This window comes from Glycomyces tenuis DSM 44171 (genome assembly GCF_000427885.1).
Taxonomy (GTDB): Bacteria; Actinomycetota; Actinomycetes; order Mycobacteriales; family Micromonosporaceae; genus Glycomyces; species Glycomyces tenuis.
Map to the genome: position 1 here is coordinate 17,786 of NZ_KE386600.1, position 56,774 is coordinate 74,559.

Annotated in this window: 48 protein-coding genes and 2 pseudogenes (1 of these 50 cut by a window edge); 28 read left to right on the top strand and 22 right to left on the bottom strand. The window is 71.6% G+C overall.

The annotated features are described in order from the left end of the window. Together YWW_RS36570 and YWW_RS0124285 are read left to right on the top strand one after the other, a co-directional pair. Positions 1 to 825, top strand: coding sequence for a DUF11 domain-containing protein (locus YWW_RS36570; RefSeq protein WP_081687739.1), 825 nt, complete (start codon positions 1 to 3; stop codon positions 823 to 825). A gap of 233 nt (positions 826 to 1,058) precedes the next feature. After that, positions 1,059 to 1,703 carry a hypothetical protein gene (locus YWW_RS0124285; RefSeq protein ID WP_026932121.1) on the top strand — a complete coding sequence of 215 codons (645 nt, stop codon included), beginning with the start codon at positions 1,059 to 1,061 and terminating at the stop codon, positions 1,701 to 1,703. Between the two features lie 71 nt (positions 1,704 to 1,774). On the opposite strand, the gene YWW_RS0124290 is transcribed toward YWW_RS0124285, so the two are convergent. Next, a complete protein-coding gene (locus tag YWW_RS0124290) occupies positions 1,775 to 4,465 on the bottom strand; it encodes a carbohydrate-binding protein (protein ID WP_211228681.1) in 2,691 nt (896 codons plus the stop codon). Positions 4,466 to 4,666: 201 nt separating this feature from the next. Here YWW_RS0124290 and YWW_RS0124295 point away from each other — a divergent pair, with 201 nt between their 5' ends. The 5 genes from YWW_RS0124295 to YWW_RS0124315 all read left to right on the top strand — a co-directional run bounded on the left by YWW_RS0124295 (position 4,667) and on the right by YWW_RS0124315 (position 11,039). After that, on the top strand, positions 4,667 to 6,778 hold the full coding sequence (locus tag YWW_RS0124295) for a glycoside hydrolase family 36 protein (protein ID WP_026932123.1): 2,112 nt from the start codon (positions 4,667 to 4,669) through the stop codon (positions 6,776 to 6,778). Positions 6,779 to 6,788: 10 nt separating this feature from the next. After that, positions 6,789 to 8,102 (top strand): ABC transporter substrate-binding protein, encoded by a 1,314-nt coding sequence (locus YWW_RS0124300; protein ID WP_026932124.1) that lies wholly within the window; start codon positions 6,789 to 6,791, stop codon positions 8,100 to 8,102. Positions 8,103 to 8,233: 131 nt separating this feature from the next. Next, positions 8,234 to 9,121, top strand: coding sequence for a carbohydrate ABC transporter permease (locus tag YWW_RS0124305; RefSeq protein ID WP_342673593.1), 888 nt, complete (start codon positions 8,234 to 8,236; stop codon positions 9,119 to 9,121). A gap of 68 nt (positions 9,122 to 9,189) precedes the next feature. After that, complete coding sequence (locus YWW_RS0124310) at positions 9,190 to 10,002, top strand: ABC transporter permease subunit (RefSeq protein ID WP_026932126.1); 813 nt, start codon at positions 9,190 to 9,192, stop codon at positions 10,000 to 10,002. Further along, positions 9,999 to 11,039, top strand: coding sequence for a LacI family DNA-binding transcriptional regulator (locus YWW_RS0124315; RefSeq protein ID WP_211228682.1), 1,041 nt, complete (start codon positions 9,999 to 10,001; stop codon positions 11,037 to 11,039). The genes YWW_RS0124310 and YWW_RS0124315 overlap by 4 nt, the downstream gene beginning before the upstream one ends. Positions 11,040 to 11,043: 4 nt before the next feature. Here YWW_RS0124315 and YWW_RS0124320 read toward each other — a convergent pair whose 3' ends face one another. The 4 genes from YWW_RS0124320 to YWW_RS32790 all read right to left on the bottom strand — a co-directional run bounded on the left by YWW_RS0124320 (position 11,044) and on the right by YWW_RS32790 (position 16,626). Continuing rightward, positions 11,044 to 11,910: an alpha/beta fold hydrolase gene (locus YWW_RS0124320; RefSeq protein ID WP_026932128.1), complete on the bottom strand. Its 867-nt coding sequence runs from the start codon at positions 11,908 to 11,910 to the stop codon at positions 11,044 to 11,046. Between the two features lie 87 nt (positions 11,911 to 11,997). Beyond that, positions 11,998 to 13,068, bottom strand: coding sequence for a LacI family DNA-binding transcriptional regulator (locus YWW_RS32785; protein ID WP_051326262.1), 1,071 nt, complete (start codon positions 13,066 to 13,068; stop codon positions 11,998 to 12,000). Positions 13,069 to 13,211: 143 nt separating this feature from the next. After that, on the bottom strand, positions 13,212 to 14,507 hold the full coding sequence (locus YWW_RS0124330) for an ABC transporter substrate-binding protein (protein ID WP_026932129.1): 1,296 nt from the start codon (positions 14,505 to 14,507) through the stop codon (positions 13,212 to 13,214). Positions 14,508 to 14,781: 274 nt separating this feature from the next. Beyond that, the gene (locus tag YWW_RS32790; RefSeq protein WP_051326263.1) at positions 14,782 to 16,626 is read right to left on the bottom strand and encodes a rhamnogalacturonan lyase family protein; all 1,845 of its coding nucleotides are present in this window, start codon (positions 16,624 to 16,626) and stop codon (positions 14,782 to 14,784) included. Between the two features lie 390 nt (positions 16,627 to 17,016). On the opposite strand from YWW_RS32790, the gene YWW_RS32795 reads away from it, so the two are divergent. Next, on the top strand, positions 17,017 to 19,800 hold the full coding sequence (locus YWW_RS32795; protein ID WP_051326264.1) for an exo-rhamnogalacturonan lyase family protein: 2,784 nt from the start codon (positions 17,017 to 17,019) through the stop codon (positions 19,798 to 19,800). Positions 19,801 to 19,858: 58 nt separating this feature from the next. On the opposite strand, the gene YWW_RS0124345 is transcribed toward YWW_RS32795, so the two are convergent. Continuing rightward, on the bottom strand, positions 19,859 to 20,746 hold the full coding sequence (locus YWW_RS0124345; protein ID WP_026932130.1) for a phosphotransferase: 888 nt from the start codon (positions 20,744 to 20,746) through the stop codon (positions 19,859 to 19,861). A 95-nt stretch (positions 20,747 to 20,841) separates the two neighbouring features. Here YWW_RS0124345 and YWW_RS32800 point away from each other — a divergent pair, with 95 nt between their 5' ends. The 4 genes and pseudogenes from YWW_RS32800 to YWW_RS38150 all read left to right on the top strand — a co-directional run. Continuing rightward, positions 20,842 to 21,720 carry a phosphotransferase family protein gene (locus tag YWW_RS32800; RefSeq protein WP_035705053.1) on the top strand — a complete coding sequence of 293 codons (879 nt, stop codon included), beginning with the start codon at positions 20,842 to 20,844 and terminating at the stop codon, positions 21,718 to 21,720. 134 nt (positions 21,721 to 21,854) lie between these two features. Further along, positions 21,855 to 22,613, top strand: coding sequence for a metallophosphoesterase family protein (locus tag YWW_RS0124355; protein WP_035702427.1), 759 nt, complete (start codon positions 21,855 to 21,857; stop codon positions 22,611 to 22,613). Between the two features lie 179 nt (positions 22,614 to 22,792). After that, complete coding sequence (locus YWW_RS0124360) at positions 22,793 to 23,998, top strand: nucleotide disphospho-sugar-binding domain-containing protein (RefSeq protein ID WP_026932132.1); 1,206 nt, start codon at positions 22,793 to 22,795, stop codon at positions 23,996 to 23,998. A 1-nt stretch (position 23,999) separates the two neighbouring features. Continuing rightward, positions 24,000 to 24,285, top strand: a pseudogene (locus tag YWW_RS38150) (AAA family ATPase); the annotation flags it as partial. 146 nt (positions 24,286 to 24,431) lie between these two features. On the opposite strand, the gene YWW_RS32805 reads toward YWW_RS38150, so the two are convergent. From YWW_RS32805 to YWW_RS0124385, 3 genes are read right to left on the bottom strand one after another with little or no spacing between them, the layout of a single operon-like run. Beyond that, on the bottom strand, positions 24,432 to 25,847 hold the full coding sequence (locus YWW_RS32805) for a pyridoxal phosphate-dependent decarboxylase family protein (protein ID WP_051326265.1): 1,416 nt from the start codon (positions 25,845 to 25,847) through the stop codon (positions 24,432 to 24,434). 34 nt (positions 25,848 to 25,881) lie between these two features. After that, positions 25,882 to 26,538, bottom strand: coding sequence for a response regulator (locus YWW_RS0124380; protein WP_026932135.1), 657 nt, complete (start codon positions 26,536 to 26,538; stop codon positions 25,882 to 25,884). Further along, positions 26,535 to 27,707, bottom strand: coding sequence for a sensor histidine kinase (locus YWW_RS0124385; protein ID WP_211228684.1), 1,173 nt, complete (start codon positions 27,705 to 27,707; stop codon positions 26,535 to 26,537). Before YWW_RS0124385 ends, YWW_RS0124380 begins: the two co-directional genes overlap by 4 nt. Positions 27,708 to 27,793: 86 nt before the next feature. Between YWW_RS0124385 and YWW_RS0124390 the strand changes: the two genes are divergently transcribed. Next, positions 27,794 to 28,708, top strand: a complete 915-nt coding sequence (locus YWW_RS0124390) for an ABC transporter ATP-binding protein (RefSeq protein WP_026932137.1) — start codon at positions 27,794 to 27,796, stop codon at positions 28,706 to 28,708. A gap of 1 nt (position 28,709) precedes the next feature. Further along, positions 28,710 to 29,483: an ABC transporter permease gene (locus YWW_RS0124395; protein WP_026932138.1), complete on the top strand. Its 774-nt coding sequence runs from the start codon at positions 28,710 to 28,712 to the stop codon at positions 29,481 to 29,483. A 50-nt stretch (positions 29,484 to 29,533) separates the two neighbouring features. On the opposite strand, the gene YWW_RS0124400 is transcribed toward YWW_RS0124395, so the two are convergent. The 3 genes from YWW_RS0124400 to YWW_RS0124410 all read right to left on the bottom strand — a co-directional run bounded on the left by YWW_RS0124400 (position 29,534) and on the right by YWW_RS0124410 (position 32,081). Beyond that, positions 29,534 to 30,136: a dihydrofolate reductase family protein gene (locus YWW_RS0124400; protein WP_026932139.1), complete on the bottom strand. Its 603-nt coding sequence runs from the start codon at positions 30,134 to 30,136 to the stop codon at positions 29,534 to 29,536. Positions 30,137 to 30,139: 3 nt separating this feature from the next. Further along, entirely contained in the window at positions 30,140 to 31,000 is an 861-nt protein-coding gene (locus tag YWW_RS0124405; RefSeq protein ID WP_026932140.1) for a metalloregulator ArsR/SmtB family transcription factor, read from the bottom strand. Between the two features lie 118 nt (positions 31,001 to 31,118). After that, entirely contained in the window at positions 31,119 to 32,081 is a 963-nt protein-coding gene (locus tag YWW_RS0124410; RefSeq protein ID WP_026932141.1) for a helix-turn-helix transcriptional regulator, read from the bottom strand. A gap of 115 nt (positions 32,082 to 32,196) precedes the next feature. Between YWW_RS0124410 and YWW_RS0124415 the strand changes: the two genes are divergently transcribed. The 6 genes from YWW_RS0124415 to YWW_RS0124440 all read left to right on the top strand — a co-directional run bounded on the left by YWW_RS0124415 (position 32,197) and on the right by YWW_RS0124440 (position 37,728). After that, entirely contained in the window at positions 32,197 to 33,015 is an 819-nt protein-coding gene (locus tag YWW_RS0124415) for an NmrA family NAD(P)-binding protein (protein WP_026932142.1), read from the top strand. Positions 33,016 to 33,061: 46 nt separating this feature from the next. Next, on the top strand, positions 33,062 to 33,472 hold the full coding sequence (locus YWW_RS0124420) for a YchJ family protein (protein ID WP_051326266.1): 411 nt from the start codon (positions 33,062 to 33,064) through the stop codon (positions 33,470 to 33,472). Between the two features lie 149 nt (positions 33,473 to 33,621). Continuing rightward, a complete protein-coding gene (locus tag YWW_RS0124425; protein ID WP_026932144.1) occupies positions 33,622 to 34,578 on the top strand; it encodes an NAD(P)-dependent alcohol dehydrogenase in 957 nt (318 codons plus the stop codon). A 43-nt stretch (positions 34,579 to 34,621) separates the two neighbouring features. Beyond that, positions 34,622 to 35,140, top strand: coding sequence for a YceI family protein (locus YWW_RS0124430; RefSeq protein ID WP_026932145.1), 519 nt, complete (start codon positions 34,622 to 34,624; stop codon positions 35,138 to 35,140). Between the two features lie 10 nt (positions 35,141 to 35,150). After that, positions 35,151 to 35,630 carry a hypothetical protein gene (locus YWW_RS35485; RefSeq protein ID WP_211228685.1) on the top strand — a complete coding sequence of 160 codons (480 nt, stop codon included), beginning with the start codon at positions 35,151 to 35,153 and terminating at the stop codon, positions 35,628 to 35,630. Between the two features lie 79 nt (positions 35,631 to 35,709). Then, positions 35,710 to 37,728 carry a HEAT repeat domain-containing protein gene (locus YWW_RS0124440; protein WP_051326267.1) on the top strand — a complete coding sequence of 673 codons (2,019 nt, stop codon included), beginning with the start codon at positions 35,710 to 35,712 and terminating at the stop codon, positions 37,726 to 37,728. Positions 37,729 to 37,750: 22 nt separating this feature from the next. Here the strand turns inward: YWW_RS0124440 and YWW_RS0124445 are convergent, their stop codons facing one another. Further along, positions 37,751 to 38,722: a helix-turn-helix transcriptional regulator gene (locus tag YWW_RS0124445; RefSeq protein ID WP_211228686.1), complete on the bottom strand. Its 972-nt coding sequence runs from the start codon at positions 38,720 to 38,722 to the stop codon at positions 37,751 to 37,753. Between the two features lie 214 nt (positions 38,723 to 38,936). Between YWW_RS0124445 and YWW_RS35490 the strand changes: the two genes are divergently transcribed. Next, positions 38,937 to 39,560 (top strand): excalibur calcium-binding domain-containing protein, encoded by a 624-nt coding sequence (locus YWW_RS35490; RefSeq protein WP_281171024.1) that lies wholly within the window; start codon positions 38,937 to 38,939, stop codon positions 39,558 to 39,560. 68 nt (positions 39,561 to 39,628) lie between these two features. On the opposite strand, the gene YWW_RS0124455 is transcribed toward YWW_RS35490, so the two are convergent. Further along, positions 39,629 to 40,213 (bottom strand): DUF1707 SHOCT-like domain-containing protein, encoded by a 585-nt coding sequence (locus tag YWW_RS0124455; protein WP_026932148.1) that lies wholly within the window; start codon positions 40,211 to 40,213, stop codon positions 39,629 to 39,631. Between the two features lie 99 nt (positions 40,214 to 40,312). After that, positions 40,313 to 40,669, bottom strand: a complete 357-nt coding sequence (locus tag YWW_RS0124460; RefSeq protein ID WP_026932149.1) for an ArsR/SmtB family transcription factor — start codon at positions 40,667 to 40,669, stop codon at positions 40,313 to 40,315. Positions 40,670 to 40,780: 111 nt separating this feature from the next. Between YWW_RS0124460 and YWW_RS0124465 the strand changes: the two genes are divergently transcribed. After that, a complete protein-coding gene (locus tag YWW_RS0124465; RefSeq protein WP_026932150.1) occupies positions 40,781 to 42,223 on the top strand; it encodes an FAD-dependent oxidoreductase in 1,443 nt (480 codons plus the stop codon). A gap of 38 nt (positions 42,224 to 42,261) precedes the next feature. On the opposite strand, the gene YWW_RS0124470 is transcribed toward YWW_RS0124465, so the two are convergent. After that, positions 42,262 to 43,398, bottom strand: coding sequence for an FAD-dependent monooxygenase (locus YWW_RS0124470; protein WP_026932151.1), 1,137 nt, complete (start codon positions 43,396 to 43,398; stop codon positions 42,262 to 42,264). Positions 43,399 to 43,454: 56 nt separating this feature from the next. Here YWW_RS0124470 and YWW_RS0124475 point away from each other — a divergent pair, with 56 nt between their 5' ends. Together YWW_RS0124475 and YWW_RS0124485 are read left to right on the top strand one after the other, a co-directional pair. Next, the gene (locus YWW_RS0124475) at positions 43,455 to 44,015 is read left to right on the top strand and encodes a TetR/AcrR family transcriptional regulator (RefSeq protein WP_035702460.1); all 561 of its coding nucleotides are present in this window, start codon (positions 43,455 to 43,457) and stop codon (positions 44,013 to 44,015) included. Positions 44,016 to 44,193: 178 nt separating this feature from the next. After that, complete coding sequence (locus YWW_RS0124485; protein ID WP_081687741.1) at positions 44,194 to 44,667, top strand: hypothetical protein; 474 nt, start codon at positions 44,194 to 44,196, stop codon at positions 44,665 to 44,667. Between the two features lie 141 nt (positions 44,668 to 44,808). On the opposite strand, the gene YWW_RS36340 is transcribed toward YWW_RS0124485, so the two are convergent. Together YWW_RS36340 and YWW_RS0124495 are read right to left on the bottom strand one after the other, a co-directional pair. After that, entirely contained in the window at positions 44,809 to 45,477 is a 669-nt protein-coding gene (locus YWW_RS36340; protein ID WP_026932153.1) for a GAP family protein, read from the bottom strand. A 129-nt stretch (positions 45,478 to 45,606) separates the two neighbouring features. Continuing rightward, complete coding sequence (locus YWW_RS0124495; RefSeq protein ID WP_026932154.1) at positions 45,607 to 45,990, bottom strand: hypothetical protein; 384 nt, start codon at positions 45,988 to 45,990, stop codon at positions 45,607 to 45,609. Positions 45,991 to 46,427: 437 nt separating this feature from the next. Between YWW_RS0124495 and YWW_RS0124500 the strand changes: the two genes are divergently transcribed. Next, entirely contained in the window at positions 46,428 to 47,270 is an 843-nt protein-coding gene (locus YWW_RS0124500) for an SAM-dependent methyltransferase (RefSeq protein ID WP_026932155.1), read from the top strand. A gap of 218 nt (positions 47,271 to 47,488) precedes the next feature. Further along, positions 47,489 to 47,950: a phosphatase domain-containing protein gene (locus tag YWW_RS32815; RefSeq protein ID WP_051326268.1), complete on the top strand. Its 462-nt coding sequence runs from the start codon at positions 47,489 to 47,491 to the stop codon at positions 47,948 to 47,950. Positions 47,951 to 49,716: 1,766 nt separating this feature from the next. On the opposite strand, the gene rpmA is transcribed toward YWW_RS32815, so the two are convergent. From rpmA to YWW_RS32820, 3 genes and pseudogenes are all read right to left on the bottom strand, one after another. Continuing rightward, positions 49,717 to 49,974 carry a 50S ribosomal protein L27 gene (gene rpmA, locus YWW_RS0124515; protein ID WP_026932157.1) on the bottom strand — a complete coding sequence of 86 codons (258 nt, stop codon included), beginning with the start codon at positions 49,972 to 49,974 and terminating at the stop codon, positions 49,717 to 49,719. Positions 49,975 to 49,985: 11 nt separating this feature from the next. Beyond that, on the bottom strand, positions 49,986 to 50,285 hold the full coding sequence (gene rplU / locus YWW_RS0124520; protein ID WP_026924852.1) for a 50S ribosomal protein L21: 300 nt from the start codon (positions 50,283 to 50,285) through the stop codon (positions 49,986 to 49,988). Positions 50,286 to 50,656: 371 nt separating this feature from the next. Next, positions 50,657 to 52,882: pseudogene (locus tag YWW_RS32820) on the bottom strand (Rne/Rng family ribonuclease); the annotation flags it as partial. A 546-nt stretch (positions 52,883 to 53,428) separates the two neighbouring features. Between YWW_RS32820 and YWW_RS0124530 the strand changes: the two are divergent. Together YWW_RS0124530 and YWW_RS0124535 are read left to right on the top strand one after the other, a co-directional pair. Then, complete coding sequence (locus YWW_RS0124530) at positions 53,429 to 54,118, top strand: hypothetical protein (RefSeq protein ID WP_026932158.1); 690 nt, start codon at positions 53,429 to 53,431, stop codon at positions 54,116 to 54,118. A gap of 326 nt (positions 54,119 to 54,444) precedes the next feature. Further along, the gene (locus YWW_RS0124535) at positions 54,445 to 55,410 is read left to right on the top strand and encodes a hypothetical protein (protein ID WP_026932159.1); all 966 of its coding nucleotides are present in this window, start codon (positions 54,445 to 54,447) and stop codon (positions 55,408 to 55,410) included. Positions 55,411 to 55,467: 57 nt separating this feature from the next. Here YWW_RS0124535 and YWW_RS34530 read toward each other — a convergent pair whose 3' ends face one another. Further along, positions 55,468 to 56,774, bottom strand: partial view of a hypothetical protein gene (locus YWW_RS34530; RefSeq protein ID WP_051326270.1) — the 3' portion only. It continues 301 nt past the right edge of the window; the window shows 1,307 of its 1,608 coding nt (coding positions 302–1,608); the start codon falls outside the window, past its right edge — the gene reads right to left on this strand; its stop codon occupies positions 55,468 to 55,470.

Here is a 56,774-nt window from a genome sequence, read left to right on the forward strand (position 1 = left end):
GTGGACGACTTGTCGGGCGTCCTGGACGACGCCGAGTTCGTCGACGGCTCGCTGGTCGTCGACCCCGAAGGGGCACTGGACGCGACCTTGGACGGNGAGTCGATCGCGATCACCGGTTCGATCGAGCCGGGGCAGACGATCACGATCTCGTTCCAGGTGACGGTCTTGCCGGACGGTGAGCGCGGAGACGATCTGCTGGCGAACTTCCTGCTCGATCCGGGCGAGGACCCGCCGTCCGAGTGCACCGACGACAACGAGGACTGCACGGTCAACCCGATCTCCGACGTGGTCGCGACGAAGGACTCCGATCCGGTCGACGGCTCCGAGGTCGAACCGGGGCAGACGATCACCTACACGCTGACGTTCACCAACCGCGGCACCGGCACCGGCGAGGTCTCCTATGTCGACGATCTCGGCGACGTCCTGGACGACGCCGAATTCGTCGAGGTGACCTCCGTGGGCGACGGCCTGGAGGTCGAGGACCCGACGGACTCGGCGCTGACCGTGACCGGGACCCTCGAAGCCGGTGCGACCAGCACGGTCTCCTACACCGTGCGGGTGCTGCCCTACGAGGAGCAGGGCGACCATGTCCTGACCAACCACGTCACCTTGACCGGGATCGAGCCTCCGAGCGAATGCGACGAGGACGACCCGACGTGCACCTCGCACCCGTCCACGATCCCGCCGGAGCCCGCTCCGGAGCGGCCGGACCTGCCCCGCACGGGCCTGGACCTGGCGGTGCCGGTGCTCGGGGCCCTGCTCCTGATCGGCGCGGGCACGGTGCTCTACCTGTCAAGCAGAAGGCGGCGCCTCGGGAACCGCTGAACCGAGTGGGGCCGTTCCCGGCGCGCACGCGCCGGGAACGGCCCCGTCCGTATGCGCCGCCGATCCGATCGATCCGGTCGGCGTCGTAGGCCCGCGACACGGCCGTTTTGGAGGTTTCGGAGAAAAACTTCCCCCTAAAGCCGACATACGGCCGTTCGAGGTCGTGGGGGGCCTACAACGATGGCACGAAGCGGGTAGTCCGGCGGTGGCGGCGGTGCCACAGGCTTGCCCGCATGAACACTTCCGACGCATTCTCCGCCGGCGACCTCCTCCAGCCGGTCTTCCTCCTCGCCGTCCTCGGCGTCGCATCCTTCGCCCTCACCGCCAAGAACGTCACGCACCGCGCCCTGGCCTGGGGCGTCATGTACGCCTGCTGGCTCACCGCGATGTGCTCCGGGAGCGGGTCCGCCTTCGGGGCGGTCATCTTCGTGGTGCTGCTCGCCGTCCCGCCCCTTGCGCTCGTCCTGGTGTCCTGGCGGCTGCCCCGCGGGCGGCGCGACACCGTCACCGCCGAGATCGGACTGCTGATCCTCATCGCGATCGAGCAGTGGATGGTGGGCTTCATCAGCAGTTTCGACAATTCCCCCGAAGCGCCGATCGAGACGCTGTTCTGGTTCCTCTTCCTCGCCGCGGCGTTCATCGCGGCCGCGATCCCGGTCCCGACCCGGCGCATCGCCTACGGCGCGGCGGCCCTCGCCTGCGTGCTCCTGGCCGTCTTCCGGGACGTGCTCCTGTGGTCGGAGACCGGGCAGCACCCGGACGTGCCCTTCAACGACGACCTGCTCGTCGCGGGCGTCTTCGTCGTCATCCCCGCGATCGGCACCCTGGCGCAGATCGCCTGGTGGGCATGGCGGCGCGCCTCCTCACGCAAGGCGTAGAGCACCCGTGCCCCTCCCGCACGCGGCCGAGGCCGCGTGCGGGAGGGGCTTTCGCATCCGGTCCGCCCGCTCTATGGCGCGGCCGGCGCCGTCGTCGGCTCGCCGAGCAGCCTCGGCGCTATGACGACGCGGTCGACGTTCGGGGCCCACGACTCGGCGCTGCCGAGCCGCAGCGGCTCGTCCGCAGTGGACAAGGTCACCGGGATCGTCCGCTCCCAGAAGCTGTCCCACGAGTAGGTGTACCGGAAGTGGGCGTCGCCGACCGGCTCGGTCCCCTCCCGCACCTCCAGCAGGCGATCGACCACCTGCGGGTTGTAGTCGTGGTCGCCCGACAGCTCCGCGTTCGCGTAGTGCACGGTCACGTCGTAGTCGCCCGGCGTGGCGAAACCCTCGCGGGCGATCTCGACCGCGTTCGCCTCCCCGTTCCCGATCCAGCCCACATAGGCCATCCCCGAGGCGTTGGAGCCGGTCTCCTCGGCGAGGGCCGTCACCGACGCCGCGCCGTGGAGGACGGCGTCCTCGGCCTCGATCGAGACGGCCGCCTCGTCGGCCTCGCGGGCGCGCACCGTCGTGAGCGACTCGACCACGGCCCCTTCGGGAGAGCTGAGCTCGATCTCGTTGACGCCCTCCACGAGGTGGACCCGCGCGGTCGACTGCCACCGCCCGGCCTCATCGGCGCTCACAGTGGCGGTCGGCGCGCCGCCGACGGCGAGGTCGACAGAGGAGGACCCTTCGGACGCCCAGTTCACGACGAGGTCGTAGTAGCCGGTCTCCATCGCCGTGGCGTACAGGTCCGCCCGGCCCTCGCCTTCGAGCGCGGCCCCGCCGCGGACCGGCGAGCGCTCGCCCCAGTCGAGTACCGCCCCGTTCTCGAGGCGGAAGCCCGAGGCCGGGTACGCCGTCGGCTCGCCCTCGCCGACCGAGGTCAGCGAGACCTTGTCCAAGGTGATGTCCGAGTTCGGCAGGACGGAGGTACCGTCCTCACTGGATCGGATCGACAGCGTGTGCTCACCCGCGGTCAGCTCGACGAGGACCTCGGCGCTGCCGCGGTACTGCCACCGGCTCCGCTCGTTGAGCGCGAGGTCGGCGGTGTACTGGATCGTCCCCGCCGACTCGTCGTCGACGAAGAGCGCGTGCCGTCCGGGGACGCCCGGCGCGCCGCCGATGACCTGGAGCCGGTAGGCGCCGTCGTGCGGGACCTCCACGGTCCACTCGGCGCGGGAGCCGACCTGGTTGAACGAGCCGACGTCCTGGCCGCCGGAGGCGAGGAACTGCCAGCCGTCGCCGCCCTGCGGGTCGTGCGCGTACACCTGCGCGTCGGTCAGCGCCATGTCCTCGGCCTCGATCGATGCCGTCCACGGCTGCGCGGCCGCCGCGGCCTCGACGTCGCGCGACTGGTCCGGCGTGATCACGAGCTGGTAGGCCGCGTACCGGTCGTAGGTCGGCACGTCGAGCTCCAAGGCGCCCTCCTTGAGTTCCGCGCCGTCGTAGGAGGCGACGACGCGCGGCGTGTCGGCCAGGCCCTCGGCGCCGGTCAGGGCGATCTCACGGATCTCGACGTCGACGCGGTCGCCGAAGACCGACTCGTCCAGACCGCTCAGATCGAGCGTGACATCGTTGTTCGTGCCTCCCCACAGGACGGTGGCGCGGCGGTTCTCCTCGTCGATCGCGCCGATGCCCTGGAGGGTGTCGACCGCGTTCGGCTCCGGCGGGGTCACCCGCACCGTCTCCGAGCCGGCGAGGTCGCCGTACCACTTGAACATCCACCAGCCGGCGTTCGCGCCGTTCGGCCGGGCGCTGTTGTCGGAGAAGTTGCCCGCGTAGTTCCAGTAGGCGGTCTGGGCGTCGACCTTGGTGTCCTCGAACATCGAGAACCACTGGACGAGCTGCCCCGGAACGCCCATGTCGCGCAGCATGCCGTACTCGGTGATGTTCACCGGGATCGGCTCGAGGCCGAGCGACGCTTCGAGCGCCCGGTAGTCGGCGAAGTTCTGCCGGTAGTTCGCGAGGTTGTCGATGCCGAGCTCGTGCCAGATGAAGACGTCCGGCAGCGAGCCGTGCTCCTGAGCGAAGGCCAGGTAGTCGGCGCTGCGCTCGGTCTGCCAGCGGCTGTCGCCCGGCCCGCCGATCCGCGCGTGCCCGAGGCCGTGGCGGTCCCAGACCTCCTGGATCTTCTCGTGCACGGCCTGCCAGTCGGCGAGGAACTGCTCCTTGTGCTGGGCCCAGTCCGGGTACCAGATCCAGTCGGGTTCGTTGTAGGGGATGAAGACGTAGTCCTCGGGGCGGTCGGAGCCGGTCGCGACGGCCTCGGCGACGAACTCGACGACTTCGAGGTAGTCCCACACGCCGTTGGCGCCCTCGGTGTAGGTGCCGTTCGACAGGTCGTAGGCGCGGGCGTCGCCGGGGCGCACGCCGCCGTGGTAGGGCCAGTCCGGGTAGTAGTCCTGGACGTAGATGTACATGTCCTCGCCGTGCTTGTCGAAGAAGCCGTCTTCGACTGCGATCGCGTCGCCGGACGGGTGCTGGGTACCGTAGGGCGCCTTCTGGGACACGTTGGTGATGTGGGCGCCGTTGATCAGGTTCTGCGTCGGCGCGCCCTCGTCGCCGAGGCCGTAGAGCGTGCCGGTCGCGCCGCCGCGGAAGTGGCCGGTGCGGTCGGCGAAGTCCACCTGGAGCACCTCGGGCTCCGCAGCGGAGGCAGGTGGGCCCGTCGAGGCGGTCACGGCGGTCGCCGCGACCGCCGCCGCGCTGAGTGCGGTCATCAGTCTCCTCATCGATCAGTCCTCTCGTCATTGAGACACGGAAGGTCGACTCTTGATCGTCGATTGACCGTATCGAGTTTTGATATCGATTTCAAGACTAAACTTGAAATCGATTTCAGATCGGGCTATGGTTTCGCCTGAAATCGCTGCCGCGCGAACCGACGCCGGCAGCAGCGGAGACAGGCGCAGACAAGGGGTGTCGTGACCGAACAGTTGTCTTGGGGCAGTTCCCGACTCGGTTTCCGATTCGAGTGGGGCGCCGACGCGCCCGTCGCCGTCGCCGCCGTGGCGCTCGGCGGCGAGACCTTCGACGTCCACGCGGTGCCGCTCGTGGAGGTCCTGACCGCCGACCGGGGCCGCCTGCCGGCCTCCGACCGCTTGGCCCACACCGAGCTCGGAACGCGGCTGCGGTACGTCGGGCACACGGGGGAGGACCACGACGGCGGGCGCAGACTCGTCGTCCGGCAGGCCGCCGACGGCGTGGAAGCGGACATCACCCTGGAGATCCTCGACCGCGCCGACGCGGCGGTCCGCTCCCGGGTCGAGGTCCGCGCCACCGGCGACCGGCCGCTCGTGCTCCGCTCGGTCGCGTCCTGGTCGATGGGCTTCACCGGGCGGGACGCCCCCGGCGACGCCTTCGCCGGCTGGGAGCGGATCGTCGGCACCGGCGACTGGCTCGGCGAAGGGCGCTGGACGCGCCTGCCGCTCCGCGGACCCGACTTCCCCGAGCTCGCAGAGGACCTCACCGGGCAGAACCCGCGCGGCGCCTGGGCCGTCACCTCCGACGGCACCTGGTCGACGGGACGGCACCTGCCGGTCGGCGGCGTCGAATCCGCGAAGACCGGACTCGCCCTCCTCTGGCAGATCGAGCACAACGGCGCCTGGCGCTGGGAGATCGGCGAGGACACCGGCGGCGGATACGTCGGCCTCTCCGGCCCCACCGACGCCGACTCGGCGTGGACGCGCCTGCTCCGTCCGGGCGAGTCCTTCACGACGGTCCCCGCGACCGTGGCCGCCGGGCCGGACTTCGAAGGCGCCCTCGCCGCCCTCACCGACTTCCGCCGCGCGGCGCGGCGCGCCCACCCCGACAACGCCGCCATGCCCGTGGTCTTCAACGACTACATGAACACCCTCGACGGCGACCCGACCACCGAGAAGCTGCTCCCGCTCATCGCCGCCGCCGCCGCAGCGGGCGCCGAGATCTTCTGCATCGACGCCGGCTGGTACGACGACAGCGGCAACTGGTGGGACACCGTCGGCGAGTGGACCCCGTCCACGACCCGCTTCCCCGGCGGCCTCGGCGAAGTCGTCGACGCCATCCGAGGCGCGGGCATGGTTCCCGGCCTCTGGCTCGAACCCGAGGTCGTCGGCGTCCGCAGCCCCGTCGCCGACGCCCTTCCGCGCGAGGCGTTCCTGCTGCGGCACGGCCAGCGGATCGTCGAGCACCACCGCTACCACCTCGACCTGCGCCACTCCGCAGCCGCGGCGCACCTCGACGGCGTCGTCGACCGGCTCGTCGCCGACTTCGGCATCGGCTTCTTCAAGTTCGACTACAACGTCAACCCCGGCCCGGGCACCGACCACGACGCCGACAGCGTCGGCGACGGCCTCCTAGGGCACAACCGGGCGCACCTGGCCTGGCTCGACCGGCTCCTCGACCGCCACCCCGGCCTGGTCGTCGAGAACTGCTCCTCGGGCGCGATGCGCATGGACTTCGCGATGCTCTCGCGCCTGGCCATGCAGTCCACCTCGGACCAGCAGGACTACACCAAGTTCCCGCCGATCGCCGCCGCCGCGCCGATCGCGCTCCTGCCCGAGCAGGCCGCCAGCTGGGCCTACCCGCAGCCCGGCATGTCCGACGAGGAGGTCGCCTTCTGCCTCGTCACCGGACTGCTCGGCCGCTTCTACGTCTCCGGCCACCTCAACCGGATGAACGAGCGGCAGCGCCGCACCGTCGCCGCCGCCGTCGCCGCCGCGAAGACGCTGCGCGCCTCCATCGCGAGCGGCCACCCGCACTGGCCCGCCGGGCTCCCCGGCTGGACCGAGCCGTGGATCGCCCTCGGCCTGAGCGGACCGGACGACGAACTCGTCTCGGTCTGGCGCCGCGGCGGGCCGTCCGCGACCGAACTGCGCTTCCCGCACCTCACCGGCAGGGACGTCACCGTCACCACGGTCTTCCCCGCCGAGCTCCCCGAATGGAAGACCGCATGGGACTCCTCCACCGGGACCCTCGCCGTGCAGGCCGGCGACGCCGAGACCGCCGCCCGCACCCTGCGACTCACCACCGATTCCCCAGCCCTTCGACAGAAGTAGGAGCAATGCAATGAAGAACAGGTTCCGCACCGCGCTGGCGCTCGCCGCCGCGGGCGCGCTGGCCCTCACCGGGTGCTCCGACCCCGGCACCGGCACCGAATCGAACGGGCCGGTCGACTGGCCCGCCCAGGACGCCGACCTGGCCGGCACCACCCTCACCATCTGGGCCGCCCAGAACTCCAACACCGTGCCCGAGAGCGTCATCGCGGGCTTCGAGGAGCTCACCGGCGCCGAGGTCGAGGTCGTCACCATTCCCGACCCGTACGAGCAGGGCGTCCAGACCAAGGTCGCCACCGGCGACAAGCCCGACCTCGCGTTCTGGCAGCCGACGGCCTCGCAGCTGACCGCGCTCAACGCCTCCCAGAACCTCCAGCCGCTCGACGACGCGCCCTGGCTCGACGCCTACAGGCCCGAGCTGCGCGACATCACCGGCACCCTCGACGGCACCCGCTACGCCGCGCTCATCACGACCCCGGCCGTGCAGGGCGTCTACTACAACAAGGAGGTGTTCGCCGAGCACGGGATCACCGAGACCCCCACCGACTGGGACTCCTTCATCCAGCTCGCCCGCGACCTCAAGGCCGAGGGCGTCACCCCCTTCCACGAGATGGCCGCCGACCGCTGGGGCACCCAGTGGTGGGTCCAGGTGCAGCTCGCCGACGCCGCCGCCGACGGGCTCTGGGACCGGGTGAACGCGAACGAGGAGCAGTTCACCGACGAGACCGTCCAGGGCGCCATCGAGACCTACCAGGGCCTCATCGAGGAGGGCCTGTTCAACGAGGACATCAAGACGGCCACCTTCGAGGACCAGGGCGCAGCCCTGCTCGCCGGGGACGCCGCGATGGTCATGCAGGTGAACTCCTTCTTCGGGCAGCTCCAGTCGCTGGCCGACACCGCCGAGCTCGACCAGAAGATCGGCTTCTTCCCGATCTCCCCGTCGGGCAACGTCGGCACCTTCATCCCCGACCAGTCCAACGCGCTGGTCGCCTTCAAGACAGGCGACGCCGACCGCGAGGCCGCCGCCCGCCAGCTCCTCTCGTACTGGCTCGGCGACGGCTACGAGGACTTCGTCGCCGCGCAGTCGACCGTGTCGCTCCAGACCGGCGTCGAGACCCCGGCGGACGTGCCCCAGGCGCTGCTCGCCGTCAGCGACTCGCTCGCGGACTCGGTCGGCTCCATGCAGGCCCTGGCGATCGCCAACCCGGACCTGTACATCTACCTGGCCGACATGATCCAGGGCACGAAGACGCCCGCCGAGGTCGCCGAGGCGACCCAGGCCCAGTTCGAGGAACTGGCGAAGGCCCAGGGCGCCGAAGGCTTCTAGCGAAGGTCGCGGGGGCGCCGCCGCCGCGCCGGCGGCCCCACGGCGACGCTTGCGAGCCGTCCATCGGCACGGCCGACGCCCCCGCGACGCACCTCCAGGAAAGGCATCACCGCATCGTGTCAACGAACGTCATGCTCCCCAAGGGGACGGCGCGCCGACGCAGCGACCATCCGCTGTGGTTCCTGATCCCCGCGCTCGTGATCCTCGTCGTGTTCTTCTTCGTCCCGACGGTGTTCAACTTCGTCTACGCGTTCACCGACTGGTCGAGCTTCAAGAGCGCCATCAACTTCGCCGGAGTCGACAACTTCACCTCGCTGTTCTCCAACGGCACCTTGCTCAACTCGCTCAAAGTGACCCTCGTGTACGCCGTGCTCGTCGCGTTCTTCCAGAACGCCTTCGGCCTCGGCCTCGCGCTCCTGCTCGAACGCGACACCATGGTCAACCGCGCCGTCAGGGTCGCCTTCTTCATCCCGGTCATCATGTCCGCGCTCGCCGTCGGCTACATCTTCCAGGCGCTCCTCAAACCCGACGGCGCCCTCAACGGCATCCTCGGCGCGGTCTTCGGCACCTCCGTGTCGATCCCCTGGCTCGGCAGCACCACCTGGACGATCGTCGTCGTCGCCGTCGTCCACGCCTGGAAGTGGATGGGCCTGTCCATGCTCATCTACCTCGCCGGGCTCAAGACGATCAACGAGGACGTCCTCGAAGCGGCGCGCCTCGACGGCGCGAATCGCTGGACCATGTTCCGCGCCATCAGGTTCCCGCTGCTCGCACCCGCCGTGACGTTCAACGTCGCGACCGCCCTCCTCGGCTCGATGAACGGCTTCGACATCGTCCAGGCCACCACCGAGGGCGGCCCCGGCGGCACGACCGAGCTGCTGAACATCTTCATCTTCCGGACCTTCGGGCAGGGCCTGTTCGCCCAGGCCACCACCATGAGCCTCGTGCTCTTCCTGACGGTGACCATCCTCGCCTTCCCCGTGATCCGGTTCCTGCGCAAGAGGGAGGACGTGCTGTGACCGCCACCGCCACCACCGCGCCGACCCGAACGGCCGCCGCACCGCGGCGGGGGAAGCGCGCGCCGCGCCTGCGCGGAGCCGTCCAGCCGGTCGCCGCGATCCTCGTCGCGCTCCTCGTGCTCGGCGTCCCGTTCTGGCTCGTCGTCGCCACCGCCGCCAAGACCCAGGCCGAGGCCCTCGACCCGAACCTCGAGGCGCCCGGCGAATGGCGGCTGTTCGAGAACTTCGCGGCCGTGTTCGCCGACGGGCGCATGATGTCGGCGTTCTTCGGGAGCCTGCTCGTCATGGTCCCGGCCGTCGTCGGCGTCCTCGTCCTCGGCTCCATGGCCGCCTGGATCCTCGGCCGCCGCGGCGGCCGGCTCAGCGCCGCGATCTACGCCCTCGCCATCAGCGGCATCGTCCTGCCCCCGGCCGTGGTCACCATCGTGCTGCTGCTGCGCCAACTCGGCCTCGCCGGGACCGCGCTCGGCATGATCGGCGTCTACATGGGCATGTACCTCTCCACGGTGATCTTCTTCGTCACCGGCTTCGTGCGCACCATCCCGCCCGAACTCGAAGAGGCCGCCCGCGTCGACGGGGCCGGGCCCGTCAGAGTCTTCGGGCTCATCATCCTGCCGCTGCTGCGGCCGGTGCTCGCCACCGCGACCATCCTGATCTGCCTGTACATCTGGAACGACGTGTTCTACGCGCTGTTCGTCATCGGCGGGCGCATCGACACCCTCCCGCTCAACCTGTACCAGGTCGCCAGCGCCGGCCTCTATCTTCAGAACTGGCACCTGATCTTCGCCTATATCATCCTCATGAGCCTGCCGCTGCTGATCACCTTCGTGGTCGCGCAGCGCAGGATCATCTCCGGCATCACCAGCGGAGCGGTCAAGTGAGCACCAGGGAAGCAGCGGGCAGGGCGGGCATGAACTCCAGGAACCCGACGATCTCCGACGTCGCCGAGCGCGCCGGCGTGTCGGTCCCGACCGTGTCCCGCGTCCTGACCGGGGCCGCCCGGGTGAGCCCGGCGAAGCGGGAGCAGGTCGAGGCGGCCATCGCGGAGCTGAACTACCGGCCCAGCGCGGCGGCCCGCGTGCTCGTCTCCCGCAAGTCCCAGACGATCGCCGTCATCGCGGGCAACACCTCGCGGTACGGCTACGCCGAGACCATCCGCGGCATCGAGATAGCGGCCCGCGCCGAGGGCTACACGGTCATGATCACCGTCGTCGAGAGCGCCGACGAGGACGAAGTGGACCGAGCGGTCTCGGCGACGCTGACGCAGGCGCTCGCCGGGGTCATAGTGCTCAAATTCGACCCGCCCGGCGTGGCGGCCCTGGGGAGGCTCTCGACCGACCTCCCCGTCGTCGCCCTCTCCGGCACGCGCGAGACCGGCCTGCGGCAGGCCGTGCTCGACGAGGCCAGCGCCGCCGAGGAGCTGACCGACCACCTGCTCGGACTCGGCCACGAGACGGTGCACCACGTCCGCATCCCGCCCTCGCGCCGAGTCGACGGGCGCACGACCGGATGGCGCCGCGCCCTCCGCAGGGCGAAGGCGCCGATCCCGCCGCTCCTCGACGCGACGTGGCTGCCGCGCAGCGGCGTCGGGATCGGACACGCCCTCGCCGAGGACCCTAGCGCCACCGCCGTCTTCTGCGGCAACGACGAGATCGCCATGGGCGTCATGCGGGGCCTCGCCGAGAAGGGGCTCCGCGTACCCGAGGACGTCTCGGTGGCCGGATTCGACGACCATCCACTCGCGGAGCTGTGGTCGCCGCCGCTGACGACGGTGGAGCAGGACTTCGCGGGCCTGGGCCGCCGGGGCTTCCAGCTGCTGCTGGAGGCCCTCGACGGCACCGGCGTCCGCCTCTACTCCTCGGAGCGGCCGCGGCTGGTGTTCAGGGAGAGCACCGCCGCCCCGAAGGCCCGCTCCTGAGCGGTCACTCGCCGAGGACCTTGCGCAGGGTCGCGGCGAAGGCCTCGGGGTCGCTGGTCTGGCCGTACTCGCCGCCGAGGAAACCGCCGTGGTCGCCGGGGAAGACGACCGCTTCGTCACCGAGCCGCTCGGCCGTGAACCGCGCGGCGCGGGCGGCCAGAGTCTGACCCGATTCGGCCCCGACGGCGATCACGACGCGGGTCGAGGCGGCCCGCAGCGCGTCGAAGTCGTATCGGTAGGCGTTGCACGTGACGATGTTCTGACCGGTGAGGGGGTCGTCGCGGGAGCCGTCGTCCTCACTCGGCAGCCCGAAGGCGGCGGGGTCGGGCGCGGGCTGCTTCGCGAACTCCTCGGTGATCGGGCCGTCGTGGGAGACCAGCACGATGAACTTCGCCATCGCCGGACCGAAGCCCGAATCGAGGTAGGTCCGTCGGAGGTCCTCGCAGGCGGCCAGCACGGCCTCGCGGTCGGGCAGGTCCTGGGGCGCGGGCGGCTCGTGGGCGACCACGGTGCGCACCTGCTCGGGGTGGCGGGCCACCAGGGCGAGGGCGTTCACCGCGCCGCCGCTGGAGCCGAAGAGGTCCACCGGGCCGGTGCCGATCGCCGCGATCAGCCGGTGCAGGTCGTCGGCGTGCTCTTCGACCTCGGTCTGCTCGGCGTCGTCGGTGCGCTTGCTGCGTTCCGAGCCGCGGGGGTCGTAGGTGACGACCGTGCGGTCGGTGAAGTGCCCCGCGAGCGTCGCGAAGCCGGGCGCGGCCATCGGCGATCCGACCAGCAGCAGGGTCGGCTCGGTACCGGTGCCGCCTTCGCGGACGTCGTAGTGGAGGACGGCGCCGGGCGCCTCGACGGTGCGGCTCTGCGGTTCGGCCATGACTGCTCCTTCAGCGGTATTTGAGGTTCCAGTCATACAGACGAGGTGCGACGAACGGATTCATCGGCGCTCGCCGACTTCGCTCGACTACTGGGACACGATGGGCTCGACGGAGCTGCGGACCACCAGGTGGGTGCCGAGGACGGTGTGCGGCGGGGGACCGCCGTGCTTGGCGTGCTGGAGGGCGAGCCGCACGGCGGTGCGCCCGAGCTCCTCGTGCGGCTGGTAGACGGTGGTCAGGCCGATGTCCATCGCCGGGGGCAGGTCGTCGAAGCCGACCATCGAGATGTCCTCGGGCACGTTCAGGCCGCGCTCGATGATCGCCTGCCGGGCCCCGGCGGCGATCTGGTCGTTGCAGGCGAACACGGCGGTGAAGTCCCGCTCGCCGGAGGCGAGCCGCTCGGTCATCATCCGGTAGCCCTCGTGCCGCTCCAGCGTGCCCTCGACCTCCAGGTCCGGGTCGTGCGGCACGCCGTGCGCGGCCAGCGCCTTGCGGTAGCCCTCGATGCGGGCCTCGGCGGTGGTGTAGCCGACGCGGTGGCCGAGGAACAGGATCCGCTTGTGCCCGTTGGACAGCAGGTGGCTGGTGGCCGCGAAGGCGCCGCCGGTGTTGTCGTACTCCACGACCACGGCGGGCACGTCGGGGCCCAGCGGCGGGCGGCCGCACAGCACCAGCCGCGAGCCGATGGACGCCAGCGCGTGCGCGTACCGGCTCATCCGGGCCCGGTAGGCCTCGTCGGCCGCCACGTTGCCGACCAGGATCACCGCTTCGGGGTGCTGCTCGCGCATGAACTGCACCATGGCCAGCTCGCGCTCGGCGTCCCCGCCGGTGGTGCCGATCTGGCACAGCCGGTTGTCCTCGGCGGCCTGCGTCTCGACTCCCTGGGCGACGTGGGCGTAGTGCGGTGATATGACCGAGTTGACGATGATGGCGATGCTCTTGCGCGCATTGCCGACCAGGGCTCTGGCATGGCTGTTGGCGACGTAGTCCAGCTCTTCGACGGCCCGCATGACCTTGCTGCGGGTGGCCGGGGCGGCGGGGTAGCTGCCGGACAGGATCCGGGAGACGGTGGCGACCGAGACTCCAGCCCGCTCGGCCACCTCGCGGATGGTCGTGTGGCGCGTGCCCTTGCCCGAGTCGTTCGGCTTCCGCGCCACCGCACCCACCTTTTGTTAAAACGTCGCAATAACGGTTACAGAAACAATGATTCCCGCTCGCCCCGGGAGTGTCAAGCGGGGGCCGACGCCACAGGCGGCACGTCACCGCCGTGGCGCCGGCCGCTCCGCCGCTCGGCGCGGGCTCACTGCTCGGCGGCGAACAGGGTCTCGGCTTCGGTGAAGAAGAGATCGGCCGCCTCGGCGTAGTCCATCTCGCCGTACTGGACCTGCTCGTAGATCTCCATGAACTTGGCCTCGACCCCGCCGGCGGCCGCCGGCGGGACCGGCGGCGCCGGCTTGATGTAGTCCTTGACGCTCTCCTCGTAGTCGAGGATCGCCTGGGAGTACTCGTCGATCTCGACGTTCTCCAGCCCGGCGGTGGTGGACGGGATGCCGCGGTTGGTGCCGAGGATCGCGATGGCCTCAGGATCGGTCAGGAAGAACTCGATGAACTTGGCGCTCTCCTCGGGGTACTCGGTGTTGGCCCCGATCACCAGCTGCATCGACGGCTTCAAGTAGATCCCGAGGTTGTCGGGGTCGCTCGTGGGCGGGGGCGCCAGCTTGAGCTCCCCGCCGAGGTCGGCCACGGTCGGGGCGATGCCGCTCAGGGCGCTGTCCCAGCGGAACTGGGAGGCGATCGCGTCGGCGGCCATGCCGTCGCCGCCGGTCCATTCGGCCATCTCCTCGGCCGAGGGGACGTGGTCCTGCGCGATGAGGTCGGCGGGCATGCTCCAGTACTCGATGAGCTGGTCCTTGGTGAAGCCCAGCGACTTGAGGTCCTCGGAGTAGAAGGCGCCGCCCTGCTGGTGCAGCCACATCTCCATGTAGAGGTAGGAGCGGGCCCAGTCCTCGGCTCCCCACTTGCCCTCGCCGAGGGCGGTGCTCAAGGTGGCGACGGCGTCCATGTAGTCGTCCCAGCTGTGGCCGACCTCGGGCGCGGGGATGCCGTGCTCGGCGAACCAGTCGGCGCGGTAGATCATGCCGGTGGTGTTGGCGGCGACCGGGACCGCGACGAGCTCGTCGTTCAGCCGCCCCGGGTCCAGCAGGGTCGGGTCCCGGAAGGCGGCGGTGTCGATCAGGTCGTCGAGGGGCAGCAGCATGCCGTTCTCGGCGAACTGGCGCAGGCGCGGGTAGTCCATCTGGAACACGTCGGGCAGATCGCGGGAGGCCATGCGGCCGGTCAGGCTCTCCCACAGCTCCGCGTAGCCGTAGAAGTTCGTCTGGACCTTGATGCCCTCGTTCTTCTGCTGGAACAGCTCGGCGGCCTGCTGGGTGAGGTCGGCGCGGACGTCGTCGCCCCACCATTCGAAGCTGATGGTGATCGGGTCGTCGGCGGTCCCGGCGGGGCCGTCGTCCCCGCAGGCGGCCGTGGCGCCCACCGCGGCGGCGGCCGCGGCGCCCGCCAGGACGCTTCGGCGGCGGATCGGATAGCGGTTCATCGTTGGTGCTCTCCTTCTTGCAGAGGGGTCCCGCTTGCGCGGGCCGTCACGTCGAGCGGTCGGGGCCCGCCGTTTAAATCGTTTTAACTTTTGGTTTCGCCACCATAGAACGCGCTTTCCGAAGCTGTCAAGGCCCGCTCCGTAACGTTTCAGTGGCGGGCTTCGAGGTGTCCGCGCGTGCTCGGGCGCCCGTCCGCCGAGTTCGCCTCGGCGGACGGGCGCCGCGCCACCGGACCGATGCGGCCCGCCGCGGTGCTCCGCGGCGCTCGCCCGGTCAGTAGGTGATGTTCGGCGTCTCCGGCTCGTCCATGCCCTCGCCGAGGAAGTAGTCGACGTGGTGGGACTGCATGTAGCCCTTGACGGTCATGTCGTTGCGGTAGGCAGGGTTGTGCGCCAGGGTGTACAGCCCGATGTCGCTCGGCCGGTCGGTGGTGAACACGATCAGCTCGTCGTACTCCCCGTTCGGCAGGACGACCTCCTCGCGCCAGTCGCCGAAGACGTCGGCGATGAGCGCGGGCTGGCCACGCGGCCCGACGACGCCGCCGTAACCCCAGGTGGACTCCAGCCTCGGCAGGCTGCCGGAAGGGGCGGGGTTCTCCCAGTCCCATTCCTCGATCTTGCCGTCGTTGAACAGCTCCAGGGTGACGTCGCCGTCCCACCACAGGCCCATCTGCGGCCACGGCGCGTTGCCGGAGTCGGTGGTGAGCTGGTCGGTGGGGCCGTTGTAGAGCCCGGAGAAGGACCAGGTCTCCATGCCCGGGAAGCGGGGATCGATGTCGCCGGCCATGCCGCGGCCGACATCGGCCGGGCCTCCGTAGTGCTCCCATATCAGCTCGCCGGTGGCGGCGTCGTAGTAATACTCCAGCAGACCGCTGGGGTTGTTCTGCTGCACGCCGTAGCCTTCCAGGCCCGGGCGGCTCGGGTCGATGTCGGCGATGTGGAAGCGGTCGCCGTGGACGACGCCCTGGTCGGTCATCGAGTACCGCAGGGTGCCGTCGCCGTTGAGCACGAATCCGATGTCGGCGTACTCGTCGGTGCCGTCGCCGTCGACGTCGATGCAGCGGCTGTTGTGCCCGTCGGGGATATTCTGGTTGCCGCGCAGCCATTTCCACTGCATGGAGACTTCGCCGCCGTCGAAGTCCCAGGCGGTCATCATGAGGTTGAAGCCGCCGTCGCCGATCCGGTTCTTCAGGAAGGCCACGAGGCTCGGCGTCTGGCCGTCGAGGTAGCAGGTGGCGAACCGCGCGTACATCGGACCGTCGGCGACGTAGTCGGTCGGGATCGGTGCCGCGTCCCGCAGCGCCCCGGTCTGGCCGTCGATCATGGCGATGAACTGCTCGGTGTCGTCGTCGTGGGAGAAGGTCTCGCCGTCGCCGAAGGTGACGCCGTTGGCGATGCGCACCGCGACCTCGGAGCGGCCGTCGCCGTCGAAGTCGTAGACGGTGACGCCGTCGTTGTGGCCCACGTCGATCGTGGCCGAGCCGCCCTCGATGTTGTCGCGGTCGACGCTGTTGGGGCCCATGTCGACCGACCAGAGGAACTCGCCGTCGCCGGTGTAGGCCTCGATCTGCTGGTGGGGAGTGCCGTGCCGGTCGACCACGTAGTCGTACTCGCCGTCGCCGTCGAGGTCGCCGACCCACGCGAACTGGATCGTGCCGCCGTCGCGCAGGGGGATCCGGACCGCGGGCTCGTCGGCGTGGTTCGCGCTCAGCGCGAACTCGCCGCTCGGATCCTGCTCCTGCCCGTCGACCACCGGGGCCACCCGGTAGGCGTTGGACCGCGAGGGGTCGACGGCGGTGTCGAGGTAGTTGGTGCCGCCGGTCAGGACCTCGCCGTTGATCCGCTCCCATGAGCCGCCGTCGGTCGAGCGGTAGACGTTGAAGCCGATGCCGTCGGGGTCCAGGCCCAGCAGGCGCCAGGAGACCAGGACGTCGTCGCCGTTGCGCACGGCCACGACCCCGCGGCCGAGATCTTCCATCTGCCTTCCGGTCTGCGCGGGCGCGGCGTCGGATTCGGCGTCGTCCGCTCCGGCGGTGGTGGTGCCGACCGCGAAGGCCGCCGAGGCGGCCAGGAGGCCGACGGCGGCCGTCGCGGTCCAGCGTTTCGTAAACGTTTTCACTATAACTCCAAAGATGCCGGTTGAAGTTTGGGTTGAATCGTTCTAACCTCGTTTCGATCAGCCGCACTCGCGCGCGGCGGACGCCCGGGTCATCGGCGCTCTCGCGTTCGAACACGACGAGGCGCATTGTTCCACACATCTAAACATAGACGTTTATAGATTACAAGAGGGCATTGAACTGCAATTACTGAGCACGAGCTGCTGTTCTTGTGATGTTTGAGGCTCTTGTGAATCGGCTGGGTGGCGGCTGGGGACTCCATTCGCGCCCGTGCGTCGGCGTCTCGGATCACGATCCTCGGTTGACTGGCGATCGACGCATGGCTATATTGAAGCCTCGAGAAGTTAAAACGATTTAACCGGCGTTGAGCCGGAACCCCTTTGGGAGGAACCATGTCCGACCCTTCACCGGACCTCGAAACCACCCCCTCCGCCGACGAGACGCTCGGCGGGCTCAGCCGCCGCAGCGTCCTCGCCACCGGCACCGGCGTCGCCGCGGCCGCGGTGCTGCTCGACTCCGCCGCCGCCCACGCCCAAGGCGACGCCGGCGGCGAGTCCGTCCCCGAGTCGGTCGAGCTCACGTGGCTCGAAGGCGCCCCTGCCGAGTCGCCGGGATCGACCTGGGGCGTGCCCTGGGCGAAGGGCACCTTCGGCGAAGACCAGCGGTTCCAGATGGTCGACGAGTCCGGCGCGGCGATCCCGGTGCAGACCTGGCCGCTGGCGTACTGGCCCGACGGCTCCCTGAAATGGACCGGCCACGCCATCGGCCCCGCCGCCAAGGCCGAGACCTTCACCCTCTCGGCCGGCGAGCCCGCCGCCCCGGCCTTCGCGGTCTCGGTCTCCGAGTCCCGCAAGCACATCGACGTCAACACCGGGGTCGTCACCGCCCGCATCGGCAAGGACGGCACCGACCTCATCAAGCACATCAAGCGCGGGAACCGCACCATCGTCAAGAGCGGACACCTGGTCAACATCACCCAGGACGAGGCCCCCGACCCCGAGACCGGATCGGTCAGCCGCGACCGCTACGAGAGCCGGGTCGAAGAGGTGACCGTCGAGCAGGACGGGCCCGTCCGGGCCGTGATCCGCGTCGAAGGGCACCACCGCAAGACCACCGGCCGCGACAAGTCGTGGCTGCCGTTCACCGTCCGCCTGTACTTCTACGGCGGCGGCGAGTCCTTCCGCATGGTCCACAGCTTCGTCTACGACTCCGAGGGCGAGGACGCGTTCATCGCCGGGCTCGGCGTGCGCTTCAAGGTCGCGCTCACCGACGAGCTCTACGACCGGCACGTCCGCTTCGTCGGCGAAGGCCACGGCCAGCTCACCGAAGCCGTCAAGGGCATCACCGGCCTGCGCCGCGACCCCGGCGCGGCCGTGCGCGCCGCCCAGATCGCGGGCCAGGCCCTGCCCGACCCGGCCACATGGGACCAGCGGGTGACCACGCGCCTGCACTGGATCCCCAACTGGGGCGACTACTCGCTCACGCACCTGACCAGCGAGGGCTTCGCGATCAAGAAGCGCACCAAGGAAGGCCACGCGTGGATCCCGGTCGACCAGGGCCGCCGGGCGTCGGGCTTCGGCTACGTCGGCGGGGTCTCGGGCGGCTTCGGCTTCGGCATGAAGGACTTCTGGCAGCGGCACCCCACCGGGCTCGACATCCGAGACGCCCACACCGACGAGGCCACCGTCACCGTCTGGATGTGGTCACCCGAGGCGCAGCCGATGGACACCCGCTTCTACCACGACGGCATGGGCCAGGACACCTACGAGAAGCAGCTCGACGCCCTCGAGATCACCTACGAGGACTACGAGCCGGGCTTCGGCACCCCCTACGGGGCGGCCCGCACCTCAGAGCTCCTGTTCTGGGTCACCGACGCCACCCCGAGCGCGGAGCGCCTGGGCGCCATGGCCGACGCCGTCCGCGCCAACCCGCAGGTCGTCGCCCCGGCCGAGCACATGAGCGCCGTCGGCGCCTTCGGCGGGCTCTTCGGGCCGGTCGACCGCTCGACCCCGGTCAAGTCCGACGTCGAGGACATGATCGACTTCCTGTTCGAGCACTACCGGACCGAGCAGGACCAGCGGCACTGGTACGGCTTCTGGGACTTCGGCGACATCATGCACTCCAAGGACGGCGACCGCAGGATCTGGCGCTACGACGTCGGCGGCTACGCCTGGGACAACTCCGAGATCTCGCCCGACCAGATGTTCTGGATGGCCTACCTCCACACCGGCCGCGCCGACATGTTCCGCTTCGCCGAGGCCATGACCCGCAAGACCAGCGACGTCAACTGCTACCACCTCGGCGAGTGGACCGGCCTGGGCACGCGCCACGGCGTCCAGCACTGGGGCGACTCGTCCAAGCAGGTCCGCGTCTCCAACGCGAACTACCGCCGGTACTTCTACTACCTGACCGCCGACGAGCGCACCGGGGACATCCTGCACGTGCTCTCCAGCAGCGAGGAGACCGCGCTGGTCCTCGACACGGGCCGCAAGATCCGCGGCCCCGAGGACCCGTGGGTGCCCGACCGCAACGCGATCGACATCGGCTTCGGGACCAGCTGGGCCGCGCTGGTGGCCGCCTGGCTGACCGAGTGGGAGCGGCGCGGACCGGACTGGGAGTTCTGCCGCGACAAGGTCCTGGGCACCATGGAGACCATCGCCGCCCAGCCCAACGGCTTCGCCCAGGGCTCGGCGCTGTACGACATGGACACCGGCAGGTACCACATCGCCGAGGAGCCCGTGGTCGAGCGCTCGAACCTCTCCAACTCCTTCGGCCGCATCGAGATCTGCGCCGAGCTCATCCAGCAGGTCGACATGCCCGCGTTCGAGGAGGACTGGCTCCGCTACTCCCGCTTCTACACCGCGGGCCGGGAGGCCCAGGAGGAGGAGTACGGCGGCCGCTTCGGCGACCTCTTCCTCGCCTCCTACGCCCGCGCCAACGCCTTCGTCTACGCCCGCAGCGGCGACCAGTCCCAGGCCGAGCATGCCTGGCACGTCTTCCGCAACTCCGAGGAGTCCCCGTCCTACGCGCACGGGCCCCGGGAGACCGAGACCGTGGACGAGACGCTGAACCCCGTCCAGTGGTGGCCGGACGGCGGCACGAACGACATCTCCCAGTACGGGCTGGCCGCGATCCAGATCCTCCACCTCGCCCGCGACTTCGCCCCCGAGGAGTAGACCACCGATCCGGCGGGGCGGCAGAGAGGGGCCGCCCCGCCATTCCCTCGAAGTCCGTTCAGGCGGCGAAGAGCCGTTCGAGCGCCGCCTCACCGGCGGGCTTCCAGGTCGGTTTGCCGCCGTCCCAGCCCATCTCACCGGCGTGGCCGACCTCGAGGAGCAGCAGGCATCCGATCAGCGCCCATCCGCGCGAACGGCGGACCGTGTGCTCATCGGCCCCGGCGTACGCCGCGAAGCACCGCTCGGCCGCACCGTCGGGCAGCAGCAGCCACGCGGCCGCGAGGTCGGCGGCCGGGTCGCCGGCGCACAGCTCGCCGAAGTCGATCACGCCCGCCAGGGTGCCGTCGGCGACCACGGCGTTCGCCGGGTGCAGGTCGCCGTGCAGCCACACCGGCGGCCGGTCCCACGCGTCGGCGGCGACCGCGTCGTCCCAGACCTCCCGCATCCGGGCGAGAGTCGCACCGGAGGCCGCGTTCTGAACGCGCCGCTCCACCTCGGCGGTGAGCCGTTCGAGCGGCACCCCCCGGATCGGGCTGCTCGGAGCGTCGCCGGGCGCCTCCCGGTGCAGGGCCGCGAGGAATCCCGCCAGCGCCTCGGCCGCGTCCGGGCCGCGGTCGATCGGGGCCCTGTCGGCCGGTTCGCCCGCCACCCAGGTGGTCACGATCCAGGTCTCGGGGAACCGCTCCGAGGGCTCGCCGCGCCGGACGGGGACCGGCACCGGCAGGGGGAGGCGGGGGGCCAAGGCCGGCAGCCACCGGTGCTCCTTCTCGAGCAGAGCCGACGCCCGCTCGGTGCGCGGCAGTCGGACCGCCAGGTCCTCGCCCAGGCGCCACATCTGGTTGTCCCAGCCGCCGTCCACGAGGCGGAGCTCCAGATCGGCCAGGTCCGGGTGCTGCTCCTTCAGCAGCGAGCGGACGAACTCCTCATCGAACACCAAGTCACTCAAACGAAAGCCTCCTCGTCTCGGCGTCAGAGCCTACCCGACCGGCCCGCCCGCGAAATGCCCTTGCGGGCCGCGACGGGCGGCCATACGGTTGCCGGGTGCCGTCTCCCGCAACGCTCGCCGACATCGCCAGGCGCCACCGGGTCGATCCGAGCGCGGTCGTCGCCGCCCCGTTCCAAGGCGTGGCCAACCGGGTCTACTTCCTCGGCGACCGCCTCGTGCTGCGGATCGCGCGGCCCGAGTCCGCCGACGACCTGCGCAAGGAGGCGCTCGTGATCCCGGCGGCGGTGCGCGCCGGGGTGCGCACCCCCGAAATGGTCGCCTTCGACGACGGCGGCGAGCTGCCGCACATGGTGGTCAGACGGGTCGACGGCGTCGCGCCCGGTCTTCCCGCCGCACCGGACGACCAGCGGTGGCGAGCGGTGTACCGGCAGCTCGGAGCCGAACTGGCCGTCCTGCACGGCGGCGTCGACGCGCTTCCCGGCGTCCCGGTCGACACCGCCTCCGACCCCCGCCCGGACATCGCCGCGCTGGCCGAGTCCGGGTACCTCGGCGGCGACGTCGCCGACTGGCTCATCGGCTGGTTCGACCGGCTGGAGCCGCGGCTGCCCGCCGCGCCGCGCACCCGGCTGATCCACGGCGACGCCAGCCCCACCAACCTGCTCGCCGACCCGGACACCCGGCGGCTGGCCGCGATCCTGGACTGGGGCGACGCCGCCCTGGCCGATCCCGCGATCGAGTTCGCCAAGCTCCCGCTGCGCGCCGTGCCGCCGGTCCTCGAGGGCTATCTCGGCGAGGTCGACGAGAGCTGGGCCGCCCGTGTCCTGTGGCACCACCTGCACTGGGCGGTCGGCCGCCTCCCCACCCCGGCCGACCGGCACGCCGCGCATTGGAGCGCCCAACCGGGCAACCGGTTCCTGGAGACCGTGCGGTTCCTCCTCTCCGACCCGCCGCACCCCTGGCCCGAGCTGCGCTGAAGCGCACGCGGAAAGGACCACCGCATGTCCGCGCCGACCGCCACGGGCCCTCCGGCCGCAGGCGAGCGCTCGAAGCGGCGCCGCGCGCCGCAAGCCGTTCGCCGCCCGGATCCGGCCCTGGCAGACTGGGCGCCATGCCGAACGCTCTCACTCGCATCGCCCTCATCTCCGACGTGCACGGTAATCTCACCGCGCTCCGGGCGGTCCTGGACGACATCGAATCACGCGGCATCGACCGGATCGTCAACCTCGGCGACCTCATCGGCAAGGGCCCGCGCTGCGCGGAGGTCGTCGAGCTCGCCCGCGAACGGTGCGAGGCGCACGTCCAGGGCAACTGGGAGGCGTCCCTGACCGATCCCGACCGCCCGGCCGGGGACACGGTGGGCGACTGGTGGCTCGACCAGCTCACCGAGGAGCAGCGCAAGTGGCTGTGGGAACTGCCGTTCTGCCACGACTTCACCATGAGCGGCAGGAACGTCCGCGTCTTCCACGCCTCCGCCCAGAGCGTGTTCCACCGCGTGTTCTCCGACCGCGACGAGGACGAGTTCCTCGCCATGTTCGCGAACACCGAGGCCACAGGGGACGGACCGCTCCCGGACGTCGTCGGCTACGGCGACATCCACGAGCCCTATCTGGACTCCGGTGTGGGCGACCGCGTCCTGTTCAACGTCGGCAGCGTCGGCAACAACCTCTACGAGCCGACACCGGCCTACGCGATCATCGAGGGTGTTCACGGTTCGGCCGAGGCGGCCCCGTTCGCCGTCCAGTTCGTCCGCGTCCCGTACGACGTCGAGTCCGAGATCGCCTACGCGCGGCGGACCTCCATGCCCGCACAGGGCCCGTGGGAGGTCGAACTGCGGACCGGCGTCTACCGCGGCAGCCAGCAGGGCTGACGCCCGGTCGCGGCGAGGCCGCGGAACCGGCGCCCAGAAGAGGAAGTGTCCCTCCCTTTGCCTCCAGTATAGGCCCCGCCGAATCCGGCGCAGTCCACACCGGGTCGCCCGCGGCGAACCGCGGATGCTGCACAATTGCGCGCTGGACCGGGAAAACCATCGGGGACGGGAGTCACGGAATGCGTATGATGCTGGCGACCTACGGGTCGCGGGGAGACGTCGCACCACTGGTGGGACTCGCGGCGGCGCTGCGGACGCACGGCTCGGACGTGCTGGTGAGCGCGCCGCCGGACGAGGAGTTCGAGAAGATGCTGAACGCCGTCGGCGCCTCGCTGGTGCCGATCGGCCGGTCGGCGCGGGAGCTGCTGGCCGAGGTGACGCCCGGCTCGCCGACGGACGCGCGCCGCATCGCCGCCGCGCTCGTCGAGATGCGGCTCGGCATGCTGGACACGGCCGCCGAATGCGACGCGCTGCTGGCGACCGGACTGCCGCCCGCCGGCGCGCGGGAGGCGGCCGAGCGGCTCGGCATCCCCTACGTGTTCGCGGCCTTCGCGCCGGGCTTCCTGCCCACGCCGCACCAATCGCCGCCGCGACTGCCCGGCAAGCCGTTCCCGCCCGGCGCCGACAACCGGAGGAAGTGGGAGGTCTACGCCGAGAACCTGTACGCGCTGTACGGCGAGCCGCTCAATGCCGCGCGGGCCTCGCTCGGCCTGCCGCCGGTCGACGACCTCGTCGGGCACATCTTCACCGACCGCCCGTGGCTGGCGGCGGACCCGGTCCTGGCCCCGTGGCCGGAAGGGCGGGAGCTCGGCGTCGTGCAGACCGGCGTGTGGTTCGCCCCGGACGAACGACCGCTCCCCGAAGAGCTGGAGGCGTTCCTGGACGCCGGCGAACCGCCGGTGTACGTGGGCTTCGGCAGCATGCCCGTGCACGTCCTGAAGGGAACCGGCGAGGCGGCCGTCCGGGCGGTCCGCGCCCAGGGCCGCCGCGTGCTCGTCTCGCGCGGCTGGGCCGAGCTGGGCCTGATCGACGGCGCGGACGACTGCCTCGCCGTCGGCGAGACCAACCACCGCGCCCTGTTCCGCAGAGTGGCCGCGGTCGTGCACCACGGCGGCGCGGGCACGACGGCCACCGCCGCCGCGGCCGGGGCTCCGCAGCTCGTGGTGCCGCAGATAGGGGACCAGCCGTACTGGGCCGGCCGTGTCGCGGAGCTCGGCATCGGCGCGGGCTGCGACGGCCCGACGCCGAGCTTCGAGTCCCTCTCGGCCGCACTCGAAACGGCGCTGAGCCCCGAGACCCGGGACCGGGCGGCGGCCGTGGCCGACCGGGTCCGCACCGACGGGGCCGCGGTGGCCGCGAAGCTGCTCATCGATCGCGTCCGGTGAGGTGAAGCCCTTGCACACCAGCACATTCGATCTTCCCGATCCCCTCTCCGGCAAGGCCGATCCGCAGCTGATCGCCGACGACGAGCGGCATTTCGCCGCCGTCGCGGCGAACCTGGAGGAGACGATCGCCGAACTGTCCGACCGCCTCGACCGCGCCCGCCGAGCGCCCGGCGGCACGGGTCAGGCGGCACTGGACCGGGACCAGGAGATCCACCGCCTCACCGCCCGCCCTGCGCCGCTTCGGCCTCGACCTGTGCCTCGGCAGGATCGTCCACGCGGACGGGCCCGGAGCTCGCGAAGGGACTCGAGTTCGACCTGGTCGTCCTGATCGAACCGGAGTCGTTCGGCGAGGGCGTCGAAGCGGCGGTCGACCGCCGCGTCGCGATGACCAGGGCGACCCAGAAGCTCGTCGTCCTCACCGGCCCCTGAGACGTCAGCGCTCCGAAGCGCCAGGGGCCTCGGAGGCGACGCGGTCCCAGCACCGCAGGACGGCCTCGGCCGAGACGGCGACGTCCTCGGCGGTCGTCGAGGCGTCGCAGACGCTGATGCGCATGGCGCGGCGACCCCGCCAGACCGTGCCGCCCGCCCAGCAGGTGCGGTCGGCCTGGACGGCGGCGACGACCGCGTCGGTGGTCGCGTCGTCGCCGAACCGCACGAGCACCTGGTTGAGCGCGGTCGGGACGAGGACGTCCGCGCCCGCCGCGCCGAGCAGGCCCGCCATGCGCTCGGCGTGGCCGCAGAGCCGGTCGACCAGATCGGCGACGCCGTTGCGGCCCAAGGCGGCCAGGATCGCCCAGACCTCGGCCCCGCGGGCGCGCTGGGACATCTGGAGGCTCAGGTGCGCGCCCGCGCGTTCGGCGCCGCCGTCGAGGTAGGCGGCGCTGAAGGCCATGGCGCGGCGCAGATCGGCCGGGTCGCGGCAGACCGCGATCCCCGAGTCGTAGGAGGCGTTGAGCCACTTGTGCGCGTCGGTGGCCCACGAGTCGGCCAGCTCCACGCCGTCCACGAGGTGCCGCCGCGCCTCGGAGGCGCCGGCCCACAGCCCGAAGGCGCCGTCGACGTGCACCCAGCCCCCTTCCTCGCGGACGGCCGGGACGAGCCGGTCGAACGGGTCGCTGTGGCCGGTGTTCACGTTGCCGGCCTGGAGGAGCACGAGCGTCAGGCCGTCGACGGGCGGGAAGCGGTCGACGCGCACCCTGCCGTGCTCGTCGGTGGGTGCCGATTCGATCTGCCTCGTGCCGACGCCGATGGCGCGCAGCGCCTTCGCCACCGAGGCGTGGATCTCCGCCGAGGCGACCACCCGCAGGGGCGGCGCCCCGGCCAGGCCGCGCTCGGCGACGTCCCATCCGGCGCGGTGCAGCAGCGCGTCGCGCGCGGCGAGGAGGCACGTCAGATTCGCGATCGAGGCGCCGGAGCAGAAGGACGCGACCGCCGTCTCCGGCAGGCCCAGCAGCCGGAGGCACCAGCGGGCGGCGATCTCGTCGAGCAGGGCCGCGATCGGCGACATGACCGGCAGCGCGACGTTCTGGTCCCAGGCGCCGAGGAGCACCGACGCCGCGGCCGCGGCCGGATCGGTCCCGCCGGTGACGAAGCCGAAGTACCGGCCGCCGGTCGAGGCCACGGTGGCCGGCGAGCCGAGCTCGTCGAGCAGCGCCACGACCTCCTCGGACTCCATGCCGGCGTCGCCGAGCTCGCGCGGGATCCGGTCGAGGCCGCGCAGCGCCGCCTCGCTCGGGAACACCTCGCGCTCCCGGCTCGAGTCGACGTACCTCGCCGCTCGGCGCGCGGCGTCGAGGAGGAGCTCGGCCTTCGCCGTGCGCGGTTCGGGGGCATGCGGATCGGATGTCATGGCCTCAGTCTAGGAAGGCGAAGCGGCCCTCGGCTCAGTCGAGGATGCCGTGGTGCAGTGCCCGCAGCACCGCCCGCGTCCGGTCCCGCGAGCCCAGCTTCATGAGCACATTGGAGACATGGTTCTTGACCGTGCCCTCCGCCAGGAACAGCGACTCGGCGATCTCCCGGTTGCTCAGCCCGGCCGCCACGAGCCGAAGCACGTCGAGCTCCCGCTCGGTCAGCGGCGCGAGCGGCAGCGAGCCGGCCCCGGCGTCGGCCGCGGGCGCCCCGCCCTCCCGCAGCGAGCGCAGCAGCCGATCGGTGATCGCCGGGCGCAGCAGCGTCCCGCCTCCGGCGAGCGTCTTCACCGCGCCGACCAGCTGCTCCAGCGTCACGTCCTTGAGCATGTAGCCGCGGGCGCCGGCCCGCAGCGCCTGGAGGACGAGCTCGTCGTCGTCGAAGGTCGTCAGCACGAGCACGGGCACCTCGACGCCGCCCTCGCGCAGGGCCTCCAGCGTCCAGATCCCGTCGTGGCGGGGCATCCGCAGATCGAGCAGCACCACGTCGGGCCGGGCCTCGCCGATGACCGCGACCGCGGCCATCCCGTCGTCGGCCTCGGCCACCACCTCCACCTCGTCGCTGAGGTCGAGCAGCCGCCGGATGCCCTGGCGGACCAGGTGCTGGTCGTCGACCAGGCAGACGCGGATCATGCGGCGGGCACCTCCGCCCTGACCCGGAAGCCGTCCTCGCCGGAGAAGCGGACCTTCCCGCCGAGGGCCTCGATGCGCTCGGCCATGCCGCGCAGGCCGTGGCCCAGTTCGAGGGCCCGGACGCCGACGCCGTCGTCGCGGGCGTCGAAGGCGAGCACCTCGCCTTCGACGCGGATCTCGATCCACAGGTTCTCGGCCCCGGCGTGCCGGATGGCGTTGGTGACGACCTCCTGCACGCAGCGCACCAGCGTGCGCGTGCGCTCCTCGTCGGTCTCGACCGCCGTGTCGATGCGCAGGTGGACGGCCGGTTCGGGCAGGTCCGCGACGATGCCTTCGAGGGTCTCGCGCAGCTGCGGACCGCGGTGGCGCATCTCGCCGACGGTGGCGCGCACGTCGCTCAACAGCCGCCGCGTCAGCTCCCTGGCGCGGTCGACCGACTCGCCCGCGTCCTCTTCCGTTCGGTGCGAGGCGATCTCCAGCTCCAGCGCCAGCACCGTCAGCTGATGCCCGACGAGGTCGTGCAGCTCCCGGGCGATGCGCAGGCGCTCCTCGGTGCGGCTCGACTCGGCGAGCAGCGCCGAGGCGGCGCGGAGCCGGACGTGGGCCTCGGCGATGCGCTTGCGCGATTCGGTCTCGCGCCGGTGCGCGAGCACGCCCAGGACGCTCGCCGCCTGGAGCATGAGGTACAGGGTCGCGACCATGCCGATCTCGAACGGCGAGGACGAGGTGAACGACGCCGCGACGGCCACGACGGCGGTGTTGGCGGCGATGAGCGCCGCCGAGACGCGCAGCGGCACCAGATAGGCGCTCACCGCGACGGTGAACACCAGCAGGATCGGCGTCCACCCGGCCGCCGGGGCGGTCAGCACCAGCACCGGCGCGAGGACCGACTGGAGCGCCAGGGTCGTCAGCAGCACTCGGCGGCGCGCCAGCTCCATCAGCCACATCGTGCAGCAGAACGCGGCGGTGAACGCCGCGAAGACCGCCAGCCACCAGCCGGTCGGGATCAGCGGCAGACGCTCCCCCTGGAGCTGGACCACCACCACCGGCACGCCCACGGCCAGGCAGGCCAGGGTCACGGCCACCCCGCCCCACACATCCGCCCACACCCGTGTCATCAGTGCCCAGCATAGGCGCTCGGCGTCCGCCGCGTCCGTGCCGGAAGTCATGGGCCGGATCCGTGACCTCTCGGACGCGCGGTGCCCGCCTCCTTCCCCATAGCGTCGAGAGAGGAACCGCGAACGAAGGAGACCCGATGCCCGCCATCGAAGTGCGCGGACTGCGCAAGCGCTACGGCGACACGCTCGCCGTCGACGACGTCAGCCTGAGCGTCGAGACCGGCGAGATCTACGGCGTGCTGGGCCGCAACGGCGCAGGCAAGACCACCACGGTGGAGACCATCGCGGGCCTGCGCCGCCCCGACGGCGGCACCGTGCGCGTCCTGGGCCTCGACCCGCTGCGCGATCGCAACAGGCTCAGGCAGGTCCTCGGCGTCCAGTTGCAGGAGGCGGAGCTGCACTCGGCCCTGACGGTCCGGGAGCTGATGCGGCTCTACCGGTCCTTCTACCGCGAGGGCGCCGACCCCGAGGAGCTCATCGAGCGGGTGGGCCTCACCGAGCAGCGCCGCACGCGCTTCGAGGCGCTCTCGGGCGGTCAGGCACAGCGCCTGAACATCGCCCTCGCCCTGCTGGGCCTGCCCAGGGCGGTCATCCTCGACGAGCTGACCACCGGGCTCGACCCCGACGCGCGCCGCCAGATGTGGGCGATGGTCGAAGGGCTCCGCGACGACGGCGTGACCGTCGTGCTCGTCAGCCACCACATGGAGGAGGTCGAGCGGCTCTGCGACCGGCTCGCGCTCCTCGACCGGGGGCGGGTCGTGGCCGTCGACTCGCCGGCAGGGCTCGTCTCGCGGGCCGGACTGGAGCAGGTGGTGCGCTTTCGCACCGTCGAGCCGTTCGACACCGCGGTCCTCGACCGCGTCGAGGAGGTCCGCTCGGTGCGCGTCGTCGACGGCCGGACCGTCGTCACCGGCTCGGGAAACCTGCTGCACGCGGTCAGCGCCGCCCTGGTCCGCGCCGACGTGGTCGCCCTCGACACGCGGTTCGACCAGGCCACGCTCGAGGACGCCTTCCTGGCGTTGACCGGCAGCGCCTTCGACGGAGGAGAATGACATGACCGACATCGCAACGATCCGCGCCCACCGGCCCGGCCCGCGCGCCTGGGCGAGGCTCGTCGCCGCCGAGGCGACGATGGTCGCCCGCGACACCTCGGGCCTGATCATCCCCTTCGGCCTGCCGCTGCTGATCCTCGTCATGAACGGGATGAGCGTCCAGGACGAGGCCGAGGCCACCGGCATCCCGATATTCGAGCGGTACGTGATACCCGTGGCGCTCACCATCGTCATCGCCGTGATCGGCGTGGTCAACATGCCGAGCTTCCTGGCCTATTACCGCCGCACACAGGTGCTGCGCCGCCTGGCGGTCACCCCGGCGAACCCGGGGATGATCCTGGCCGCCCAGGTGATCGTCGGCATGATCCAGTCGGCTGTCGGCATCGCGATCGGCGTCGCGGCCGCGATGCTGTTCTTCGACGTCGGCCTCCCCGAGCACCTCGGGACGGCACTGGCGGTGCTCGGCCTGGCGGCGCTGGCGATGTACGCGGTCGGGATGTTCGTCGCGGCCGTCGCACCCAGCGGCAACGCCGCGGTGGCCATAGGGCTCACCCTGTTCTTCCTGTTCGGCGCGAGCGGCGGCATGTTCGGGCCGACCGACAACCTGCCCGAACCGGTGGCGGCGGTGGGGGAGGCGCTGCCGTTCGGCGCGGCGGTCCAGGCCGTCGGCGCCGCCTGGGCCGGCGGGGAGCAGAACCTCGCCCACCTGCTGGCCTTGGCCGCGGCGATCGTGGTCAGCGCCGCGATCTCGGTCAAGGCCTTCCGCTGGGACTGACTCCTCTCGCGCTGAGCCGCCGCGGCCGCGGCGGCTCAGCGCGAAGCCGTTCAGCGGACCCGGTCGTAGAAGAGCCCCATCGCGCCGCTCTCGCCCACACTGTGGCTGGTGAGCGTCCAGTCCCCGGCGGGCAGCGGCCCGTCGAAGAGCGTCGGCCCGCCGCCGAGGATCACCGGGAAGTGCATGAGCGCCAAGCGGTCGACCAGGTCGGCCTGGAGGAGCGCCTTGATGACGCTCGCGCTGGAGGGCACGAGTATGTCGCCGCCCTCGGCGGCCTTGAGGTCCGCGACCACTTCGGCGGCGGGCTTGTCGACGATCGTCGTCCGCTCCCACGGCGCTTCGCCGAGTGTGGACGACAGGACCACCTTCTCGACGCCGACCAGCCATGTCGCGAAGCCCTCGTCGCGTCGGTCGACGCCGTCGGCGCCGATGACGGTGGGCCAGAAGCCGAGGAAGCCTTCGGCGTTGACGCGGCCGAGCAGCGCCGTCGTCGCGTTCTGCCACAGGCTCGTCATGTGGTCGCGGGCGACGTCGGTGAAGACGTGCGGTCGCACCCAGGCCATGTCGGTGGGGGCGCCCGGCCCGTCGTAACGGCCGTCGAGCGAGAGGGTCATGTTGGCGATGACCCTGCGGCCGTTGATCTTCGTGTTCATTGTTCACTCCTGGTTCCGGTGTTCGGCGCCGTCGTCGACGGCGTTCGAGGTGTGCGAGGCGATGAGCGCCGCGAGCTTCTCGAGGCTCTGGCCGAAGCCGGTCTCGATGCCGGCGATGAAGTCGGCGGATTCGACGCTGCTGTCGCCGACGCGGTAGCGGACGTCGAGTTCGGTGGCGCCGCCGAGCGGCCGGAGGCCGTACTCGACGTCGGCGGTGAAGGCCGTCCCGCCTCCTGGGAGCAGTGGCGAGAGCCGATAGGAGAGGAGCTCGTGGAGGACCGCCCGGGTGACGGCGCCTTCGGCGCGGCCGACGACCGCGTCGGAGCCGTCGAGGTCCTCGGCGTCGCGGTACTCGTGGACGATCCGCCCGCCGGGGCGGGCCTCGAAGACCAGTTCGCTGATGCGGAGGTCGTCGGGGGTCCACCACCGGGCCAGCAGCTCGGCCTCGGTGAGGTGGCGCCAGACCAGCTCGACCGGGCCGGGGAGCGAGCGGGTGAAGCCGAACTCGCGCCCGTCGGCCCAGCCGGGGGCGTCGGCGGCGAGGCGCTCGGCCTGGACGCTGAGCCGCCGGCGGTCGAAGGCCTCTCCCGCGCCGCCGACCGCTTCGGCGTCGTCGGCGAGCCCGGTGAGCGCGGCGGCCAGGTCCCGCAGGGGGCCCGGTCGCAGCGTGTAGATGCGGCGCTGGCCGCTGCGCTCGGAGGCGACGACACCGGCGCGTTCGAGCGCTTGGAGGTGCTTGGTCGTCTGCGGCTGGCGGGCCTCGGCGAGCCGCGCGAGCACGCCGACCGGTCGGGGCCGCTCGGCCAGCAGCCGCACGAGCCGCCAGCGGGCCGGATCGGCCAGCGCGGCGAGAATGGCGTCCATACACCAAAGTATTCCTCAAAAAGAATATTCTTGTCAAGGAATAATTCAAGAGATTCGAGCGCCGCGCGAACTCGTGCAGAGCACGGCGGTGGAGCCGCCCGGTCGAACGCCAAGGCGCTCAACGGTCCAGCGCCTCCAGCATGCCCTCCAGCAGCACCCGCAGCTCGGCGCGATCGGATTCGGCGAGCTCGACCCGGTAGTCCGCCTCCGCCGGAATCCAGGAGAGCCCGTAGGCGATGTCGCGCGCGCTCGCACCTCCGACCGGCCAGCGCGTCCGCTCCGGCCCTTCCGCCGTCGCGCCCTGCGCCCACTCGCCGAACACGGCTCGGAACCGCTCGATCGGCAGCTCGACGACCGCCGCCGCCTCCTCGGTGCGCGGCCCCCACGTCCGCGCGACGGCGACCAGCTCGTCGACCCGCTCCGGCGGCAGCGAACGCGGCGCGAACCGCACCCGCAGCCGCTCGACGCCCGTGATGCGGTCGACGCGGAAGGTGCGCCAGTCGGCGCGGTCGACGTCCCAGCACACCAGGTACCAGTCCCGGCCGGACGGCACGAGCGCGCTCGGCTCGACCCGGCGCTCCTGCCGCTTCCCCTCCGCGGGCTCGTATCCGATCCGCACCCGCTCGCGATCGCGGCACGCGAGCGCGAGGTCGGTCAGGACCGAGGAGGAGAACTCCCCGTCGCCCGGAGACGTGCGCCGCGCGTCCGGGGCCATGGCCTTCACGCGCCGCCGGAGCCGCGAAGGGAGCACCTGCTCCAGCTTGGCGAGCGCCGACAGCGCGGACTCGGCGCCGCGGCGCAGACGCCCCGCCGCGACCATGCGCAGGCCGATCGCGAAGGCGACCGCCTCCTCGTCCGAGAGCAGCAGCGGCGGGAGCGAGGCGCCCGCCTCCAGGCGGTACCCGCCGAGCACGCCCGGCGTGGACTCGACGCGGTACCCGAGGTCCCGCAGCCGCTCCACGTCCCGGCGCACGGTCCGCACGGTCACCCCCAGGCGGCGGGCCAGTTCCGAGGCCGGCCAGTGCCGGTGCGACTGGAGCAGATCGAGCAGGGTCAGGGCGCGGGCCGTCGTGTCGGACATGAATCGATCTTCTCGCGAATCGGTGACAGATACCGTCCTGGTTCGTCTTTACGCTCGCCGTGTCCCACAGAACCCGCGGCCCCACGGGGCCGAACGAGACAGATTGCGAAGCGACATGACGATTCTCATCACCGGCGCCACCGGCACGGTCGGACGCCACCTGGTCGACCGGCTCGTCTCCGACGGGCACCGCGTCCGCGCGCTCACCCGCGACCCCGCCAAGGCGCGGTTCTCGCCCGAGGTGGAGGTCGTCGGCGGCGACCTCACCGACGTCACGACGCTGAGCGGGGCCTTCGCCGGAGCGGCGGCGGCGCACCTGATCACCTTCGGCGGCGACGACGGCGAGGACCTCGCCAACGGCGACGCGATCGTGGACCTCGCCGTCCGCTCGGGCGTGCGCCGCGCGACGGTGCTCGGCGGCTGGGACCGGACCTCGGTGGAGGCGGCCCTCGACGATTCCCCCATCGGCTGGACGCTCGTGGCGGCCGCCGAGTTCATGTCCGGGGCGCTCGAATGGGCGCCCGAGGTGCGGGCGGGCGGCACCGTCAGCACCCACGCGACCTACCCGAGCGCGGTCGTCCACGAGGCCGACATCGCGGCGGTGGCGGCGGTCGCCCTCACCGAGGACGGGCACGCGGGCAAGACCCACTGCGTGACCGGCCCCGAGGCGCTCACCCCGGCCGAGCGGACGCGCCTCCTCGGCGACGCCCTCGGCCGGGAGCTCGCGCACGTCCAGCTGACCGTCGACCAGGAGCGGGAGCGCCTGCGCTCCTACGGCTACCCCGAGGACTACGTCGAGTTCGGCGTCCAGCTCGCGACGAGCCCGCCGGGCGTGGCCGGCGAGGTGCGGGACACGGTCGAGTCCGTGACGAAGCGGCCCGCGCGCACCTTCGCCCAATGGGCCGCGGAGCACGCGGACCGCTTCCGGCCCTGACCGGACCGCCGCCCGCCGCGCCCGGCCGCCGAGGGACAATCGCCGCATGGCCCGACGATCTCGTCAACCCCGGCGCCCGGTGCGGCGCGCCCCCGAGCGGGACTGCCCCTGCGGCGCGGGCGGCCCCTACGACGCCTGCTGCGGACGGCTGCACGCAGGAGACGCCGGGGCCGACACCGCCGAGGCGCTGATGCGCTCGCGCTACAGCGCCTTCGCGCTCGGCGATGTGGACTACCTCCTGCGCACCTGGCATCCGGACACCCGACCGGCCCGGCTCGACCTCGACGGCGGCCGGCGCTGGACGGGCCTGGAGGTGCTCGAGACGAGCGGGGGCACCGCCTTCCACTCCAGCGGCACCGTGACCTTCCGGGCGCACTACCGCGACGCCGAAGGCCCGGGTGCGCAGGAGGAGACCAGCGAGTTCCTCCGGCTCGACGGCGCCTGGGTCTACCGCTGAGTCCGGTGCGCCCGCGGTCCGGCGCCATGCCGCCCGACCGGCCGCGCAGGACGGCCCAGCGGCAGGCGATCGCCTGTCCACGGCACCCTCTCGCGGCCTCTCGCCACTAAGCTGAGGGCACCCACTGCTGCGAGACAGGAGTACCCCTCATGAAAGCCGTCATCCAGGACCGCTACGGGACGGCTGACGTCGTCACCGTCGGTGACCTCCCGGATCCGGTCCCGGCGGACGACGAGGTCCTCGTCCGGGTCCGGGCCGCCTCCCTCAACGGATCCGACCGCGAGCACCTCCTCGGCCGGCCCTTCTACGCGCGCCTGGCCGGACTGCGGCGCCCGCGCCACCCCGTGCCCGGCTCGGACGTCGCCGGAGTCATTGCGGCCGTAGGGCGCTCGGTGACACAGTTCGCCCCGGGCGACGAGGTGTTCGGCGAACTGGCCGGCTACCGCGGCGCTCTCGCGGAGTACGTCGCCACCCGGCCGCGGCTGCTGGCCCGCAAGCCGCCCGAACTGTCCTTCCTGGACGCGGCGGCGATCCCGCAGGCGGGCTGCATCGCCCTGCGGGCCACGCTCGGCCTGAAGCCCGGCGACCGGGTGCTGGTCAACGGCGCGGGAGGGGCCGGCGGCGCGCTCGTGATCGGGCTCGCCGCGCACCTCGGCGCCGCGGTGACGGCCGTGGACCGCGCGGACAAGGCCGAGCACCTGCTGCGGATCGGCGCCGATGAGACGATCGCCTTCGAGGACCAGGACTGGGCCGAGCAGCGCGACCGCTACGACCGCATAGTGGACCTGGTGGCGCACCGCTCGCCGTACCGGGTCCATCGGGCGCTGCGCCCCGGCGGGACCTACTCCATGGTCGGCGGGCACACCCGCGTGCTGCTCGCGACGCTCCTCGCCGGACCGACGATCCGGTGGACCACCGGGAAACGGGTCGCCGTGCTGGTGGTCCCGCAGTCGCGCGCCGATCTGGAGGCGGTCACCGCCCTGGTCGTCGGCGGCGCCGCCGCCTCCGCGGTCGACCGGGTCCATCCCCTGGAGGAGGCGCCCGCGGCGTTCGCGCGGCTCGCCGCCGGCGACTACCGGGGCAAGATCCTCATCGAGGTGCCCTGAGGCCGCCCCCGGACCGGATCGCGGCGGCGGGTTCAATGAGCGCATGGACCAGAAACCAGACCGCGGCACCGCGACGCCCCCGGCCGGGCACTACGAGATCGACCCGGCCGGTTCCCGCATCGCGTTCGCGACCACCCACCTGTTCGGGATGCTGCCGGTGCGCGGCTCGTTCGCGCTCGACGGCGGCACCGTCGAGGTCGCAGAGCCGCTCACCGATTCGACCGTCCGAGCCGAGATCGCCGCGGCGAGCTTCGACACCGGCAACAAGGCGCGGGACGAGCAGGTCCGCTCGCGCCGCTACCTCGACACCGACCGATACCCTTCGATGACGTTCGTCTCCGAACGCATCGAAGGCGACCGCCTCATCGGCGCGCTCACCGCGCACGGCGTCACCAGACCGGTCACGCTCGCGGTCGAGGCCGGCGAGGTGTCGGCGGCGTCGTTCACCGCCCGCGCGAGCGTCCGCATCGACCGCACCGACTTCGGCGTGACCGCCGGCCGCGGCATGACCGGCCGCCACCTCGACGTGACGATCGACGTCACCTGCACGCGTCGGCGGTGAGGCGGTGCCAATGACCGACAAGGGCGCGAAGAGCGAGGTCATCGCGTTCCGCCTGGGCGCCCACCATCTCACCGAGCGCCTGGGCGAAGGCGGTCTGCCCGACGTGTCCGGCCGCTCGGCGAGGGCGGTGCGTATTTCTGCGTCCGCATCCTCACGCTGCGGGGGAGGGTCTGCTTCGCGCCGCGCGAAGGGAACAAGGCGCCGTTCGTCCTGGTCGACGAGTGGTTCGGCCGTCCGATCCCGGACAGCGGCCGGCATCGGCGCGCGCCGAACTGCTCCACCGCTGCCTGCGCTGCTACGGGCCGTCGACGCCGGTGACACCGCCCCCCGGTGGGACCGGATCGAAGACGAGCTCACCCGGGTCGACTTCGGCGGCGAGGCGTGGATGCTCGCCGAGGACCGCGACAAGCGGTCGATCCGGTTCGAGGCCGAGCGGATCGCGCCGTTGCGAGGCGCGTCGTCCGTGAACGTCGAGTTCGACACCTACTGAGCCCCTTCCGGTTCGAACGGCGTCCGAAGCCGCCGAGGGCTCGCGCCGATCGTCGGCGCCGCCGTGCAGAATGTGTCGCATGCTGGAAGGACTGCACGACATCGACTGGGCGTCCATGCGCCACGCCTACGGCCCGGCCGAGGAGGTCCCGGCGATCCTCATTGGCCTGTGCTCGGCGGACGAGAAGGAACGCGAAGGGGCCCTGGACGACTACTACGGTGCCGTGCACCACCAAGGCGACATCTACCCCTGCACCGTCGCCACTCTGCCGTTCCTGTTCGCGCTGGCCGCCGATCCCGCCACCCCCGACCGGGCCGCGATCATCGGCCTCCTGGTCAACATCGGCGAGGTCGCGATCGAGTGGCACCGCGGCGATCACGAGACCACGCCCGAGATCCGCGAGGCCGCCGCGGCGATGCGGGAGCGGTCGGCGATGTTCGTCGGCTTCGCCGCGCACGAGGACTTCGGGATCCGTGAGGCCGCGATCCCGGCATTGGGCCTGTTCGTCGACGACGCCCGCTCGGCGCTGCGGCTGCTGCGCGAACGGCTCGAGGCCGAACAGGACGCCGAAGTGCTGATGTCGGTCCTGCACACCATGTCGACGCTGGCCCTGCGCCTGCCAGCGGCGGCGGAGGAGGCGGCCGCCCGGTTCACCGAAGTGACCGCCGACCGGTCATTCGGACCGGCCGTCAGATTCGCGGCCCTGACCGAACACGTGCGCGGCGCCCTTGACGAGATCGGAGACGGCATCGTTCCGGCGGCCGTCGCCCTGCTCGACGAGCTGTCGCCTCGGTCTGAGCCGTCCGACGGGCAGTCTCCGCCCGAGACCGTGGCCGCCTTCGAAGGACGCCGGGGGCACAGCCCCGTCTCGCGTCCGCTGGCCTCGCTCCACCACTCCCTGGGGGAGCGGACCGGCGAACGGGCCGAGCTGCTCACCGCGCAGCTGCGCAGCCCTGACCCGCGACTCCGGTTCGACGGCATCCGCGACACCGGTGACTTCGTCAGGTCCTGGCGAGGCGACCACTCAGCCCTGATCGCACTGCTCGCGGAGCAACTCGCCTCCGGCGACGCCCTCGCCGCCGCGGCGGCCGAGACACTGGCCCGGTCCCACCCGATCGCCGAACCCGCGCGCGAAGCCCTGGCGGCGTTCGTCGACGGGCGGCGCCAGATCCACGGGGCGGAAGCATGGCACGCCGCCGACCCGGACCGGCGCACCGCCTACCGGGAATCGGTCCGGGCGCTCGCCCGACTCGGCGACACCAGAGCCGTACCCGCGCTCCTCGACGCCATCGACACCGGACAGGACACTCGGACGGCGGTGCAGGCGTCCAGGTTCCTGCCGCAGGCCGCCGATCGGCTCGCGCCCCGGGTGTGCGAGTACCTGCGCGGGATCGACCTGGCCGGGCCGCACCCCAATTCGGAGGCGAACCCCGCTCTCTTCGCATTGGGCGCCCTCGGGGACCCCGCCGCGCTGCCGACGATCGCGGAGGTCCTCACCGCCGCGATCCGTCTCGAACAGTGGCCGGTCGTCCGGTCCGCCTTGGCGTCCTCGCGGCGGTTCGGTGCGGCGGCGCCGGATGCGCTCGATGACATCAGGCCGCTGACCTCCGCCCCCGATCAGGGCGTCGTACAGGGCGCCATCGAGGTGATCTGGACTCGCACCGGCGACCCCGCCGAAGTGCTGCCGCGTCTGGCGACGCTCCTCGACAGCGACGACTCCTTCACGATGATCGGCGCCGCCGACGTCCTCGCCGAGATCGGCCCGGCAGCCGCTTCCTCGCTTCCGAGACTCCGGACGCTGCTGAGCCACCGCTATGAATGGGTCCGCGTCCACGCCGCGGCCGCGATGTGGGCGATCGGCGGCGAGAACGAGACCGACGTCGTTTTGGACGTCCTGTGCCGAGCCTGGGAACAGAACCTCGCCACCGGCAACCACGTGACCGAGTGCCTCGACCGCATGGGCACGGCGGCGGGCCCCGCCGTGCCCATGGTGCGAGCGGAACTGGCCTTGGCCCGACGCAGCGGCCGCTTCGGCGGCATCGAGCACGACGAGGCCCTCCAGCGGACCTGCCGCGCCATCGCCCGCCGCTTCGGGTGAACCGAGTCGGCCGCAGCGGCCTTCACGCGTCGACGTAGAGGTCCGCGACCCGCGCGGCGGTCTCGGCGAGGTCCCGGCGAAGTTCCGGCGGGGAGCGGGCCTCGACGTCGGCGCCGAAGTCGAGCAGTCGGCGCGCCACGCTCACCGAGCGGAACCGCAGCTCGACCCGGACCCAGTCGGGGTCGTGCTCCACGGCGGGGAGACCGCCCTCCGGGGGAGGGGAGGCGAGGTCGGCGTGGTGGCGGTGGAGGAAGCGGTTCAGCACCGGCCTGCGGACCCAGACCTCGGCCTCGACCTCGTCGATCCGGCGGCGCAGCTCGCGCCAGAGCCGGTCGAGTTCGACGCCGGCGCGCCGCCGCGTCGGCTCGTCGAGGACTTCCGCGCCGATGACCCGGTCCAGGCTGAACAGCCGCGGCTCGCCGTCGACATCGGCCACGAGGTACCAGACGCCCGACTTGTCGACCAGGCCGTACGGGTCGACCGTGTGGCCGCGCAGCTCGCCGTCGCCGTGCAGGTACCGCAGCCGCAGGCGGCGGTCCTTGAAGACGGCCTCCTGGAAGGTGCGGAAGCCGCCGACGGGCGCCGACTCGCGGCGCCAGCGCACGGGGTCGACGATCACGCGGCGGCCGATCAGGTCCATCGCGTCCTGGTGCGGCGCCGGGAGAGCGGCCATGACCTTGCGCACCGCCGAACCGAGCACCTCGCCGAGGCCGAGATCGCCGGTGGACTGCTCGGTCAGCAGGACGAACAGCGCCCGCGCCTCCTCGTTGCTCATGCCCGCGACACTGGTGCGGTAGTCGGGCATCAGAGCGATGCCGCCATGGCGTCCGCGCTCGGTGTAGACCGGCACCCCGGCCGCCGCCAGGAACTGCACGTCGCGGAGCACCGTGTGCGCGGAGACCCCGAGCCGCTCGGCGAGCCTCGCCGAGGGGATCCGCCCGTGGGCCCGCAGCAGGAGCAGTGTCTCCAGGAGTCGTTCGGACCTCATGCCCATGTCCGCCAGCCTATCCCGGCGCCCGCGGCCCCGTCGCGCCCGAGGGGCCGCCCTCGCCGGGCCCGACGCGATGCCGGGCCGCTTGCCTGATCGTCCAAACAAGATGGACTAACGGTCGGTATTCGGTCAACTGCAAAGGGGATATGCCGGGGTCCGCGCCGGGCATAGCCTGCTTGTACCCCGGCGCACTCCTCACAATCCTCGGGAGACCACCGTGTCCACCAATCCCTCCGCCAGGGGCCCCGGTCGGGGCCGAGTGCCCTCCTGGTCCGAACTGTCGACCGTTCAGCGGACCGGCGTGATCGCGGCCTTCGCGCTTCTGGTGCTCTGCTGCGGCGCCGTTCTCATCCCGATGAGCGACGACGCCGACCCCGACCCGCCCGACGAAGGCGCGACCGGGATCGAGACGACCGCCTCGGCGTCTCCCTCCGAGCCGGACCCGACGACCACCCGCCCCGAACCGACCGAAACCACCACGTCGGCCTCGCCCGAGCCGGAGCCGGAGCCCGAATCCGAGCCCACTGAGGCCGAAGAGGATGAGGTCTACTACGACAACTGCGACGCCGCCCGCGACGCGGGCGCCGCTCCGGTCCACGAAGGGGAGGCCGGCTACCGCAGCGGTCTCGACAGGGACGGCGATGGCGTCGGCTGCGAGGATTCGTCCTCATCCGGCTCCGGAGGCGGCGGCGGATCCGGCGGCGGCGACGACGGCGGTGCGGACGTGTACTACGACAACTGCACCGAGGCCCGCGAGGCCGGTGCCGCTCCTCTCTACGCGGGCGATCCCGGTTACGGCTCCCACCTCGACCGCGACGGTGACGGCGCGGCCTGCGAATGATCGCCGCGACCGAGGACCCGCTGGACGACGGCGGAAGGTCCCGGCCCGCGAAGCGCCTGCCGTTCGGGCTACCTGCGCCGCCGGGAGCGCCGCTCGTAGCGGACCTTGACCGGCGAGTAGACGAGGCTCCCGGTCAGGCGCAGGAGCGGCCCGTCGCCTCGCTGCCGGCTCTCGTTCTTCAACCTCCCGCCCTGGTAATCGAGGCCGTCGTCGATCGCGGAGGCGCCTTCGGGGAGGATGATCGTGAGTCTCGAGTGCGTCAGGTGGGCCTCGATCTCGACCTCTCGACCGGTGAAGACGGCCTCGCGGAAGTCGAGCACGATCCGCGAGTGCTTGGGCTTGAGGGTGATGCGCGCCGGGACGGTCCAGGCGCCCTCCCGGGTGACCTTGCTGTGCGCGGGGGCCAGGTTCAGGTCGGGGGCCGCGGCGTCCCGGGCGGACCCGCTCCGGAGCGCGACCGCGCCGTCCTCCTCGGGCAGGTCGGTGAGCAGACGCTCGACCTCCGCGTACGTCTTGGCCTCGTATACCTGCCTGGACCGCTCGGCGAACTCGTCGAGCTCGAGGCGGCCCTCCTCGGTTGCGGCATGGAGGCGTCGGATGACGGCCTCGCGGTCGGTGTTGGAGATGCGGACGTTCGGGTCGGGCGTGGACATCGCGGTTCGCCTTCTGTTCGATCGGCGCCGAACCTGTGCGGCGCCGCCCCAGTCGTTTCCGTCGAAGATACCGTTTCCCGGTCGGCCGCTTCGGTGCCGTCAGCGGCCGGGGTCGGCGGCGCCCCCGCCGGTGAGCCCGGCCAGGGCGCGCATGGGGGCGGTGAAGGCGTCGCAGCACAGCGCGTAGACGTTGCTGCGGCCCTTCGGGGTGACGGTCACCAGCCCGAGTTCGCGGAGCGGCGCCAGGTGGTGGGAGACGAGGGTCTGGGCCAGGCCGGTGGCCTCGGTCAGTTCCCGGACGGTCCGCGACCGCTCGGACAGCAGGAGGACGATCGCGAGCCGGTTCTCGTCCGCCAGGGCCTTGAACTGGGGCGCGAGCTCGCGGGCGCGGTCGATGAGCGCCCCGTCCGGCTCGGCGGCGGGCGGCGTCGGCGTGAGTTCGAGTGCGCGGCTCATGGAGTCAAGTAAATCACGGAACTTGCTATAAACAGCAAACGCTGATATCAATTGGATCAGCTAATGCGATTGCGAGGAGCGCGACCGCACCGCCCGAATACGGAGGAGACCATGTCGACCCTCACCAGCACCCAGGCCGGGACCGTCGCCGTGATCGGCGCCGGGCCGGTGGGCCTGGCCGCCGCCGCGCACCTGCTCGAGCGCGGCCTCACCCCGGTCGTGCTCGAATCCGGGGACGGCCCCGGCGCGGCGATCGGCCAGTGGGGCCACATCCGGCTGTTCTCGCCGTGGCGGTACGACATCGACGCCGCCGCGCGCCGCCTGCTCGAGCCCGCCGGCTGGACCGCGCCCGATCCGGACCGCCTGCCGACCGGCGCCGAGCTGATCGACGACTACCTCGCCCCGCTCGCCAGGGCCCTCGGCGAGCACGTGCGATACGGCACCCGGGTCACCGGCGTCGCCCGGTTCGAACTCGACAAGACCACCACCGTCGACCGCGACGGCCGCCCCTACCTGCTGCGCACCGTCGACGACGAAGGCCGCCGGCAGGACGTGGTCGCCGATGCGGTCATCGACGCCTCCGGCGTGTGGGGCCGGTCGAACCCCCTCGGGGCGCACGGACTGCCCGCCGCGGGCGAAGAGGCCGGCGCGCCGTGGCTGGCCGGCCCGCTCCCCGACGTGCTCGGCAAGGACCGCGCCCGCTTCTCCGGCAAGCGGACCCTGGTCGTCGGAGCCGGGCACTCGGCCGCGAACACGCTCCTCCTCCTGGCCGAACTCGCCGAGACCGAGCCCGACACGACGGTCACCTGGGCGATCCGGGGCCGTGACGCGTCGAAGGTCTACGGCGGCGGGGCGGCCGACGCGCTCCCCGCGCGCGGCACCATCGGCACCCGCCTGAAGGCCCTGGTCGAATCCGGCGCGGTCGAACTGGTCACCGGCTTCACCATCGACGCCTTCTCCGCCGACGCCGACGGCTCGGTGGCGGTCGAGGCGAAGACCGAGGGCCGGGCGGTCGAACTCGAAGTCGATCAGATCGCCGCCGCGACCGGCTTTCGCCCCGACCTGGACCTGCTGCGCGAGATCCGGCTCGATCTCGACGCGGTGGTCGAGGCGCCGGCGAAGATCGCCCCGCTCATCGACCCGAACTTCCACTCCTGCGGCACCGTGCCCGCGCACGGCGAAGCCGACCTCGCCCACCCCGACGAGGGCTTCTACATCGCCGGGGTCAAGTCCTACGGCCGGGCCCCGACGTTCCTGCTCGCCACCGGCTACGAGCAGGTCCGCTCCATCGCCGCGGCCCTCGCGGGGGACCGCGAGGCGGCCGACCGGGTCGAACTGGACCTGCCCGAGACCGGCGTCTGCTCCTCCGAGCGAGCTCTGGACGCCACCGGCATCATCGAGGCCGAAGAAGACGCCGGCTGCTGCGGCACCGCGGCCCCGGCCGAGGAACCGGCCACGGCTCCGGCCCGCGGCCTGGCGACCGGTGTCCTCCACGGCCGCGCCGGGCGGCGTATCGAACTGCCGCAGGCGCAGTCCGGCGGCTGCTGTGGCTGACCACGGCCGGGGCCGGGCGCGAGGCTCGGAGCCTCCGCTCAGGCCTCCGGCGGCCGCCAGGTGAGAATCGGGTCGAGCCGGCGCAGCCCGGCTCTGGGCGCCACGCGAGCGGCGATGCGCAGACCGGTGTTGCGCAAGGCGATCGGTACGAAGTGCCGGGCCATGGACAGGCGCATGGTCGACAGCGAGTCCGCGGCGACCTTGGTGCAGCGCGGCAGCCGCGCCCGCGTGTAGCCGGGCAGCCCGTCGCCGTGGGCGATCTCGTGCGCGAGCACCACCGCGTCCTCGATCGCCTGGCACGCCCCTTGGCCGAGGTGGGGGACCATGGCGTGGGCCGCGTCGCCGAGGACCGCCACCCGGCCCTTGTGGAAGGCCGGCAGCGGGGTCGCCAGATGGTGGACGTCGCTGCGCAGCACCGAGCCCGGCTCGGTCGTCGCCAGCAGCTCGGGCAGCGGCTCCGGCCAGTCGCCGAAGCGGTCGAGCAGGACCTCGCGCTCGTCGTCCGCCCGCTCTCCCGCCGGAACGAGGGCGGCCGCGTACATGTACAGGGCGCGGTCGGCCAGCGGCATGGTGGCGATCGCGCCGGTCGGGCCCCAGTATTCGACGCCGCCGACCGTCATCTCGACGCGGGGGAGCAGCCACCGCCACGTCGTCTCTCCGGAGTAGACCGGGCCGGGGTGGTCGGGGAACAGCGCCGCGCGGGTCGGTGAGCGGATGCCGTCGGCCGCCACGACGAGATCGCCTTCGGCGGTTCCCGCGGTGGTGGTCACCGTGCCGCTGTCGGGATCGACGCCCTCGACCGTGACGCCCAGGTGCAGCGCCTCGGCGCCGAGGCGCTCGGCCAGCGCGGCGACGAGTCTCGCGCGCGGCACGACGACGGCGAGGTCGCCCCAGCGCTCCTCGGCGGCCCGCCGGTCGGTCTTGATCAGCCAGGTCCCGTCGTGGCTTCTGACGCCGGCCGCCGCCTCGCCGAACGCCGCCGCCTCGCGGATCCGGTCGCCGACGCCGACCACGTCGAGCGCTCGCAATCCGTTCGGGGCCACCGCCAGCCCGGCGCCGACCGCCTCCAGAGCGGGGGCGCGCTCATAGACCGCCACGCTCCATCCCTTGGCGCGCAGCGCCAGTGCGGCCGTCAAGCCGCCGATGCCCCCTCCGACCACCACCGCGTGTCCCATGAATGCTCCAATTCACTACACCCGTAGTAAGACTACAAGTGTAGTATGCCAGGGTGATGAGTCCACGCGCCAGACATGTGGCCGACGCCGCACTCGACCTGCTCGCCGAACGCGGCATGCGCGGCCTGACCCACCGCGCCGTCGACGAGATCGCGGGGCTGCCGCTCGGGTCGACCTCGAACGTCGCCCGCTCGCGCGTGGCGCTGCTGGAGCTCGCGTTGACGCGCCTGGAGGCGATCGAGACCGAACGGTTCACCTCCGCGGGCCCGTTCCCCGAGGACCCGGACGCCTTGGCCGCTCTGCTGGCGGCGGCGCTGACCGACCTGATCGGCCGGCACCGCTCACTGAGCCTGGCCCGCTACGAGATGGCCCTGGAGGCGAACCGCCAGCCGGCGCTGCGGCGCCGTTACGACCAGCTGGGGAGGCGCCCGCGCGAGCTCGCGACCGCGGCGATGGCGGCGGCCGGATCACCGGACCCGCCGCGGCACGGGCGCACCCTCCTCGCCTTCGTCGAGGGCCTCACCTTCGACGCCCTCGCCGGGGCGGGGGACGCCCCCTCGGCCGAGGAACTGCACAGCGCTCTCCGGGGCCTCCTCCGCGGCATGCTCGGCCGGTGACGGTCCGCGATCACCTGGCGTCCTCCGGTGGCGAGGCGGTGCATCGGCGGACGACGCGCCTGGTATCGCGGGTGATGCGGGCGAAGCCTCGGTCCCGAAAACACCCGATTTGCGGGCGAGTTCTATGGTTGCTCAACGCAAGCACTGAACACTTCTCACACCCGAGCTTGGGAGAACGATGAGCGAATACGACGACCCCATGGCCGAAGACGACTTCACCACGGACGAGTTCGAGACCGACGGCACGTACACCGACGACACCACGTCCTCCACGGACGACATGTACACCGACGACACGGCCTCGGACGACGTCTACTCCGCCGTCGCCGACACCGACATCGACGGCGACGGGGTGAACGAGTCGGTCTCCTACGACACCGACGGCGACGGCATCACCGACACCATCGAGTCCGACATGGACGGCGACGGTTGGATCGACCAGGCCGTGAGCGACACCGACGGGGACGGCTACTACGAGACCGGCGTCTTCGACACCGACGGCGACACGTACCTCGACACGGTCGCGAGCGACACCGACGCCGACGGCTACGCCGACACCGTCGAGTCCGACACCGACGGCGACGGCTACATCGACTCGGTCGCCTCGGACTCCGACGGCGACGGCACCTACGACTCCGTCGAGTCGATCTAGTCCGTGCGCACGGCGACCGGGTAGCGGGCTGCGAGCTCGCCCGGCGCGAGCCGATCGACGAAGCGGCGCCGCACCGAAGCGCCGCGGGCGGCCGGCGGGGTCACCGCCGGCCGCCCGCCCGTCTGCCGAAGGAGGAGGCCGTCACCCGATGACGAACACCGCCACCGCCGCGCTGGCCGCCGCCGCGGTGAAGTACAGCGCGGCGATCGGCCGGCTCGCCGCGACCTCGCCCGTGCCGTAGCCGCTCGCGAACTGCTCCAGCCGGTCCCGTTGCCGGTCCTTGAGTCCGAGCCCCGCTGCGAGCACGCCGAGCGTGGGCAGGGCGTAGACGACGGCATAGCCCGCGAGGAGGGAGAGGTTCTGCGCGGTGCCGAGCGGGGCGTCGACGAGTCGGCTCACCGCGAAGAACAGCGGGAAGGCGCTCGGCAGGTCCGATGCCGTCGTCAAGACCCCCAGTCCGACAGCGCTCCACGGGTTCACCCAGGCGGGCAGCCGCACCGCCGACCGCCTCGGACGTGTCCGCAGGCGGCGCCGGCCGAGCCAGGCGAGGAACAGGGCCAACGCCGCGAAGATGGCCCGGCGGGCCCACATCGTGAACTCCGCCAGCGCGTCCTCGGCCGCCGCGGCACCGAGCAGCAACGCCGCCGCCACCAGGTAGAAGGCCAGCACCGCTCCGGCCAGATAGGACCACCCGGTCGCCGCCGGCCGCCGAGCGGTCAGCACGATCACGGCCACCGCCAGCATGGTCGAGGTGTTCAGCGAGTCCAGGACCGCCAGTCCCGCCAGGCTCGCCAGCAATCCGAAATCCACGCCGCCACTCCAATCCGCCGAGTCCGGCAAGACTACGCACCCGCGCGGCCGGGCCGAACGGGAACGGACGCTCGGGATTTCACGCGGTGATCGTCCGCCGCGGGCGCGGCGGCAGAGGAAGCGCTGCGGTCAGCGGCCCTGCCGCGGCGTCGCCGTGCGCCGCTGAGCCGGACGCGTGTCCTTCCAGTCCCGTCGGCGCCGCCACCACGCCTCCACAAGGTCGATGACGGCGCTCCGGCGCTCGCGGTCGAGCACTCGCTCGAAGTGGACGTTGAAGTGCGCCAAGGCCGGGAGATCGCCGTCGAGGCGGTAGACGGTCGCGATGAACCGGCCCCGCTCCTCGCCGACGAGCTCGTAGACCGACACCACCTTCGAAACGCCTTGTCTGCCGGTCTCCTGGACGCCGTCGGGGATGGTCACCCGCACCGCCAGACCGTCGATCTCGAAATTCCGGTACCGCTCGTACGGCTCGACGGCATCGAGGCCGAGCACGTCGTTCGCGGAGTCGGTCATGGGCTGGTCCTTGTCGTCTGCTGCCGGAAGCTGCCCGAGCGGGCCGAACCACCAAGGGGCGAGAGCACTCTCGCGACGATGACGGCCCGTTCGCAAGGCCAGTATTCCACAGGCCGCCGCCGTCGACTTCGCAGGTCAAGGCCGGTCAATGCAAACTGCATGAACAGATGCAGACCCCATGGCATCCCCTGTCACCGAGACGCGGGTACCCGGCACCGGCCGGACGGCGACGGCCGAATGATGGCCCCGGAACCCCCACGGAGGGGCTCGGCTGCGTTCCGTTCGCAGGCGAAGTTCTCTGATGTGCCTGCTGCGCTTCATGTTCCACATGGGTCTGTATGGTTCTCCTGTGTCCTGACGGACTGATCCGGCAGGCTCGCGGTGTGACCAAGGTCGTACGATGTGCCCAACGTTCCTTCAACGAAGAGGCTGAGCCGATGACTGAGAACGACGGGGCCACGCCCGACGAAAAAGCCGACTTCGCATCCGACTTCGACATCAGCAAACCCACGATCGCGCGCGTCTACGACGCGCTGCTCGGCGGCAAGGACAACTTCGCGGCCGACCGAGCGGGCGCCGACGCCTACGTCAAGCACGTGCCGAACGCCGGCGACTGCGCCAAGGAGAACCGCCAGGCCCTGGTCAAGGGCGTGAAGTACATGGCGAGCAAGGGGATCGACCAGTTCCTGGACATCGGGGCGGGACTGCCGACGATGGAGAACACCCACCAGGCCGCGCAGTCGATCAACCCGGGCGCGAAGGTCGTCTACGTCGACAACGACCCGATCGTGCTGGCGCACGGCCGGGCCCTGCTGGCCGACGACCACTCGACCACGGTCGTCACAGCCGACCTGCGCGACCCGCAGAGCATCCTCGACCACCCCGACGTGAAGGACATGCTGGACTTCACCCGGCCGATCGGATTGATGGTCGTGGGCCTGCACATGCACTTCCACGACGACGAAGAGCCCGACGAGTGGGTCCGCGTCCTGCTGGACGCCTGCCCGTCCGGCTCGTACCTGTTCATCACCGACTTCGTGGACACCGGCGAACCCCTCCAGAAGGGCATGGAGCAGGCCGGCCTGGAGAGCCTCGGCAACGGCTGGATCCGCACCCCCGAACGCATCGAGGAGCACTTCCTGGGCCTGCCGCTGGAGCCGCCCGGACTGGACTTCCTGGCCCGCTGGTTCCCCGGCGAGCCCGACCGCGAGGTGCCGACGGCGGCGGATCTCGAGCCGTACCAGCGCATCCTCATGGCCGGCGTGGCCCGCAAGCCGTGAGAACACGGGCCGAGGGCGCGTGGCCGCGGCCCGGTTCCCGGCCGCGACCGGAATGAGCGCGACCCCAGGGGCCTCGCAGCCCCTGGTGAAGGGCGGCCCGGCCGCCGCCCGGTTATGCTGGAAGCTCCATACCATGGAAGCCCCCGTCAGGGGAGAAGCCCCGGCCTCGAGCCGGGGCTTCAACGTGTCAGCCGGGAACGCCCTTGGAGGACCGCCTCATGACCCGGACCGTGATCGTCGACGTCGACGGCACCGTGGCCCTGCGCAACGGCCGCGGCCCGTTCGACTACCACCTGGTCGAGACCGATCTGCCCAACACCCCCGTCATCGCCGTCGTCGAAGCCCTCGCGCAGGCGGGCCACGAGATCGTGTTCCTCTCCGGCCGAGAGAACGTGGACTACGCCGACGTCCCCGAGCGCACCCGGCACGGCCTGAGCGGCACCTGCCGCGACGCCACGCTCCGGTGGCTCCGCGAGCATCTCGCCGTCCCCGAGTTCGAGCTGTACATGCGCGAGAGCGGCGACCACCGCAAGGACTACAGGATCAAGCGCGAGATCTACGACGCTCACCTGGCCGGCCGGGACATCCTCTGCGCCATCGACGACCGCGACCAGGCCGTGCGGCTGTGGAGGGAGAGCCTCGGTCTGACCTGCCTCCAAGTCGCCTACGGCGACTTCTAGGGGCTGTTCACAGACCCCGACGGGCGCTGTCCGGCCCCACCCCGCCTGCTGTCGATCGGGGTGGGACGAGCGGAGCCGCGCCGCTACGGCACCGCCGCCGAACACGAGCGCCTGCACGGACTCGACGCCGACGGCATCGCCGCCCGCCTGCGGCGGTTCCTGGATCCGAGCCGACGGATGGCGGCCGGACAGGCCGGCTCCGCGAATCGAGTGCGGCCTTCCGAGGCGATCAGACCGACAAGCCGTTGGGCGGGAGCAGCGTGGTCTGGATGAGCTGTTCGCCGTCTTTGCGCCGCACCAGGGTGCCGCGGCCGGCCGGCTGCGGGCTCGGGCGCAGCTTGCCGAAGATCTGGCCCTCCTCCTTGCGGCCGCTCATCAGCAGGCCCGGGGATTCGAGCTGCTTGATCTGCCCCATGATCGGATCCATCATCGACCGCCCGGCGCCGGCGCAGCGGCGGGCGATGATGACATGGAAGCCGATGTCCATGCCGTGCGGGATCAGCCCGGCCAGGAGCGTCATCGGGTTGGTCCTGGTCGCCACCATCTCGTAGTCGTCGACGATGAGGTACAGCTCCGGTCCGGTCCACCACGAGCGATCACGGAGCTGCGCCGGGCTGACGTCGCCCCCGGGCAGCCGCTTCTCCATCGGTCCCCTGAGGTTCTTGCACGAGGCCTCGAACTGCTTGCCCGACATGGCGTAATCCAGCAGCATCGGCTCGCTCACTTCCTCGAGCATGCCGCGCCGGTAGTCGGCGAGGATGATCTTGGCCTCTCGGTCCGTGTGGTGCGCTTGGATCTGGCGGACGATGTGCCGCAGCAGGTTCGTCTTGCCGCACTCCGAGTCGCCGAGGACCAGCAGGTGCGGCTCGGCCNCGTTCGACTTGCATGTGTGAAGCACGCCGCCAGCGTTCGTCCTGAGCCAGGATCAAACTCTCCAACCAAAACCAAACACACCAACACCCGAAACCGAGCATCAGCGCGAAGCAATGTGCCGAAGCATGCCCTGACCGATCATCCGAGACCCACCAGTTCAGCAAACCAGTACGCCCCAAGGAAAAGACAGTCAAAAACAGTACCAACCATGAACCCCGAAAGATCCACAGCCAGCCCACACGCTGACCATCCAAACACCCTGTTGAGTTCTCAAACAACACGCCACAACTGAGTCTTACACTTTCGTGATTGGCCTCAGCCGGAGCAACCTCTCAACTCTAGCAGTCTCTGATCCTTGTGCAAGTTCCAGGCTGATTAACCTGTGTCACACCTGATCGAGCCTCTTGTGAGCCTTTGAGATCCCCGCGAATCAGCTTCCGGACCGCGCCGACACTCTTCAGAGTTTGTCGCTGGTCTCCGGCGGCTTCCGGATCGGCCTTCTCGGCTGTTCCGTTCCCCCGCGGGCAGAAACAAATATACACGGGCTCGATGGGCCTGAATCAGGGGGTCCCCCTTCGGGGCGAATACCCTTCTGAACTGGGACGACAATCGCGCAGACCGCGGGGTTCGGAATACGGACGACTCGGCCGGACCGCAAACCGCGCCGTCGCCTCCACCGCAGGTCCGCGCCGGCTCGCCGAACGCTCTCCGAATAGAAGCCGCTCAAGAAGCGATGTGCTCCACGCCATTCACTCGAACGGAGGGGAATGGACCTTATGCGTAAGGGCCCGACTACACAACCAGTGCTCTGCCGCCGCGACCCATTCCCGGATACGCGAAACCGGGGACCGCCTTTCGGCGATCCCCGGTTCCTCAAGTTCTGAGCGCGGGCTCTACGACTCGCTCGGGACGATGTTCACGAGCTTGCGGCCACGCTTGCTGGAGAACAGCACCTCGCCCTCGGCGAGCGCGAACAGCGTGTCGTCGCCGCCGCGGCCCACCAGGTCGCCCGGGTGGTACTTGGTGCCGCGCTGCCGGATGAGGATCTCGCCGGCGCTGACGTGCTGACCCCCGAAGCGCTTCACACCGAGGCGCTTGGAGTTGGAGTCGCGCCCGTTACGGGAGCTGGATGCACCCTTCTTGTGTGCCATCGGTCAACCCCTTACTTCTCGATCCCGGTGACCTTGACGCGGGTCAGCGGCTGACGGTGCCCCTGGCGCTTGTGGTAGCCGGTCTTGTTCTTGTACTTGTGGATCTTGATCTTCGGGCCCTTGGTGTGCTCGAGAAGTTCACCGCTCACCGTGACGCCGGAGGCGTCGGTGACCACAGTGCCTTCGTCGACGAGCATTACCGCAGGCAGCGTAAGCGTGTCGCCGGGCTCGCCCTGAAGCTTCTCGACTTCGAGGACGTCGCCCTCGGCGACCTTGTACTGCTTTCCGCCAGTCTTGACGATTGCGTACATGTCGACGCTGGTCTCCTTGGGTCCTCCCCGGTGCGGGGAACAAGTTCCCCGCAGGGGAACGGTGTCTGTCAAACAATTGCGGTGTCTCACACCCACCACCGCTCCGCTCCGTGAGCGTCGCCGTGGCCGGCCCGCCGATCGAGCTCCGGCTCGCCTCCGCGGAAGGCGGGCGGTGCCGTGTGCTCGGCCTTCGGGCTCTCGATGAACCCGTCCCCGTCTGCGCGGGGCGCGGGCTCCCTCCGCCGGGACGGGGAGGAAAAGCTGAAGGCTCTATGCAGGCCGCTCACTAGCGTACGTCATGTACGCGCTGGTTCGGGCATTGGGATCAGGCCGACGCCGCGAACGTCACAGTCCGCGGCGTCCGCCGGTGTTCAGTCCGAGTCGTTCCCGGTCTCGTCCGATTCCTCGTCCTGCTCGCTCAGCGAGGCCGCGATCTTCGCGGTCTGCTCAGCGGCCGACTTGGGTTCGGCCTGCTCGGCCTTCTTGTCGGACTGCTTGGAGCCGGACTTGGCGCGCTCGCGCTTCTTCTTGCCGCCGCCGTTGCCGTTCCCGGACGAGGAGCCGCCGCCCCGCTTCTTGGCGGGGGCGGTGCCGAGGATCTCGTCGGTGTGGATGAGCACGCCGCGGCCCTTGCAGTGGTCGCACGGCTCCGAGAACGCCTCGATGAGGCCCTGGCCGACGCGCTTGCGCGTCATCTGGACCAGCCCGAGGGAGGTCACCTCGGTGACCTGGTGCTTGGTGCGGTCGCGGCCCAGGCATTCGGTGAGGCGGCGCAGCACCAGGTCGCGGTTCGACTCGAGCACCATGTCGATGAAGTCGATGACGACGATGCCGCCGACGTCGCGCAGCCGCAGCTGCCGGACGATCTCCTCGGCCGCTTCGAGGTTGTTGCGGGTGACGGTCTCCTCGAGGTTGCCGCCCTCGCCGGTGAACCGGCCGGTGTTGACGTCGATGACGGTCATCGCCTCGGTCCGGTCGATGACCAGCGAGCCGCCCGAGGGCAGGTAGACCTTGCGGTCGAGGGCCTTGAGCAGCTGCTCGTCGACGCGCTTCTCGGCGAAGACGTCCTTGGTGCCGGTGTGGCGCTTCAGGCGCGGCAGCAGCTCCGGCGAGACCGATTCGAGGTACTTGTGGATCTCGTCGTAGGCATCCTCGCCTTCGACCAGGAGCTCCTTGAAGTCCTCGTTGAAGACGTCACGGACGACGCGGATGAGCACGTCGGGCTCGGAGTGGAGCACGGAGGGGGCGTTGCCCTTCTTGGCCTTGGCCTGGATCTCCTCCCACTCGATCTGGAGGCGGGAGATGTCGCGGGCGAGGTCTTCGGGGCCGGCGCCTTCGGCGGCGGTGCGGACGATGACGCCGGCGCTCTCGGGCACGAGCTTCTTCAGCGCGGCGCGCAGCCGGGTGCGCTCGCGGTCGGGGAGTTTGCGGGAGATCCCGGAGGCGTTGCCGCCGGGCACGTAGACGAGGTGGCGGCCGGACAGGGCGACGTGGCTGGTCAGGCGGGCGCCCTTGTGGCCGACGGGGTCCTTGGTGACCTGGACGAGGACGGAGTCGCCGGGTTTGAGGGCCTGCTCGATGGAGCGGGCCTTGCCGGCCAGGCCGGTGGCGTCCCAGTTGACCTCGCCGGCGTAGAGCACGGCGTTGCGGCCGCGTCCGATGTCGACGAAGGCGGCCTCCATGCTCGGGAGGACGTTCTGGACTTTGCCGAGGTAGACGTTGCCGACCAGGCCTTGGGCACCGGATTTGGAGACGTAGTGCTCGGCGAGGATGTCGTCTTCGAGGACGGCGGCCTGGGCGCGGCCGCCGCGGACGCGGACGACCATCTGGCGTTCGACCGCTTCGCGTCGGGCGAGGAACTCGGCCTCGCTGACGACCTGGACGCGGTTGCGTCCGCCTTTGCGGCCGTCGCGGCGGCGCTGGCGCTTCGCCTCGAGGCGGGTGGAGCCGGAGACGCCGCGGACGTCGTCGTTCGAGCTCTTCTTGGGGGTGCGGACTTTGACGACGACTTCGGCGTCGCCGTCGTCGTGCTTGCTCCGGTCGGAGTCCTCGGATCCGGCGCGCTTGCGGCGGCGGCGACGGCGGCGGGTGACCTCGGGGCTGTCGCCCGAGCCGTTGTCGTCCTCGGCCTCGGCCGAGGTCTCCTCGCCTTCGTCGGCATCGTCGTCGTCGATGTCGGAGGCGCTGTCGCCGCCCTTGCCGCGGCCGCGGCCGCGGCGTCCGCGCCGGCCTCTGCGGCGGCGGCGCTCCTCGGCGGTCTCGTCGTCGAGGTCGTCGTCGAAGTCGTCGGCGAGGTCCTCGTCGTGCTGGGGTTCGGGCTCTTTGGGCTGGGCCTTGGTCTTCGAGGTCTGCTTCTGCTGACCCTTCTTGGCCTGGCTCTTCTTCTGGGTCCGTCTGGGTTCGGCCGGCTCGTCGTCGCGGTCGTCCCGGCGGTCGGTCTTCTCGACCTTGGGCGGGGGGGCGAACATCGGAACCGCCTGGGGAGCGGCCGCCCGCGAGCGGGGACGCTCGGTCTTGGGCGGGGCTTCCGCGGGTTCGTCGTTCTTGGGTTTCTGCGGCGCCATGAAGGTGACCGTGGCAGCGGGCACCTGTTCGCGCGGCTCGTTCTCGCGCATGCGAATAAATCTCCATTCCAGCCGCCGCCCGGGCGCGTGACGCTGTGTGCGTCCGCTGCCGCACGGGCGCGGCATCAGTAGTGCGGTCTTCACGCCTCGGAGACGCCGAAAAACCGTCCGGCGGCTCGGCGTTCCGGGCCGTTCGGACCGCACCGAAAGCCTCAACTCGTGCCGAGGAAACACCTCTGCCTCGGCCGAGCGCCGTCCACATCCGTCGCCGTGAGCAGCGCGGACAGGACCTGTGCGGTCGCACCGTCGTCTATATGTGCGGTACGACAAGGTCGAGTATCGCACACTCTGCGTCATTCGCCGAGCCGGACGGCCGCCCGGTGCCCCGTCTCTCACTTGAGGCCTCGTCGGCGCGCCTGGCTGCGGTCACGTTCGGGTGAGATCACCCGACTATGCGTGTTTGGCACGATCGGGCCATGGTAGGCGTCCGATGTACTCGATAGGCTGGCCCCATTTGGCCCGTGAGGCCCGATCGGGCCCGCGGCGCGCAACCGACGCACGGAGGTCACGGACATCGCAGTGCAGGTCATCGACTCCGATGAGTCCGAGAAACCCCAGGGTGACCGCAAACCCGACACCTACCAGGGGCGGCATCGCGGTGCCGACAGGCTGCGCCAGCTCGTCGGCGCCGGCGGCGTCCTCGCCGCGGTCGTGCTCCTCCTGGCGGGCGGCGGGACGGTGCTGTTCTGGGTGAGCGGCTTCGGCGACACCGAGCCGAACGTCGATGCCGGCGGGATCGGCGATCTGTGCGAGTTGTTCGTCGACGAGGAGCTGCTGACGCCGTGGGCGGACGTGGAGCAGGCGCGTGAGGCCTCGGACCGGAGCGAGGACCGGGTGCGCACCTTCGACTGCGCCTATTCGGCCGAGCACACCGGCAACGACGCGTACCGGCTGGTCACGTTCTTCGCGACGGTGCAGGTGTACGAGACGGTCGACGACGCCAGCGCAGCCCACGCGGGAGTGCTCGAGTTCGAGGCCGCCGAGGGGCACGAGACCTCGCCGGTGAACGGGGTGGGCGAGGAGGCCGCGGTGGCCGTCGTCGAGGGCGGCGAGGAGGCCGAGCTGCGCCTGCACGCGCAGGAGGCCAATGCGACGGTGAGCGTCAACTCGTTCCTGACGGGCGTGCCGCCAGGGGACGGCGATCAGCGTCAACTGGCGGTGGATCTGGCTTCGGGGCTCATCGACGCGCTCCCCCGGGACGGGAATTGACCGGCCCACCTTTAAGCTGGCCGAGACTGCCCCGGCGTCAAGTCGACACGCCGAAACCACTCGCGGAGGATATTGTGAGCGCCACACCACCCTTTGGCCCGGCTTATGACCAGTCGCCCGACGACGGTGCTCGGGACGGCTCGCGCCAGTGGCAGCAGCAGCCGGGCGGTCCGCGTGCGGCGCAGGGTGGTCGCGGTCAGGTGCCCGGCGAGCCGGCCCCGGAGGGGCGGCGTCCGCAGGCGGGCAGGCCGCAGGCGGGGCGGGGCAGGCAGATGCCCGCCGCGGGCGGAAGGCCGCAGGCCGGTGGCCCGGCGGCCGGTGGCCCGGTGGCGGGCGGACCGCAGGACGGGCGCGGCCAGGCCCGCCCGCAGCAGTCGCCGTACACCTCACCGCAGAGCCCCGGCCGCGCGCAGCCGCCGCAGTCGTCGCCGCCTCGTTCGCAGCAGCCCGCGCAGCCGTACGGACGCCAGGACACACCGAGCCACGGCACGCAGTCGCCGCAGCGGCCCGCCCCGGCCGAGGAGGCGCGCGCCCCCGAGCCGTTCGAGGAGGCGGCGTTCGCCGACGAGCGGGGCGGCACGTGGGGCGACGAGGGCACGACCGCGATCGGCAAGCTCGGCTACGTCCCCAAGGAGACGCGCAGGCGCTCGGACTTCCAGAAGAAGCGCAGCCGCGCCCGCAAGTCGAGCCCGATCCCGAAGATCATCGCGGCCGTCGTCGTGCTGGGCCTGCTGGGCGGGGCCGGCTGGTGGTGGTTCAACCGCGACGACTCCGGCAGCGAGACGCAGGACGCCGCCCCGGGTCTGACCTACGGGCAGAGCGAGGACCCGTGCTCGCTGGCCGATGCCGCGCCGCTCGAGGAGTACATCGGGGACGTGGAGGCGGAGACGACCGCCGAAGCCGAGCAGAGGAACAGCGGCTGGGAGCAGCTGTGCGTGCTCACGTACGGGGCCGCCGACAGCTCCGTGGCGCTGCTGGAGTTCGAGGCCGTCTCGTTCGAGACGGACGCGAGGGCGTCGGTGAACTTCGAGCTCGAGGCGGGCCAGCTCGCCGAGCTCACCGACTCGTGGACGCAGGTGGACCCCGCGCCCGAGGTCGGCGACCAGGCGGCGGCGGTGGCGGCCGTCGTCGACGAGGGCACCTCGAACTACCACCTGCACGTCCAGGACGACAACGTCTACATGGTGGTGCGCCTGGCCCTGGTCGGCTCGGGTCTGGACCAGCAGGGCATGACGGATCTGAGCGTGCAGCTGGCGGACTCGTACCTGGCGGCGTGGCGGGACGCCTCCTGACCTGAACACGACGAAGGCGGGCGGAGCTTCAGTGGCTCCGCCCGCCTTCGCGTCAGCTCAGTACGTGCGCATGGGGGCGCCGAACATCTGCGCCTCGATGGAGGTCGGGGCGCACCACAGGTACTTCTCCTTCTGGCCCTTGCGGAGCATGGCGATCATGTCGTCGTGCAGCATCTGGAGCCATTGCAGGACTTCCTGGTTGACTCGGATGCTCGACCGCGCGATCTGGGCCTCCTCGGCGGTGAGCCGCTGGAGGACCGTCATGTGGGCCTCCGAGGTGAGGTTGTCGGCGAAGTTGGTCAGGCGCGGCAGCACGGTCAGCTGGGTGCGCCAGGGGCCGAGGACCGGCTTGGTCTGGGAGCCGCGCTCGCCGACGTCGTAGACGTACAGCGCCGGGGAGTGCTGGCTGGCCTCGACGGTGACCGGCTGGTCGCCGTGGAGGACGGCGAGGCGGTCGTTGCGGTTGGTGGCCGATTCGCCCAGGCCGTTCCACTCCTGCGGGCGGGTGGTGCACACCGCGACGCGGGTGCCGAGCGCGAGGGCCCGGAAGACCAGCAGCCGCGCGAGGTAGACGCCGCCGATGAGGTTGATGCGGGTCTCCTCGGGGCGGAAGAACGGCGCGACGACCGGGACCTGCTCGGCGTCGCGGCCGATGACGAGCCCGGCGGGCGGGCTGGCGGAGGTCATGAGCTCCAGGGCCCGCGCGGTGGGGATCTGCGGCATGGAGCGCAGCGGCTCGATGGCCTTGCCCGCGTCCGAGGCGGTCTCGACGGCGCGGTCGGTGACCGGCAGGCCGTAGACGGTGCCTTCGGTGGGGCCCGCGGAGACCTGGGAGACGCCGAACAGGCCCGCCGAGGTGGGCATGGAGCTGACCGGGCCGCCGCTCACGCTCATGGGGGCGGCGCCGGAGTAGGGCACGCCCGAGTACGGCTGGGCCGAGGCGGGCTGGCTCGAGAACGGCTGCCCGGAGACCGGCTGCCCCGACACGGGCTGACCGGAGACCGGCTGGACCGACACCGGGGAGACGCTGGAGACCGACGGGCCGGAGACGGGCGCGGCCGAGACCGGCGCGGAGGGCGGCTGCGACGTCGTCGGCGGCTGGGAGCTCGTCGGCGGGGCCGGAGGCTGCGCGGGCGGCTGGGCCCGAGGCGGCGAGGCGGGCGCCGCCGGGCGCTGGGCCGCGGGCGGCGCGGCGGGCGGCCTGGCCGCGGGCGGCTGCGACGGCGTGGGCTGCTGGCTCGCCGGGGGCTGCGGGGGCCTCGGCGGCGAGGCCGGCTGCTGGGCGGTCTGCGGCGGACGGGGCGGCTGCGGCGCGGCGCCCCCGCGGGCCGGAGAGGCCGGCGGCTGCCCTTGGCGCGCCGGGG

Bases quoted from the DNA above. Each gene is read 5' to 3' on its own strand.
- YWW_RS0124440 (WP_051326267.1), top strand. From the start codon at position 35,710: ATGCTGGAAGGACTGCACGACATCGACTGGGCGTCCATGCGCCACGCC.
- YWW_RS0124495 (WP_026932154.1), bottom strand. From the start codon at position 45,990: ATGACCGACTCCGCGAACGACGTGCTCGGCCTCGATGCCGTCGAGCCG.
- YWW_RS0124380 (WP_026932135.1), bottom strand. From the start codon at position 26,538: ATGATCCGCGTCTGCCTGGTCGACGACCAGCACCTGGTCCGCCAGGGC.
- YWW_RS0124400 (WP_026932139.1), bottom strand. From the start codon at position 30,136: ATGAACACGAAGATCAACGGCCGCAGGGTCATCGCCAACATGACCCTC.
- rpmA (WP_026932157.1), bottom strand. From the start codon at position 49,974: ATGGCACACAAGAAGGGTGCATCCAGCTCCCGTAACGGGCGCGACTCC.
- YWW_RS32805 (WP_051326265.1), bottom strand. From the start codon at position 25,847: ATGACATCCGATCCGCATGCCCCCGAACCGCGCACGGCGAAGGCCGAG.
- YWW_RS0124385 (WP_211228684.1), bottom strand. From the start codon at position 27,707: ATGACTTCCGGCACGGACGCGGCGGACGCCGAGCGCCTATGCTGGGCA.
- YWW_RS0124465 (WP_026932150.1), top strand. From the start codon at position 40,781: ATGTCGACCCTCACCAGCACCCAGGCCGGGACCGTCGCCGTGATCGGC.
- YWW_RS0124290 (WP_211228681.1), bottom strand. From the start codon at position 4,465: ATGACCGCACTCAGCGCGGCGGCGGTCGCGGCGACCGCCGTGACCGCC.
- YWW_RS0124360 (WP_026932132.1), top strand. From the start codon at position 22,793: ATGCGTATGATGCTGGCGACCTACGGGTCGCGGGGAGACGTCGCACCA.
- YWW_RS0124470 (WP_026932151.1), bottom strand. From the start codon at position 43,398: ATGGGACACGCGGTGGTGGTCGGAGGGGGCATCGGCGGCTTGACGGCC.
- YWW_RS0124395 (WP_026932138.1), top strand. From the start codon at position 28,710: ATGACCGACATCGCAACGATCCGCGCCCACCGGCCCGGCCCGCGCGCC.
- YWW_RS0124285 (WP_026932121.1), top strand. From the start codon at position 1,059: ATGAACACTTCCGACGCATTCTCCGCCGGCGACCTCCTCCAGCCGGTC.
- YWW_RS0124420 (WP_051326266.1), top strand. From the start codon at position 33,062: ATGGCCCGACGATCTCGTCAACCCCGGCGCCCGGTGCGGCGCGCCCCC.
- YWW_RS32815 (WP_051326268.1), top strand. From the start codon at position 47,489: ATGACCCGGACCGTGATCGTCGACGTCGACGGCACCGTGGCCCTGCGC.
- YWW_RS0124330 (WP_026932129.1), bottom strand. From the start codon at position 14,507: ATGAACCGCTATCCGATCCGCCGCCGAAGCGTCCTGGCGGGCGCCGCG.
- YWW_RS0124305 (WP_342673593.1), top strand. From the start codon at position 8,234: ATGCTCCCCAAGGGGACGGCGCGCCGACGCAGCGACCATCCGCTGTGG.
- YWW_RS0124455 (WP_026932148.1), bottom strand. From the start codon at position 40,213: ATGTCCACGCCCGACCCGAACGTCCGCATCTCCAACACCGACCGCGAG.
- YWW_RS0124445 (WP_211228686.1), bottom strand. From the start codon at position 38,722: ATGGGCATGAGGTCCGAACGACTCCTGGAGACACTGCTCCTGCTGCGG.
- YWW_RS0124415 (WP_026932142.1), top strand. From the start codon at position 32,197: ATGACGATTCTCATCACCGGCGCCACCGGCACGGTCGGACGCCACCTG.
- YWW_RS0124475 (WP_035702460.1), top strand. From the start codon at position 43,455: ATGAGTCCACGCGCCAGACATGTGGCCGACGCCGCACTCGACCTGCTC.
- YWW_RS0124390 (WP_026932137.1), top strand. From the start codon at position 27,794: ATGCCCGCCATCGAAGTGCGCGGACTGCGCAAGCGCTACGGCGACACG.
- rplU (WP_026924852.1), bottom strand. From the start codon at position 50,285: ATGTACGCAATCGTCAAGACTGGCGGAAAGCAGTACAAGGTCGCCGAG.
- YWW_RS0124355 (WP_035702427.1), top strand. From the start codon at position 21,855: ATGCCGAACGCTCTCACTCGCATCGCCCTCATCTCCGACGTGCACGGT.
- YWW_RS0124485 (WP_081687741.1), top strand. From the start codon at position 44,194: ATGAGCGAATACGACGACCCCATGGCCGAAGACGACTTCACCACGGAC.
- YWW_RS0124430 (WP_026932145.1), top strand. From the start codon at position 34,622: ATGGACCAGAAACCAGACCGCGGCACCGCGACGCCCCCGGCCGGGCAC.
- YWW_RS0124410 (WP_026932141.1), bottom strand. From the start codon at position 32,081: ATGTCCGACACGACGGCCCGCGCCCTGACCCTGCTCGATCTGCTCCAG.
- YWW_RS0124405 (WP_026932140.1), bottom strand. From the start codon at position 31,000: ATGGACGCCATTCTCGCCGCGCTGGCCGATCCGGCCCGCTGGCGGCTC.
- YWW_RS35485 (WP_211228685.1), top strand. From the start codon at position 35,151: ATGACCGACAAGGGCGCGAAGAGCGAGGTCATCGCGTTCCGCCTGGGC.
- YWW_RS0124460 (WP_026932149.1), bottom strand. From the start codon at position 40,669: ATGAGCCGCGCACTCGAACTCACGCCGACGCCGCCCGCCGCCGAGCCG.
- YWW_RS0124300 (WP_026932124.1), top strand. From the start codon at position 6,789: ATGAAGAACAGGTTCCGCACCGCGCTGGCGCTCGCCGCCGCGGGCGCG.
- YWW_RS0124500 (WP_026932155.1), top strand. From the start codon at position 46,428: ATGACTGAGAACGACGGGGCCACGCCCGACGAAAAAGCCGACTTCGCA.
- YWW_RS0124425 (WP_026932144.1), top strand. From the start codon at position 33,622: ATGAAAGCCGTCATCCAGGACCGCTACGGGACGGCTGACGTCGTCACC.
- YWW_RS0124320 (WP_026932128.1), bottom strand. From the start codon at position 11,910: ATGGCCGAACCGCAGAGCCGCACCGTCGAGGCGCCCGGCGCCGTCCTC.
- YWW_RS32795 (WP_051326264.1), top strand. From the start codon at position 17,017: ATGTCCGACCCTTCACCGGACCTCGAAACCACCCCCTCCGCCGACGAG.